This is a genomic window from Acinetobacter baylyi DSM 14961 = CIP 107474 (assembly GCF_000368685.1).
Classification (GTDB): Bacteria; Pseudomonadota; Gammaproteobacteria; order Pseudomonadales; family Moraxellaceae; genus Acinetobacter; species Acinetobacter baylyi.
Map to the genome: position 1 here is coordinate 255,648 of NZ_KB849627.1, position 57,671 is coordinate 313,318.

The 57,671-nt window shown below is 39.1% G+C and carries 57 protein-coding genes and 1 other RNA gene (2 of these 58 cut by a window edge); 22 read left to right on the top strand and 36 right to left on the bottom strand.

Going from position 1 to position 57,671, the window contains the following annotated elements; all coding sequences use genetic code 11:
* On the bottom strand, window positions 1-161 hold the 5' end (the start) of the coding sequence (locus F952_RS08235; RefSeq protein WP_004925568.1) for an alkane 1-monooxygenase. Its footprint begins 1,066 nt before the window's first position; only the first 161 of its 1,227 coding nucleotides appear in the window; its start codon is at window positions 159-161; its stop codon lies off the left edge, out of view.
* A gap of 195 nt (window positions 162-356) precedes the next feature.
* Between F952_RS08235 and F952_RS08240 the strand changes: the two genes are divergently transcribed.
* A complete protein-coding gene (locus F952_RS08240) occupies window positions 357-1,277 on the top strand; it encodes an AraC family transcriptional regulator (protein ID WP_004925571.1) in 921 nt (306 codons plus the stop codon).
* Window positions 1,278-1,323: 46 nt separating this feature from the next.
* On the opposite strand, the gene F952_RS08245 is transcribed toward F952_RS08240, so the two are convergent.
* The 3 genes from F952_RS08245 to F952_RS08255 form a co-directional block, all read right to left on the bottom strand.
* Complete coding sequence (locus F952_RS08245) at window positions 1,324-3,192, bottom strand: SurA N-terminal domain-containing protein (protein ID WP_004925574.1); 1,869 nt, start codon at window positions 3,190-3,192, stop codon at window positions 1,324-1,326.
* 132 nt (window positions 3,193-3,324) lie between these two features.
* Window positions 3,325-3,597, bottom strand: a complete 273-nt coding sequence (locus tag F952_RS08250) for an HU family DNA-binding protein (RefSeq protein ID WP_004925576.1) — start codon at window positions 3,595-3,597, stop codon at window positions 3,325-3,327.
* Between the two features lie 163 nt (window positions 3,598-3,760).
* A complete protein-coding gene (locus tag F952_RS08255; RefSeq protein ID WP_004925581.1) occupies window positions 3,761-4,222 on the bottom strand; it encodes a phasin family protein in 462 nt (153 codons plus the stop codon).
* Between the two features lie 191 nt (window positions 4,223-4,413).
* Here F952_RS08255 and F952_RS08260 point away from each other — a divergent pair, with 191 nt between their 5' ends.
* From F952_RS08260 to fdx, 8 genes are all read left to right on the top strand, one after another.
* Window positions 4,414-5,067 (top strand): hypothetical protein, encoded by a 654-nt coding sequence (locus F952_RS08260; protein ID WP_004925584.1) that lies wholly within the window; start codon window positions 4,414-4,416, stop codon window positions 5,065-5,067.
* A 109-nt stretch (window positions 5,068-5,176) separates the two neighbouring features.
* Window positions 5,177-5,650: an Rrf2 family transcriptional regulator gene (locus tag F952_RS08265; protein WP_004925587.1), complete on the top strand. Its 474-nt coding sequence runs from the start codon at window positions 5,177-5,179 to the stop codon at window positions 5,648-5,650.
* A gap of 1 nt (window position 5,651) precedes the next feature.
* The gene (locus tag F952_RS08270; RefSeq protein WP_004925590.1) at window positions 5,652-6,869 is read left to right on the top strand and encodes an IscS subfamily cysteine desulfurase; all 1,218 of its coding nucleotides are present in this window, start codon (window positions 5,652-5,654) and stop codon (window positions 6,867-6,869) included.
* Window positions 6,870-6,940: 71 nt separating this feature from the next.
* Window positions 6,941-7,327 carry a Fe-S cluster assembly scaffold IscU gene (iscU, locus tag F952_RS08275; protein WP_004925593.1) on the top strand — a complete coding sequence of 129 codons (387 nt, stop codon included), beginning with the start codon at window positions 6,941-6,943 and terminating at the stop codon, window positions 7,325-7,327.
* Window positions 7,328-7,352: 25 nt separating this feature from the next.
* On the top strand, window positions 7,353-7,673 hold the full coding sequence (iscA, locus tag F952_RS08280; protein WP_004925595.1) for an iron-sulfur cluster assembly protein IscA: 321 nt from the start codon (window positions 7,353-7,355) through the stop codon (window positions 7,671-7,673).
* An 84-nt stretch (window positions 7,674-7,757) separates the two neighbouring features.
* The gene (hscB, locus tag F952_RS08285) at window positions 7,758-8,273 is read left to right on the top strand and encodes a Fe-S protein assembly co-chaperone HscB (protein WP_004925597.1); all 516 of its coding nucleotides are present in this window, start codon (window positions 7,758-7,760) and stop codon (window positions 8,271-8,273) included.
* A 33-nt stretch (window positions 8,274-8,306) separates the two neighbouring features.
* Complete coding sequence (hscA, locus tag F952_RS08290; RefSeq protein WP_004925600.1) at window positions 8,307-10,169, top strand: Fe-S protein assembly chaperone HscA; 1,863 nt, start codon at window positions 8,307-8,309, stop codon at window positions 10,167-10,169.
* Window positions 10,170-10,183: 14 nt separating this feature from the next.
* A complete protein-coding gene (gene fdx, locus F952_RS08295; RefSeq protein ID WP_004925603.1) occupies window positions 10,184-10,522 on the top strand; it encodes an ISC system 2Fe-2S type ferredoxin in 339 nt (112 codons plus the stop codon).
* 48 nt (window positions 10,523-10,570) lie between these two features.
* Here the strand turns inward: fdx and F952_RS08300 are convergent, their stop codons facing one another.
* The 8 genes from F952_RS08300 to F952_RS08335 form a co-directional block, all read right to left on the bottom strand.
* Window positions 10,571-11,974 carry an adenylate/guanylate cyclase domain-containing protein gene (locus F952_RS08300; protein WP_197535390.1) on the bottom strand — a complete coding sequence of 468 codons (1,404 nt, stop codon included), beginning with the start codon at window positions 11,972-11,974 and terminating at the stop codon, window positions 10,571-10,573.
* 111 nt (window positions 11,975-12,085) lie between these two features.
* Complete coding sequence (locus F952_RS08305) at window positions 12,086-12,520, bottom strand: HIT domain-containing protein (RefSeq protein ID WP_004925607.1); 435 nt, start codon at window positions 12,518-12,520, stop codon at window positions 12,086-12,088.
* A 216-nt stretch (window positions 12,521-12,736) separates the two neighbouring features.
* Window positions 12,737-16,204 (bottom strand): transcription-repair coupling factor, encoded by a 3,468-nt coding sequence (gene mfd / locus F952_RS08310; RefSeq protein WP_026056963.1) that lies wholly within the window; start codon window positions 16,202-16,204, stop codon window positions 12,737-12,739.
* 63 nt (window positions 16,205-16,267) lie between these two features.
* A complete protein-coding gene (locus tag F952_RS08315; RefSeq protein ID WP_004925613.1) occupies window positions 16,268-16,624 on the bottom strand; it encodes a hypothetical protein in 357 nt (118 codons plus the stop codon).
* Between the two features lie 38 nt (window positions 16,625-16,662).
* Window positions 16,663-17,604: a Dyp-type peroxidase gene (locus tag F952_RS08320; protein WP_004925616.1), complete on the bottom strand. Its 942-nt coding sequence runs from the start codon at window positions 17,602-17,604 to the stop codon at window positions 16,663-16,665.
* 145 nt (window positions 17,605-17,749) lie between these two features.
* Complete coding sequence (locus F952_RS08325) at window positions 17,750-18,532, bottom strand: glutathione S-transferase N-terminal domain-containing protein (RefSeq protein WP_004925619.1); 783 nt, start codon at window positions 18,530-18,532, stop codon at window positions 17,750-17,752.
* A 28-nt stretch (window positions 18,533-18,560) separates the two neighbouring features.
* Window positions 18,561-19,073: a ribonuclease E activity regulator RraA gene (rraA, locus tag F952_RS08330; RefSeq protein WP_004925622.1), complete on the bottom strand. Its 513-nt coding sequence runs from the start codon at window positions 19,071-19,073 to the stop codon at window positions 18,561-18,563.
* A gap of 15 nt (window positions 19,074-19,088) precedes the next feature.
* Window positions 19,089-19,751: a Rossmann-fold NAD(P)-binding domain-containing protein gene (locus F952_RS08335; RefSeq protein ID WP_004925623.1), complete on the bottom strand. Its 663-nt coding sequence runs from the start codon at window positions 19,749-19,751 to the stop codon at window positions 19,089-19,091.
* 209 nt (window positions 19,752-19,960) lie between these two features.
* Between F952_RS08335 and rpsT the strand changes: the two genes are divergently transcribed.
* Window positions 19,961-20,230 carry a 30S ribosomal protein S20 gene (gene rpsT, locus F952_RS08340; RefSeq protein WP_004925626.1) on the top strand — a complete coding sequence of 90 codons (270 nt, stop codon included), beginning with the start codon at window positions 19,961-19,963 and terminating at the stop codon, window positions 20,228-20,230.
* Window positions 20,231-20,287: 57 nt separating this feature from the next.
* Here the strand turns inward: rpsT and F952_RS08345 are convergent, their stop codons facing one another.
* Both F952_RS08345 and F952_RS08350 read right to left on the bottom strand, forming a co-directional pair.
* A complete protein-coding gene (locus F952_RS08345; RefSeq protein WP_004925629.1) occupies window positions 20,288-21,022 on the bottom strand; it encodes a phosphoglycerate mutase family protein in 735 nt (244 codons plus the stop codon).
* A 56-nt stretch (window positions 21,023-21,078) separates the two neighbouring features.
* Window positions 21,079-21,939: a 3'(2'),5'-bisphosphate nucleotidase CysQ gene (locus F952_RS08350; RefSeq protein ID WP_004925631.1), complete on the bottom strand. Its 861-nt coding sequence runs from the start codon at window positions 21,937-21,939 to the stop codon at window positions 21,079-21,081.
* Window positions 21,940-22,551: 612 nt separating this feature from the next.
* Here F952_RS08350 and F952_RS08355 point away from each other — a divergent pair.
* From F952_RS08355 to F952_RS08365, 3 genes are all read left to right on the top strand, one after another.
* Complete coding sequence (locus F952_RS08355) at window positions 22,552-22,995, top strand: RNA-binding S4 domain-containing protein (protein WP_004925636.1); 444 nt, start codon at window positions 22,552-22,554, stop codon at window positions 22,993-22,995.
* Window positions 22,996-23,152: 157 nt separating this feature from the next.
* Entirely contained in the window at window positions 23,153-24,202 is a 1,050-nt protein-coding gene (gene recA, locus F952_RS08360; RefSeq protein ID WP_004925639.1) for a recombinase RecA, read from the top strand.
* A gap of 57 nt (window positions 24,203-24,259) precedes the next feature.
* Window positions 24,260-24,739: a regulatory protein RecX gene (locus tag F952_RS08365; RefSeq protein ID WP_004925642.1), complete on the top strand. Its 480-nt coding sequence runs from the start codon at window positions 24,260-24,262 to the stop codon at window positions 24,737-24,739.
* A gap of 10 nt (window positions 24,740-24,749) precedes the next feature.
* Here F952_RS08365 and ffs read toward each other — a convergent pair.
* Window positions 24,750-24,846, bottom strand: an RNA gene (gene ffs / locus F952_RS16715) — signal recognition particle sRNA small type.
* A gap of 304 nt (window positions 24,847-25,150) precedes the next feature.
* On the opposite strand from ffs, the gene F952_RS08370 reads away from it, so the two are divergent.
* Window positions 25,151-25,978, top strand: coding sequence for a YbgF trimerization domain-containing protein (locus F952_RS08370; RefSeq protein ID WP_004925645.1), 828 nt, complete (start codon window positions 25,151-25,153; stop codon window positions 25,976-25,978).
* 59 nt (window positions 25,979-26,037) lie between these two features.
* On the opposite strand, the gene lpxA is transcribed toward F952_RS08370, so the two are convergent.
* From lpxA to rimO, 12 genes are all read right to left on the bottom strand, one after another.
* Window positions 26,038-26,826: an acyl-ACP--UDP-N-acetylglucosamine O-acyltransferase gene (lpxA, locus tag F952_RS08375; RefSeq protein ID WP_004925646.1), complete on the bottom strand. Its 789-nt coding sequence runs from the start codon at window positions 26,824-26,826 to the stop codon at window positions 26,038-26,040.
* A complete protein-coding gene (gene fabZ, locus F952_RS08380; RefSeq protein WP_026056961.1) occupies window positions 26,823-27,308 on the bottom strand; it encodes a 3-hydroxyacyl-ACP dehydratase FabZ in 486 nt (161 codons plus the stop codon). Before fabZ ends, lpxA begins: the two co-directional genes overlap by 4 nt.
* Window positions 27,309-27,314: 6 nt before the next feature.
* Window positions 27,315-28,385, bottom strand: coding sequence for a UDP-3-O-(3-hydroxymyristoyl)glucosamine N-acyltransferase (gene lpxD, locus F952_RS08385; protein WP_004925651.1), 1,071 nt, complete (start codon window positions 28,383-28,385; stop codon window positions 27,315-27,317).
* Window positions 28,386-28,388: 3 nt separating this feature from the next.
* The gene (locus F952_RS08390) at window positions 28,389-28,889 is read right to left on the bottom strand and encodes an OmpH/Skp family outer membrane protein (protein WP_004925653.1); all 501 of its coding nucleotides are present in this window, start codon (window positions 28,887-28,889) and stop codon (window positions 28,389-28,391) included.
* 48 nt (window positions 28,890-28,937) lie between these two features.
* Entirely contained in the window at window positions 28,938-31,415 is a 2,478-nt protein-coding gene (gene bamA, locus F952_RS08395) for an outer membrane protein assembly factor BamA (RefSeq protein WP_004925656.1), read from the bottom strand.
* 40 nt (window positions 31,416-31,455) lie between these two features.
* Window positions 31,456-32,811 (bottom strand): RIP metalloprotease RseP, encoded by a 1,356-nt coding sequence (gene rseP, locus F952_RS08400; RefSeq protein ID WP_004925658.1) that lies wholly within the window; start codon window positions 32,809-32,811, stop codon window positions 31,456-31,458.
* Window positions 32,812-32,815: 4 nt separating this feature from the next.
* Entirely contained in the window at window positions 32,816-34,012 is a 1,197-nt protein-coding gene (gene ispC, locus F952_RS08405) for a 1-deoxy-D-xylulose-5-phosphate reductoisomerase (protein WP_004925661.1), read from the bottom strand.
* Entirely contained in the window at window positions 34,013-34,837 is an 825-nt protein-coding gene (locus F952_RS08410; RefSeq protein ID WP_004925663.1) for a phosphatidate cytidylyltransferase, read from the bottom strand.
* A gap of 2 nt (window positions 34,838-34,839) precedes the next feature.
* A complete protein-coding gene (gene uppS, locus F952_RS08415; protein WP_004925666.1) occupies window positions 34,840-35,589 on the bottom strand; it encodes a polyprenyl diphosphate synthase in 750 nt (249 codons plus the stop codon).
* Window positions 35,590-35,593: 4 nt separating this feature from the next.
* Entirely contained in the window at window positions 35,594-36,148 is a 555-nt protein-coding gene (gene frr, locus F952_RS08420; protein WP_004925669.1) for a ribosome recycling factor, read from the bottom strand.
* A gap of 79 nt (window positions 36,149-36,227) precedes the next feature.
* Window positions 36,228-36,956, bottom strand: a complete 729-nt coding sequence (gene pyrH, locus F952_RS08425) for a UMP kinase (protein WP_004925672.1) — start codon at window positions 36,954-36,956, stop codon at window positions 36,228-36,230.
* A 52-nt stretch (window positions 36,957-37,008) separates the two neighbouring features.
* Window positions 37,009-38,352: a 30S ribosomal protein S12 methylthiotransferase RimO gene (rimO, locus tag F952_RS08430; RefSeq protein WP_004925675.1), complete on the bottom strand. Its 1,344-nt coding sequence runs from the start codon at window positions 38,350-38,352 to the stop codon at window positions 37,009-37,011.
* Window positions 38,353-38,691: 339 nt separating this feature from the next.
* Between rimO and glnL the strand changes: the two genes are divergently transcribed.
* The 5 genes from glnL to F952_RS08455 all read left to right on the top strand — a co-directional run bounded on the left by glnL (window position 38,692) and on the right by F952_RS08455 (window position 44,150).
* A complete protein-coding gene (gene glnL, locus F952_RS08435) occupies window positions 38,692-39,801 on the top strand; it encodes a nitrogen regulation protein NR(II) (RefSeq protein WP_004925679.1) in 1,110 nt (369 codons plus the stop codon).
* Window positions 39,788-41,263, top strand: coding sequence for a nitrogen regulation protein NR(I) (glnG, locus tag F952_RS08440; RefSeq protein ID WP_004925683.1), 1,476 nt, complete (start codon window positions 39,788-39,790; stop codon window positions 41,261-41,263). Before glnL ends, glnG begins: the two co-directional genes overlap by 14 nt.
* A gap of 147 nt (window positions 41,264-41,410) precedes the next feature.
* Window positions 41,411-42,067, top strand: coding sequence for a TetR/AcrR family transcriptional regulator (locus F952_RS08445; protein ID WP_004925686.1), 657 nt, complete (start codon window positions 41,411-41,413; stop codon window positions 42,065-42,067).
* 100 nt (window positions 42,068-42,167) lie between these two features.
* Window positions 42,168-43,088 carry an ornithine carbamoyltransferase gene (argF, locus tag F952_RS08450; RefSeq protein ID WP_004925687.1) on the top strand — a complete coding sequence of 307 codons (921 nt, stop codon included), beginning with the start codon at window positions 42,168-42,170 and terminating at the stop codon, window positions 43,086-43,088.
* A 162-nt stretch (window positions 43,089-43,250) separates the two neighbouring features.
* On the top strand, window positions 43,251-44,150 hold the full coding sequence (locus F952_RS08455; RefSeq protein ID WP_011182271.1) for an alpha/beta hydrolase: 900 nt from the start codon (window positions 43,251-43,253) through the stop codon (window positions 44,148-44,150).
* A gap of 2 nt (window positions 44,151-44,152) precedes the next feature.
* On the opposite strand, the gene F952_RS08460 is transcribed toward F952_RS08455, so the two are convergent.
* The 7 genes from F952_RS08460 to rpiA form a co-directional block, all read right to left on the bottom strand.
* Window positions 44,153-44,512 carry a YnfA family protein gene (locus F952_RS08460; RefSeq protein WP_004925694.1) on the bottom strand — a complete coding sequence of 120 codons (360 nt, stop codon included), beginning with the start codon at window positions 44,510-44,512 and terminating at the stop codon, window positions 44,153-44,155.
* A gap of 3 nt (window positions 44,513-44,515) precedes the next feature.
* Window positions 44,516-46,792: an ATP-dependent Clp protease ATP-binding subunit ClpA gene (gene clpA, locus F952_RS08465; RefSeq protein ID WP_004925697.1), complete on the bottom strand. Its 2,277-nt coding sequence runs from the start codon at window positions 46,790-46,792 to the stop codon at window positions 44,516-44,518.
* A 9-nt stretch (window positions 46,793-46,801) separates the two neighbouring features.
* Window positions 46,802-47,215, bottom strand: coding sequence for an ATP-dependent Clp protease adapter ClpS (gene clpS, locus F952_RS08470; protein WP_004925700.1), 414 nt, complete (start codon window positions 47,213-47,215; stop codon window positions 46,802-46,804).
* Window positions 47,216-47,233: 18 nt separating this feature from the next.
* Entirely contained in the window at window positions 47,234-47,986 is a 753-nt protein-coding gene (locus F952_RS08475) for a DUF6776 family protein (RefSeq protein ID WP_004925702.1), read from the bottom strand.
* Window positions 47,987-48,063: 77 nt separating this feature from the next.
* Entirely contained in the window at window positions 48,064-49,113 is a 1,050-nt protein-coding gene (gene argC, locus F952_RS08480) for an N-acetyl-gamma-glutamyl-phosphate reductase (protein ID WP_004925705.1), read from the bottom strand.
* Window positions 49,114-49,274: 161 nt separating this feature from the next.
* Window positions 49,275-49,949, bottom strand: coding sequence for a YgjP family zinc-dependent metalloprotease (locus tag F952_RS08485; protein ID WP_004925708.1), 675 nt, complete (start codon window positions 49,947-49,949; stop codon window positions 49,275-49,277).
* Window positions 49,949-50,620 carry a ribose-5-phosphate isomerase RpiA gene (gene rpiA, locus F952_RS08490; protein WP_004925711.1) on the bottom strand — a complete coding sequence of 224 codons (672 nt, stop codon included), beginning with the start codon at window positions 50,618-50,620 and terminating at the stop codon, window positions 49,949-49,951. The genes F952_RS08485 and rpiA overlap by 1 nt, the downstream gene beginning before the upstream one ends.
* A 105-nt stretch (window positions 50,621-50,725) precedes the next feature.
* Here rpiA and ilvA point away from each other — a divergent pair, with 105 nt between their 5' ends.
* The 3 genes from ilvA to F952_RS08505 all read left to right on the top strand — a co-directional run bounded on the left by ilvA (window position 50,726) and on the right by F952_RS08505 (window position 54,405).
* Window positions 50,726-52,264: a threonine ammonia-lyase, biosynthetic gene (gene ilvA, locus F952_RS08495; RefSeq protein ID WP_004925715.1), complete on the top strand. Its 1,539-nt coding sequence runs from the start codon at window positions 50,726-50,728 to the stop codon at window positions 52,262-52,264.
* A gap of 151 nt (window positions 52,265-52,415) precedes the next feature.
* Window positions 52,416-53,087: a potassium channel family protein gene (locus F952_RS08500; protein ID WP_004925717.1), complete on the top strand. Its 672-nt coding sequence runs from the start codon at window positions 52,416-52,418 to the stop codon at window positions 53,085-53,087.
* Window positions 53,068-54,405 (top strand): TrkH family potassium uptake protein, encoded by a 1,338-nt coding sequence (locus tag F952_RS08505; protein WP_004925720.1) that lies wholly within the window; start codon window positions 53,068-53,070, stop codon window positions 54,403-54,405. Before F952_RS08500 ends, F952_RS08505 begins: the two co-directional genes overlap by 20 nt.
* 51 nt (window positions 54,406-54,456) lie before the next feature.
* Here F952_RS08505 and F952_RS08510 read toward each other — a convergent pair whose 3' ends face one another.
* Both F952_RS08510 and F952_RS08515 read right to left on the bottom strand, forming a co-directional pair.
* Entirely contained in the window at window positions 54,457-55,617 is a 1,161-nt protein-coding gene (locus F952_RS08510; protein WP_004925723.1) for a phospholipase A, read from the bottom strand.
* Between the two features lie 26 nt (window positions 55,618-55,643).
* On the bottom strand, window positions 55,644-57,671 hold the 3' portion of the coding sequence (locus F952_RS08515; RefSeq protein WP_004925725.1) for an insulinase family protein. It continues 912 nt past the right edge of the window; the window shows 2,028 of its 2,940 coding nt (coding positions 913-2,940); its start codon lies off the right edge, out of view — the gene reads right to left on this strand; the stop codon is at window positions 55,644-55,646.

Sequence of the window (57,671 nt, forward strand, 5' to 3'; positions counted from 1 at the left end):
GGACGGGGTGAAAACTGATAACCTGCCAAAATCCCGATCCCAATGACTGGTAATGCAGGACTAATCATCCATAAGTAACGTTTACGATCAATTTCACGCATTGATCTTGCAGCATTGATCACTTCTTCAAAGTTTTGATCGACATGTACAGGTGCATTCATAGTGAATCCTTTCTTGTTATCCTCTATTCATACTGCTCATAATCATCCATCTTATATATTAAAAACAGTTGTGATCGTCCAAAAAACCTATGTCAAAGTCTTTGGCATTTTCAACCATGTCAATGTCCTAAAATCACATGTATAAGCTACAATCTCATTCTATACTCTTGCTCAAATAAGAATTTTTAACGCGCTATGGATGCACTTAGTAAAATTTTTGATGATATTCATTTAAATAAATCTGAATATCTCTATGTAAAAACTCAAGGAGAATGGGCATTTCATATGCTTGCCCAAGATGCTTTGATTGCTCACATTATTTTAATGGGTTCTGCTCATTTCACATTACAGGATGGTACGACACAAACCGCTTATTCGGGAGATATTGTGCTTATTCCTTCTGGGCAAGCTCATTTTGTCTCAAATGATGCTCAGAACAAACTAATTGATTGTTCCAACATTCAGTCTTTTTTTGATGGACACCGCAATGATGCCATTGAGTTAGGCACAACATCTTCGGATCATGGTTTAATTTTTACTGTGCGGAGCCATATCGATATGCATATGGGTAGCCCTTTACTCAATGCTTTACCATCACTGATACATATTCATCACGCAATGAGCTCAACTGGCCCAGAGTGGTTACGCGTCGGTTTATATTTTGTGGCACTTGAAACCCAGCGTATTCAACCAGGACGAGATAAAATATTTGACCACTTGATGAGCATCCTATTTATAGAATGTGTCCGCGATCATATTGCCCAGCTTGATGACCCCAAAAGCTGGTTAACTGCACTCATGCATCCCGAATTATCTAATGCGCTCGCAGCTATTCATGCTTACCCCGAAAAACCTTGGACTGTAGAGAGTTTGGCAGATCAATGTTGCATGTCACGGTCTAAATTTGCCACACTTTTTCAAAGTATTGTTCATGAGACCCCTCTCGCTTATCTTCAACAACATCGCCTTCGTCTGGCCGTACAGTTATTAAAAACCAGTCAGTTAAATATTCAGCAAATTGCCAATAAAGTCGGATACTCCTCAGAAACAGCTTTTAGTCAGGCATTTAAACGTCAATTTGAACAATCTCCTAAACACTATCGCCAGCAATCATGATAAAAAAAGCGCCGAATATGGCGCTTTTTTATTTCAAAGTCAAAGATTATTTAATTTTGGCGTGTGATTTTAAATACTGAGTATAATCATCAAGTTCCTGCTGACCACGGAAACGCTGATATAAATTACCTAGTTCTTGCAATTGTTCAGGGTTAAGCGCATCTGCTGCCTTAGAATTGATATCAGATACACCTACAACCACAAGTTCATCAGGTAATTTTGCGGTGGCTACTGACCACATTCCTGCTTTTGGTGCAGTTAAACTGAACGCTGCACGTTCAATTTCACGCTTTAAACCTTGTGAACGAGTAAAGGTACCTGCACTTTCAAATTTAAGACCACTCTTGGCAACAACCTGATCTGCTGGCTGAGTTTTAAAGTCGTTTAATACAGCTTGAATTTTAGCTTGGGCTGCATTAAATGCTTTGTCTTCAATCAATTTGGCGCGTACCTGTGCAGTTGCAGTCGCTAAAGGCTTTACACCAGCAGCATGATAGTTACGTACTTTTACCCAAATTGTGTCACCATTAGCAAGCTGAATATTACTTGATGCGTTACGATCACCATTTTTAACATCATCATTAAACAATTTAGCTTTTACATTTGGATCACTGAGTAACGGATGCTGTGTTGACAGCGTCACGCCATTTAATGATTCAACACGTAAACCTTTGAGCTCCTGCGCCACTGAATCCAAAGCATCAGTACTCACGACCATTTCATTTAAACGGTTAATTGTATCAGTATAAGCATTTGCAGATTTAGACTTTTGAATCTCTGCTGTGAGTCGTGCTTTTTCTGCTTCCAGTGATGGTAGTTTTACCTGAGCAGTTTCAACTTCAATAATGTGATAACCATATTGTGTTTTGACTGGTTTGGAAACCTGACCATTCTTTAATGACTCAACAGCTTGATCGAAATCTTTAGAGAAGATCCCTGGTTGGTATGCATCTACCACACCACCATTGTTCTTTGAACTCGTGTCATCAGAGTATTGTTTTGCAGCCTCAGAAAAGTGAGTGCCTGCCTGAATTTTTGCATATACGTCATTCGCAATTTTTTGCGCTTCTGCATCTGAACGACCATCTGCAGTAATCAAGATATGCTTGACCAATCGTTTTGCATCTTTCTTCTGAGTCTCTACAAAAGCATTATATGCCTGTTGGAGTTCGGCTTCTGTCACAGCGGCTGGAGCACTAGACACTTGCGCAGGAGAAACTACAATATAATCTACATCTACACTTGCAACCTGTTTAAATTTATTTTTGTGCTTATTGTAATAGTCAGCAATTTCTTGATTTGTCACATTGATATTTTTTTTATAATCATCAAGCTTGATACTGGCAAGATGAATAGTGCGTTGCTCTGTCTGCAAGACCGCAATTTGATGAAGATCAAATTTACTGACCAAGGCCGTGTCAGTCACACTCGAAGTAAGCATTTTTAAAGCGTGATCTTGTCTCAAGCTTGCAATAAGTGCCTGACTTGTCATTCCAACTGAACGCAGATAGTTGCTATACAAAGTTTCAGAAAATTTTCCATTTTCTTGGAAACTTGGCTGCTGAGCCAGCATCTTTTCAATTTGCGCATCGCTTAAAGAAATACCTAATTTTTCAGCTTGCTGTAGCAATAAACTACGTGCAATTAATGTATTGAGCGCATTTTCTTCAATATAAGACTGGTTGAGTAAGGTTTCATCGCCTTTGGCTAACGAGAGATACTGGTCTTTATAAGTTTTAGTTAGATTCTCTAGATCCTTTTTGGAAATATCTTGACCATTTACTGTTTTTGCAACATCTGCTTTATTACCACCGCCAAAATATCCTTCAATACCTACTAGTGCCAAAGGGGTCAAAAACAAAATTAGCAGGACTTTTCCAAGCCAACCCTTAATGACTTTACGAAACGATTCCATAAGTATTCCAATATTTTATTTCGGAGGGATTTTAACTGAAAAACACTATCGAATGAATGTATGAAACACTCAGTAATCCATCTTTTTAATAAAAAACGCGCCGAAAATGGCGCGTCTACTTATTTTAAAAGATTAAGCAACTGAATCTTTCAAACCTTTACCAGCTTTAAAGCTTGGTACTTTAGTTGCTTTAATTTGAAGCTCTTCGCCAGTTTTAGGGTTACGGCCAGTACGTGCAGCACGATCTTTTACGCTGAAAGTACCAAAACCAACTAAAGTTACAGTATCACCTTTTTTTAGCGCTTCTGTAACTGAAGCAATAGTCGCATCCAATGCCTTACCAGCATCAGTTTTAGACAATCCCCCTTTCTCTGCAATCGCATCAATTAATTCTGATTTATTCATGAAGATAACGTCCTCTTAATTCGTTTATTTGAGATCCAAGGCTGAAGTTTAAAAAGGCCATGACGCCTTTATAGCAATGCTTTAGGGGGTAAAGCAATACTACCAAAGCTGTTTTAGCTAAAATAACGACGAATTTAAGCATAAAGTGACTAAATTTTCTGATTTATGACTTTTCATCTAATTTCTGCTGCAATTTTTCGTTTTCTTGTACCAATGAATCTACCTTGGCATTAAGCTGAATCAAGAGCTGCTCAATATTCTGTATATCTTTGATGGTCACTAAACCAATACGATTCAATGAATGATGAACACTATGGTCAATCATCTTCTCGACCTTATCCTTGGTATCTGTAACAGATTCTTTTGCTTTTTCAGTTACTTTTGTAACAGTTTGATCTGCCGCATCGATTGTCTTGGATTCAAGTTCTTCACCAACTTTGACTAATGAGTCAAATAACTTGTTACCTTCCTCTTCTGCACGCGAAAATGCGCCCAATCCTGCCAACCAGATTTGCTTGGTATACTTTCTAAAATCTAATCCAGATTTACGCGAACACTTGGATTTTTCATCATTTTTTTCTAAATCATGTTCTGTATTTTTTGAATTTGTTAATTTTTTTTCCATTTGCTTAAACTCCTGCTTACTTTCCAGCCACTTTATCGGATTTGTGTTCAAAATATTTTTATAATAACAAGTCAAGTCTTGATCGTTTTGTAAAAGTGTTCTACAAAGCAAATTAATTCTGTTTTTATTTTAGTTTTGAGTATGGAACTCAACTTTACATTAATTTGGGGTCACTTAAGGATTATTTTTCTATGAGCGATACGCAACAAAGAAAAGAACAAAGTTATTTGTTGCTCAATATTGTTTTGATTATTCTGGAAACTGTATTTTCCTTCATTTTAAAAAATGATGGTGTCATTGGTTTGCAGGCGAAGCAATTTGTTCAAAACAAAACCTCTATTCGCATCAATAGTTATCTTCCTTATTTTGACTTTTATATTCAGTTTTGTGAAAAAGGTATTCTTTTTGATTATAAGGCGCCAGAGCATGCTGTAGATCTAACCGTAAATACGACATTCTTAGATCTTTTTAAAATACTAAGTGTTGGAAATCGACGTAGCATTAAAAAAATGCGCATTGAAGGAGATCCAGATTTAAAAGAACAATTTAAAGATCTTATGCTACATTTTAGTGCACCGAAATTATTTGCCGACTGGAAGCAATGGTTAGCAAAACCAGAAACACCAGAAGAAGCCGTAGCTTCAAAAAGACGCATTGCTCCCCTACTTGAAAAAATTGATCAACAACGCTCACAGATCAATTATCTTACCGTGGAAGTGAAACAATACCAAAACAGAATACGTCGCATTGAACGCCGTCAACGCTTGATTAATATCGCCTTTAGTGTAACCAGCATCGTTTTGATTTTGTTATTGGTGTATACTATGTTTCGACTTTATGGATGATAAAAATCGACACTGGAAATGATACGATTTAATTATCATTAAAAAACTTGACTATTTTAGTCAGGATTCATAAAATTCTCATATCTAGTCTAAACATGTGTACCGAATCATGCGTCTAACAACTCGCGGTCGCTACGCAGTGACTGCTCTCCTTGATTTAGCTTTGCAGCCAACTGAACAAACGATCACGCTAGCAGAAATTGCAGCTCGCCAATCCATTTCAGTCGCTTATCTCGAACAACTTTTCGCAAAATTGAAGCGTCATGGTTTAGTTTCGAGTGTACGTGGTGCAAACGGTGGTTATCATTTAGCACGACATGCAACTGAAATCACGGTTCTGGAGATTATTGAAGCAGTCAACGAAACTGTTGATGCCACCCGTTGTGACCATAAAGGCAATTGCCAAAACGGTGCAATGTGTTTAACTCATGACTTATGGCAAGAACTTTCTCACCACATTGCCGATTACTTAGCAAAAATCACACTTGCTGACCTGATTGCTCGCGATAATGTGCAAACAGTGGCACTACGCCAAAATACAGTAAATTACGATTCAGCTCTTCTTTCGGTTACAGGTATTTGACATGAAACGTCCGATTTATCTTGATTATGCAGCAACTACTCCCGTTCTACCAGAAGTTGCAGAACGCATGATGGAATGTCTAACTTTTGAAGGGACATTTGGTAATCCTGCATCACGTTCACATGCATATGGCTGGCAAGCTGAAGAAAAAGTTGAATATGCACGCGAACAAGTTGCCAATCTTATTAAAGCAGACCCTCGTGAGATTGTGTGGACTTCAGGCGCAACTGAATCTGATAATTTAGCACTTAAAGGTATTGCACAGTTTTATGGTTCAAAAGGTAAACATATCATTACCAGTAAAATTGAACATAAAGCTGTTCTAGATCCATGCCGTGAACTTGAAGAAGCTGGCTTTGAAATTACTTATTTAGAACCAGAACCACGCACAGGCCTGATTACACCAGAGATGGTTGCTGCTGCATTACGTCCAGATACCATTTTGGTTTCTCTCATGATGGTTAATAATGAAATTGGGACGATCACTGATGTTGCTGCAATTGGTGAATTAACTCGTGCCAATAAAACCTTTTTCCATGTCGATGCCGCACAGGCAGCGGGTAAAGTTGAAATTGATCTTTCAACCATGAAAATTGACTTGATGAGTTTCTCAGCTCATAAAGCTTATGGTCCAAAAGGTATTGGTGCCTTGTATGTCCGTCGTACTCCCCGTGTTCGTTTGAAAGCTCAAATACATGGCGGTGGCCATGAACGTGGTATGCGCTCAGGTACATTAGCAACGCATCAAATCGTGGGTATGGGTGAAGCATTCGAGATTGCAGGTAAAACATTGCATTCTGAACAACAGCGTTTACGTAAATTGCGTGACAAGCTTTGGAACGGTCTGCAAGGCTTAGAGCAAGTATTTTTAAATGGTCATCCAACTCAGAACGTTGCCAATTATTTAAATGTTAGCTTCAACTTTGTTGAAGGTGAATCTTTGATGATGGCACTTAAAGATGCAGCAGTATCAAGTGGTTCTGCATGTACATCTGCGACCCTTGAACCCTCTTATGTGCTCCGCGCATTAGGATTATCTGATGAACTGGCACACAGTTCTATCCGCTTCAGTTTTGGTAAATACACCACTGAAGAAGATATTGATCATGTACTTGAAGTAACCAAAGCTGCTGTAGAGAAATTACGCGAACTTTCTCCGCTTTGGGATATGTATAAAGAAGGTATCGACCTTTCTACAGTTGAATGGGCTGAACACTAATTTTTATTTGAAATCGGTGTTTTTAACCTCATATTTAATATTAGGCTGACCCCGAGGTTTGGAGAAGCAACATGGCTTATAGCGAAAAGGTAATTGACCATTACGAAAATCCACGTAATGTCGGTATTTTAGATAAAAATGCTGAAAATGTTGGTACAGGTATGGTAGGCGCGCCAGCGTGTGGTGATGTCATGCGTTTACAAATCCAAGTAAATAATGATGGTGTGATCGAAGAAGCACGTTTCAAAACTTATGGTTGTGGCTCTGCGATTGCTTCAAGTTCATTAGTGACAGAATGGCTTAAAGGTAAAACACTTGATCAAGCGCAAGCGATCAAAAATATCGACATTGCAAATGAACTTGCTTTGCCACCTGTGAAAGTGCACTGTTCTGTACTTGCAGAAGATGCCATTAAAGCGGCGATTGAAGACTATCGTAACAAACGATCAAAAGCTTAACTAATACTGACCAGATGGAGTTTTCATGATTCACTTAACTGAAACTGCTGCAAATCATGTACGCAATTATCTACTTAACCGTGGTAAAGGCGAAGGCATTCGTGTAGGTGTGAAAACTTCAGGCTGTTCTGGTTTAGCTTATGTACTGGAATTTGTTGATGACATTAATGAGTACGATCAAGTTTTTGAACAGCATGGTGTAAAAGTATTTGTCGATCCTAAAAGTATAGTGTATCTCGATGGTTTAGAGATGGATTATGTCAAAAATGGATTAAATGAAGGCTTTGAGTTTAATAATCCAAATAAAAAAGGTGAATGTGGTTGCGGTGAATCATTTACCGTTTAATCAAATTATCCTCCCTTCTTCTGAATTAAAAACAGTGATCTTCACTGTTTTTAATTTATTAATTTACGATGGAATTCGTCTCCCATGAATCATTTTGAGTTGTTCGACTTACCCGTAGCACTCGACATTGATTTGGTCGCGTTAAAAGCAAATTTTCTTAAATTGCAACAGCTACACCACCCAGATAAAGCATTGGATAAAGATCAAGCGCTTATAATGTCAAGTGATATTAATCAAGCCTATAAAATCCTTTCGCAGGTGGACAGTCGCGCTGCCTATTTACTGTCTTTAAAAAAACAGGATCATCATTTAGACCAATCTATTCATGATTTTGAATTTTTACAATCAGCATTAGAAATAAGAGAACAACTGGACGAAGCCGACTCTCAAGAACAGTTGATTACTCTGAAAAATGAAGTCAAACAGTGGGTTGATGGTCTAATTCGTGAATTTAAAATAGATTATTCAGATGAAGATTGGTCAGAAGCACGTGATACCGTTCGAAAATTACGATTCTTTCAACGTGTGCTTAATGATATCGATAAAGCCGAAGATCAGTTACTTGATGAAGATAGTTTTGATCTAGATGACGACTTTTAATTTTGCTGTATAGATTTATTCAAGGGATTAAACATGGCACTCTTGCAAATTGCTGAACCTGGTCAATCAAGTGCCCCTCACGAACATCGCATTGCGATCGGTATTGATCTCGGGACAACACATTCTTTAGTTGCTACCGTACTTTCTGGGCAATCTAAAGTATTACAGGATGAGAAAGGTCGTGTGTTATTTCCTTCGATTGTTCATTATGCTGAACAGTCTATCGAATATGGAGATGATGCCAAACCATTTATTACGACAGATCCGAAAAATAGCATTATTTCTGTCAAACGTTTTATGGGACGCTCTAAAGCAGACATCAAATTCCAACATCCTTATGTTCTGGTTGGCAATGACAATGAAATGCCAGCTTTTGAAACTGCACAAGGTCGCAAGACCCCTGTTGAAATTTCGGCTGCTATCTTAAATCAGCTCAAAATTAGAGCCGAAGAAAGTTTAAAAAATCCGATTAATGGTGCAGTGATTACTGTACCTGCATATTTTGATGAAGCACAACGTCAGGCAACCCGTGATGCCGCACAGCTTGCTGGCTTGAATGTTCTACGCTTGCTCAATGAACCCACAGCTGCTGCAATTGCTTATGGTCTAGATCAAGAAAACCAACTCAGTTCAGATCGTAATTATGTCATCTATGACTTGGGCGGTGGAACATTTGACGTTTCAATCTTGAGATTTTCTCAAGGAGTTTTTGAAGTTCTAGCCACTGGTGGTCATACAGCACTCGGTGGTGATGATCTTGACCGTCTGATAGTGAAATGGGCTAAAAAGCAACTTCATATTGAGTCACTAGATGATCATGAATATGCTGCCTTTTTAGTTGCAGCGCGTACAGCCAAAGAACAACTCTCAGAACAGCAGTCTGTTTATTTCAAAGCACTTGATCACAAATTAGAATTGAATCGTGACACTTTTGAAAGCATTATCCAAATTGCTTTAGACAAAACTATTAGTGTATGCAAACGTGTACTTCGTGATGCAAAACTTAGCCTTGATGAAATTGAAAAAGTCGTTTTGGTAGGTGGTTCAACACGTTCTTATGCTGTTCAAAATGTTGTACGCCAAGTTTTTAATCAAGAGCCTCTTTGCACAATCAATCCAGATGAAGTAGTAGCCATTGGTGCATCTATTACGGCTAATCAATTAATTGGTAATTCACAAGACGGTTCTTTATTGTTGGATGTAACACCCCTTTCTCTCGGTCTAGAAACTATGGGCGGGCTGGTAGAGCGATTGATTTCACGTAATACAGCAATCCCTGTTGCTCGTCGTCAGGAATTTACGACCTATCAAGATGGTCAGTCGGCCATGCTGATTCATGTTGTCCAAGGCGAACGTGATCTGGTTGAACATTGTCGTTCATTAGGTCGTTTCGTTTTGCATGGCATTCCACCCATGACAGCAGGCCAAGCTCGAATAGAAGTCACATTTCAGGTCGATGCGGATGGTTTATTGACAGTATCTGCTCAGGAAACCACATCTGGTGTCAAAGCTCAAATTGATATCAAACCATCTTATGGTTTATCTGCTACTGACACAGAGCGTTTACTACTGGAAGGTTTTCAGCACGCCGAAGAAGATAAGAACTTACGTCATTTACAAGAAACCAAAGTTGAAGCTCAACGGGAACTCGAAGCCCTTGAACAAGCTTTGAAAAATGATGCAGGTTTGCTTGATATCCAGCAGTTACAAGCACTTCATACTGCCAAAGATCAATTACAACAGCAACTTCAATCAAATGATATCGATCAGATTGAACGCGCTGTAGCACAGTTAAAAATCCATAGCGATGAATTTGCCGCTTTGCGTATGAATCAACATATTGATCATGCTTTAAAAGGTACAAAACTCGAAGATTGGTCAGACTCACAGAAATAAACAGGTGAATTCCTATGCCACGTATTAAAGTTCTTCCGCATACACAAATTTGCCCAAATGGTGCTGAGTTTGAAGTAGAAGAAAATGCAAACTTATGCCAAAGCCTTCTCGCCAATGGTATTAAAATTGAACATGCTTGCGATATGTCGTGTGCATGTACCACATGCCATGTCATCGTTCGTAAAGGTTTTGACAGTCTTCAAGAAATGAATGATGTCGAAGCAGATTTACTTGATCGTGCTTGGGGACTTGAGCCTGATTCACGTTTATCTTGTCAGGTCAAAATTGTAGATGAAGATCTTGAAGTTGAGATTCCAAAGTATACGATTAATCATGCATCTGAAAATCATTAACTTTTAATTGTCTCATCTTATCAGGCCTTCTATTTATAGAAGGCTTTTTTATGATTTTAAATTACCCTGTGCAAGCTTGACTTCATCTTTCATAGATAATTTTACAATTCCTTTATCATTGGTCATTGCTTGTTGCGCCTGAATACGATGTATCATCTTTTCCATGACTTCAACCAATTCCGAGTATTCAAAACGCTGTACTTCTTCAAGATTAAGTAAAAGGTGGAAACCTTTATATTCGTAGTCAAACCACTGCTGTAAATCTTCCTGATTTCCTGTATATTTTTCCAAAACCTGCCATGTTTTTACAGCACCTTGAATCCCCTTAAGATAAATAGGTGCTTTGGGTGCACACAGAAATTGATCTTTAATCAATTGATACGTTTCATCAGAAATAAGAATCTCATCGACCTCTGCTGCATATTGTAATCTGGCAGCCAAATTTACATCACGCCCAACAATGGTATAAGCCATACGATAAGTCGCACCATAGTTTCCAACGTGACAATATCCTGTACTTACGCCCATACGAATATTTAATGCAGGATAACCCATTTTTTTCCATCGTTCGCGTAATAACTTCATTTGTTGGCGCATAGCTATTGCCATTTCTACACATGATGCAGCATCCTGCTGTACACCCTGAGAATTTGGATCACCAAAGAAAATTAGAATCGCATCGCCCATGAATTTATCAATGGTTGCTTCATATTGATTTGCAATTTCAGTCATATGACTTAAATAATCATTTAACAAGAACGCTAAATCATCGGGAATTAAAGACTCCGAAAGCTCTGTAAAGCCTTGTATATCAGAAAAAAATACCGTGAGTTTTTTACGTTTGTATTCAATTTTTGCTTCTGCTTCACCACGCATGATCGACTGCCATAACTGCAATGGTGCATAGCGGCTCAATTGATTAGCAAAAGTCATATAACGTGTCATCTGATTATAATAATCTTGACGCAACTGTTTTATTCTTTCTATATAAATATGTTGATAGTAATTACCCATACTAATAAAAATAATCAGACAAATTAAGCTAATTACGGTTAATTCTTGGCTGGTATTGGCTAAATAACCTTGAAAACCAAATACGAAAAAAGTATGAAAATAAAAGCATGCTATGCCTGATAATACAGCCAGTGACATAACAACAAATGGAATCCGACTATTAATTGCACTATAAATCCATGCAAAAAGAATAATAAATGTAAGTACCAGACTGAGGTGGACACCCGCAAGAACAATTGATACCACAAAGGTATCGATTAAGAAAAAAATACTACGTGTTATCTTTTTATCAAATTTTGCTTCGAATACACGATTTAATCTGGGTATTAAAAGAACAAGTATAACAATGAAAATTGGAACATAAATTTGATATTGACTATGTGCAGAAGTAAAGGAATAAATCACAATAAGCAAGGACAGAATAAAATATCCCATCATTCGATGGAAATAAATAAACTGCTGAGGCCCTCTTTCAATAAATCTCGTGAGCACCCTATCCTCCGCAACACAGTTTTAAGCTGCATAATTCCATATGCAGCACAGATGAACTTAGTCCATACGCCAATCGAATGGCATATCACCTTGTCCACGCAAAGCAAGCATTAAAGTCTGACGCATATGTGCCAATACATCATTGGAATATGGAATTGCAGGCGTCCCCCATACTGGCTTAGGCCAAGCAACATCATTTTGATAACGAACAACATGATGAAAGTGCAATTGAGGAACAATGTTACCTAAAGCTGCAACATTCATTTTATCTGCACGAAACACTCGCGCTAATTGGCTTGATAACCAGCTTGACTCTCTTAGAAACTGCTCTTGATCGGCTTGGCTTAATTCATATAACTCAGATACCCCAGGTACACGCGGAATCAAAATGAGCCAAGGAAATTGCATATCATTCATTAAACGACATGTTGAAAGCGGGAAATCGCCTACAAAAAAAGTATCTTGAGCAAGTTGTGGATGCAAACTAAACATATCTTTATAAATGACGCAATGATAGTGATGGCTAATACTACCACATCAGTCATGATGTGAATATTATTAGCCTTGTCTTTACTTACAAATAACAATGATTTTATTCAATTATTGTCTGTTTCGCTCAAGAATGAAAAGCTCTATATCAAGTCATGTCATTCTTTATAAGCCTAACCCAGATGTCATAAAAACAATCATTTACACTTTTAAACTTATTCAGGAATAAGAATGTAGCTCCTGAATTAGTTTTGATAATAACGCGTGCGCAAACTGAATTCGTTTATCGTATTCTTGCAACTGCACTGTAACCTTTAGACGCTGACCACCCTCCATACGATAGTATGTGGGTTGTTTTTGCATGAGCTGAATAATACTAATCGCCTGAACAGGAGTATCTTGAGAAAACTCGATATATCCCCCCTGACTGTTCAAATCAATTTTAGTGATTCCCAACTCTTCTGCTTGTAACCTTAACTGATGTACATGGAACAATTGTTTTACTGATACTGGAAGCGTTCCAAAACGGTCTATTAGCTCCATTCGAATGTTATCCAGTTTTTCCTGCGTATCTGTGTTACTAATTCGTTTATAAAACAGCAAACGCTGATGTACATCGCCTAAATATTCATCTGGAATTAAAGCAGGCATATGCAAATTGATTTCGGCGGTTAAAGACAATGGCGCATCAAAGTTTGGCGTTTTGCCCTTTTGAATAGCCTTAGTCGCTTTTTCAAGCATCTCCATATACAAACTATAACCAATTGCCTGCATCGAACCACTCTGCTGTTCACCCAGTAATTCACCTGCTCCACGAATTTCTAAATCTTCAGTCGCCAGCATAAAGCCAGCCCCCAGTGTTGATGCGCGCTGAATGGCATCCAGACGTTTTTCAGCATCGCCTTTAAGATGTTTGATTGAAGGCACCAACAAATATGCGTAAGCTTGATGATGCGAGCGCCCTACACGTCCGCGCAATTGATGTAATTGTGCCAGTCCTAACTTATCTGCACGTTCCATAATAATCGTATTGGCATTTGGAACGTCAATCCCAGTTTCGATAATGGTTGAACAGACCAGAACATTATATTCTTTATGATAAAACTGTTGCATCACTTGTTCTAATTCACGCTCACGCATCTGTCCATGCGCAACAGCGACACGCGCTTCTGGAACTAAATTACGAATATTTTCTGCTGTACGTTCTATGCTATCTACTTCATTATGCAGGAAATAAACTTGTCCACCACGTAACAGCTCGCGCAAAATCGCCTCTCTTACCGAATCATCTGTATGCTCTTGTACAAATGTTTTAACCGCCAGGCGACGTGCTGGCGGCGTTGCAATAATGGATAAATCCCGCATACCTGAGAATGCCATATTTAACGTTCTTGGGATTGGCGTTGCAGTTAAGGTTAGCATATCAACATCAGCACGCATGGCTTTGATTCGCTCTTTATCGCGTACACCAAAACGATGCTCTTCATCCACGATCATCAATCCCAAATCATGAAACTGTACTGTTTCCTGTAACAGTTTATGAGTTCCTACCACAATATCCACTTTCCCTGTCTGCAAATCTTCAATATTTTTTTGATGGGTTTTATTTGAACCAAATCGGGATAGTACTTCTATCCGAATAGGCCAGTCTGCAAAACGGTCTTTAAATGACTCGTAATGCTGCTGCGCCAGCAAGGTAGTTGGAACCAATACTGCAACTTGTTTGTTATTCTGTACTGCCAAAAATGCAGCACGCATCGCAACTTCTGTTTTACCAAAACCAACATCACCACATACCAGACGATCCATCGGTTTTGCAAGTTGCATATCGTGCAATGTCGCTTCAATTGCATTGGCTTGATCAAGTGTCTCTTCATAAGCAAAACCACTTGAAAATTGCATATATGGGCTTTGATCGAGCTCAAAAGCAAAACCTGGTTTCGACTGACGGCGTGCCTGAATATGCAATAATTCAGCTGCAACATCGTGAATTTGCTCCAGTGCTTTTCTTTTGGCTTTGCTCCACGCATCTGTTCCAAGCTTATGTAATGGTGCCAAATCTGGGTCGCCGCCACTATAACGACTAATTAGGTGTAAATTAGTGACTGGCACATAAACTTTAGCCGCATCAGCATAGTCTAATTGCAAAAATTCGTGATCCTGATCATCAATCTCAAGTGTAATGAGCCCTGCATAGCGACCAACACCATAATCGATATGTACAACAGGGGCACCAATACTAAGTTCCGTTAAACTACGAATCAGAAACTCTTCTGAGACTTCTTGCTGACGCTTACGACGGCGTTGTACAACTCGATGTTCATATAACTGGTTTTCTGAAATCACCGCAAGCTGGCTGCTCAACACCAGACCTCGGTCCAATGGCGCATTGGTAATGGCAATCGCATATTGTTGCTTTACAAAAGCATCAAAGCCTTCCACATTTGGGATGTCTCCCAAACTTGGCCTTAAAGCATCTTTTAAGCTTTCACGACGTCCTGCACTTTCTGCGACCAAAAGAACAGGATGATTGACCTCATTAATGTACTTTGTAACAACTTCAAAAGGGTGTTCTTTTTTAGGATCAACGGCCAACTTTACAGGTTGTGATACTGGTAAATTAATTCCACCTACACGTTCTGCAATAATTTCTGAAGATACATGTATACGTGGAAATTGTTTAAGCTGCTCCAACACCATATTCGGCATCAAAAATAGATGCTCAGGCGACAATATGGGCTGGTCAATATTATGTCTGCGACTTTCATAACGCTGAACAACATCCTTCCAACAAGAAGTTAGACTTTCATCTAGCGCATCATTTGTAATGACAATGCAATTTCTAGGTAAGTATGCTGTAAAATAACTTTGACTTTCCATCTGCCCTTTTTCAAAAAATAAAGGCAAATAAAACTCAACACCTGGTGAGGCAATTCCATCCAGTACATCTTGATAAATTGGATTTTTCTTCGGGTTTGCAGTAGGAAAGGCTTCTGCATATCGTTCTCGAAATATAGAGCGACCTTCTTTAAGCGGAAATTCTTTGGCAGGTAATATCCTAAACTGCTTTAAATTTTCAGTCGTTCGCTGCGTTTCAGGGTCGAAGAACTTGAGCGTATCGATCTCATCATCAAATAAATCTATACGGATAGGTTGTTCCTGTCCCGAAGCATATATATCCATAATACTGCCACGTACAGCAAATTCTCCATGGTCATAGACAGTATCAACCAAATGATAACCTGCCTGAATCAAACGTAATTTTTCTTTTTCTAGATCAAGCTTTTGTCCAACCTGAATATCAAAATGCTCACCCAACACCCAACCTATAGGAGCAACACGCTGTGCCAGTGTAGACGCCGAAATAAGCAACACGCCGGTTTGAGGCATATTTGAAAGAATCGCTAAACGTTCAGAAACAATATCCTGATGAGGCGACAATCGATCATAAGGGAGAATTTCCCAGTCTGGGAAGATCGTGGGCTTTACCCCATAAAATTCTAGTTCACTTTCGAGTTGAGCAAGATGTTGACTATTTTGTGTAACGATTACCAATAAAGTCGTATGCTGTTGAACGATTTCCTTAAATAGAAGCGCACCAGAAGATCCAAATAATGAACCTATCCAGCGTTTTTCACCTGCTTTTAACTGCTTTAATTTGAGTTCTGAGATTTGTTGTTGGAACATTGAGCTTGTATAGAAGATGAAAGACATGTCAATTATCTTAACATGCACATACCCCTCAATTCCTTACTTATCTCGTTTAAACATTCGATAATATTGGTTTAATTTTTCAATCAAATGTTTAAACTGCTTTAAATTTTCTTCATTATTATTTAAACGCTTCAGATAATTACCTGTTGCAATTTCAAGATCAATTTTTTCATTGATCAGTATCGATTTCAGATAAAGTTGCTCTAAATTATCAAAACGGTTTAATTTACGATTAGAAAAATAATCTAGTCGTTCAGAAAGCTCTTGGTTGAGCACAATTCCATCTACAACATAGCCTTTGTCCGCATCCAGATAAATATTCTGCTCCTGCATATATAATGATTCTGCATCGGGGTTTGAACGGTCAAACCAACCTTTCAACTTGTTAAACATACATCATTTTCTCTAAAACTATCATCATATTGAGATGATTAATCATCACCCAAATCATCTAGAAAATCGACTGTTGGTACAAAAAACAAGGTTCCTGTCAATGCAGTACTAAAATCTAATAAGCGGTCTAAATGACCATCTGCATTACCTAAAAACATATGTTCGAGCATTTGGCGCGTTGTACTAAACTTATTGGCATAACCAATAAAATATGTTCCAAACTCACCTTTGCTTGGATTAGAGAATGGCATATTGGCACGCATGATTTTAAGCTCATTCCCTTGGTCATCATAAGCTTTACTGACATTATTGTGTGCTGTACCTGGTTTAACATCATCAGCCAGCTCAACATCATCAAATTTTTTGCGCCCAATAATTTTTTCCTGTTCTTCATCACTCAAGCTGCGCCATTTATCCATATCATGCATATATTTTTGTACAAATGCATAGCTCCCCCCAGCAAAAAGAGGATCTTCAGAGCCGACTAAAGCATATTCTGCTGCAATTTCAGGCTCAGGATTTTCAGTACCATCTACAAATCCTAAAATGGCCCTTCCATCAAAATAACGAAAACCATGAACCTCATCGACAGGATGTGTCAAATCTTTTAATTGTTCATAAATAATACTGGCTAATTCGTAACACAATGCTTGCCGTTCTGCACGGATATGGAAAAATAAATCACCAGGTGTCGAGACAGCCGTATATTTGGGGCCTTTGATCTCTTTAAAAGTCACCAACTCATGTGGCTTAGGTTGCCCCTCAAATAACATATCCCATGCATTTGAACTGAACCCCATGACTGCATTGAAATTATCTTTAGGAAATCGATTACGTAAACTACGCGTCAATGCTGAAAAATTAGCTGAAAAATCAATTATTTTTTCTTTTACATTTTCAGTTAAAGACAATCCTAATACGATAAACAAGGCATTTTCACCAGGATGACTAGTGACTGGTTGAATACGAGTAATTGTCATGGAATTAACCTATGAAAAATATATTGCTATCTTAATTTAACATATTGCTTTTGAAAGATTAAATTTTTTAATATATAAAAAAAGCATTCACTTTGAATATGAATGCCTCCTGATGACAATATGCTTCCAAATATAGAGATGGCTGCTAAACCTCACCATATTGTTTTTTAAGATAAGCGACAATTTGGGCAGACTCAAATAAATGAATACCTGTGTTCGGGTCAACTAAATAAGGTACTTGCATTTTACCCTGCATCATAGGCAACATTTTGTCGCGCTTCCCACCAGCTAGAGGAATGTAAGGGCCAGGTTTCAAACGTAGGATTGCAGGCCCCATATCTTGCCAACGCTCTTTCGAGACATTATGCAAAACATAAGGAATTTCAAGCTCAGTTAGAATATCACGTACAACACGAGAATAAGGGCTTGCTTCAAAACTCCATAGCTCTAATAGCTGCTCTGGTGCGGCACGATGAATAATTTTTTTATTCACCCATACTCCACGGGCAGCGTTGAGTAAAGTTGCAATCAATCCAATGACTGGTATTTTAGGATAATGCTGATATTTTTCTGGTGTATGACCCGTCTTACCATAATGCTTAAATAAATGATGAATAATTTTCTGAGATTCATAGAGCTGATCTCCTGTGTTTTCGTCAATCAAGAAAGGAAATTGAAGTTTTCCACCTTTTTCTTTGACGATAGCACGGTATTTCTGCCCCCCTTTAGGACATGGATAAATTTCTACATCCAGATTGAGTAAAGTAAGTACCTCCCGAACACGACGAGAAAATGGTGACCCTTCAAATTCATATAATTTTAGTGGTTTGTCAGGCTGATTTGGAAAAGGTGTTCCAGTCACCCCGCGCCCACCTTCAACGATACTTGTGGCAACTGATTGTAATATCTTAATTTGATGAATCACCATATTTTATTTCCTGCATTTTAAAAGTTATTTAATCAATCAATTTTTGTTTTGATACGATTATCCCGTTGTTATCAGCGTAAATATAACAACCTGCCTGGAATGTAACACCACCAAAATACAGATTTACACCCACTTCTCCTATGCCCTGACGATTACTTTTTTGTGGAATGGCTGCCAATGCATGTATACCCAGATCTAGCTCAGCCAAAGCGTCCACATCTCGTATGCAGCCATAGATTACAACACCATCCCAATGATACTTAACAGCAGACTCGGCGATCATATCTCCCATGAGCGCACAGCGCATGGATGCACCACCATCCACTACCAAGACCTTACCTGTGCCATCTGTTGCCAATAGCTCTTTAACGCGTGAATTATCCTCAAAACACTTTACTGTTACGATTTGGCCTGAAAATATTTTTCGAGCGCCATAACTTTTAAAAAAACGTCCATCTAGTGATGGCGTAAGCACTTGAATATCTTTATCAGTATGATCATCAAGTAAATCACAAGTCACAAAAGGTACAGTCGTTGTCATGTTTTTCATTTCCAATTATGTTGTTTGTATCGCTAAATTATCATAAACCTTAAATGTTTCCATTTGCGTATTTGCAGCGACAACCATGGTATGAGCCAATTGTTGTGCCGTGACAGGTTTATAGCGAAATGGTTTCTTAATCACATCTTTGACGACTAAAAATATTTTTTGAGCTACATTTTCTAAGATACGCTGCTCACGACGCTCACCAATCAGCAAAGATGGATGAAATATCGAGAGTTTGCTTAATGCGAGTGTTTGCAAATAATCTTCAAGTTGTCCTTTCACCCTGTTGTAAAAGATGATAGAGGAAGAATTCGCGCCTAAAGCACTCACCAGTAACAAATGTGTTTGCTTATCCTGTATCAGATCAGCAAAATGCGCATTGATTTCATAGTCAATTGCATAAAATTTTTGCTTTGATCCCGCTTTTTTTATGGTAGAACCTAAACAACTAAATGCGTGGGTATAACCATTTACATCCTGATCATTGAGTAATAGAAAATCTTCCAGCACAAATTGCTGCACTTTTGAAAAAGACTTAAATTCATCAAGTTCCTGACGAACAATAACGGTGATAGCATCGAACTCTGAAGCTTCCTGCAATTGCTCCACTAAAGATTTTCCAACCAGTCCAGTTGCACCAATAACCAGTGCTTTATTTTTTGTAAATGTCATATTTTATGCATCCTAAGTATTTTGATGTTAATTTACCGCGTTCTTATCAATTTATCAGCATCAAAAACGTTGCAAAAACATCTCAAGACTTGACTTACCCGCCCCAATTCATCAAAATATGCCACTTGTTTACGGGCTGGTGATTGTTTTATTTATTTACAGTAAAACTTCAGCCCGCCCAGACCAACCAAATTTCAAGGAGTGCAAGAGTGGCAAACTCTGCTCAGGCAAAAAAACGTGCGCGTCAAAACGTTAAAGCGCGCAAACATAACGCAAGTTTGCGTTCTATGGTTCGTACTTACATCAAACGTACTGTAAATGCAATTGCTGCTGGTGATTATACTGTTGCTACAGAAGCTTATAAAAAAGCTGTTCCTGTAATTGACCGTATGGCTGATAAAGGCATCATCCACAAAAATAAAGCTGCTCGTCATAAGAGCCGCTTAAATGCTCAAGTTAAAGCATTAGCTTCTAACTAAGTTAGCAAAGTAAAAAAAGCCCTTCAGGGCTTTTTTTATTGCTAAGTATTTTTTATTTTAACTTTCATTAATAAAGTCACTGACATTTAGCTGATTCACTTCACCGCGCCATATCCATTTAAGCCGACTACCAATAAAATCATCCCCTTCAAACCATACGAATAACCCTTCCATCATGGCAGGCCAGTCATCCTGATCAATTTGGGTTCGCCCAGCAATTACAGCCAGAATTGCAGCAATAATCGTATCATGACTCACAGCCAGACTTAAGCCACCAGAAGATGTAGGATGTGTTTCATAAATTAGCTCCAATACGTCGAATACTCCAGTAATTGGATGCTTCATACCTGGCAATGCATTATTTACAAAGCTATTTATAAAACCCAAAGCACCTTGCTGACGAAAATAAGGTGCAGCCTGTTTAATATCCAAAACGAAACTTCCAGGCTCGACCAATAAACCCTGTTCAACAATTTCAATCGTATGTGTATTGGAATGAGTTTTGATCTGATCAGCGCCTTCTATCATCAAGGCAGCGGTATCGATACACCGCTGAATAGGGCTAGATATACAGTGTTGGATCATACGATCTGTATTGGCAATCAAGTAAGAGCCCCATTCCTGTGCCAGTTCACGGCCTGGAGCTGTAAGCTGTAAATCATATCCTGCCAATCCCTGACCATTCACCAACTCACGCAAAGAGTGGCGTGTAAACAAAGTAACAGGTATGTGCCTATCTGGTAGCAAATCAATTGCTTGCAACATACTTGGCGGGAGTAGTTTTAAACTCATGATATTTATAAATCATTTTTATTGGTTAGTTCACTATATCATACAGCGCACAACTCTCAATTTGAAAAATCTATTTGTTGTAATAGCTCCAATACCAAATGCCTATACTCAGATTTTGAATACGCAATGAAGCCTTGGTTTAAAACGGTGGTACGTACATTATATTTAAATGGAATACCGTTTAAAGAGACTAAGCCTCCCCCAATACTTTCCAGCAATGCCTGTCCAGCACTTGTATCCCATTCAGATGTTGGATGAAATCTCGGATAGAAATCAATTTTACCTTCTAGCATCATACAAAATTTATAAGCACTCCCAGCCTCACGACAAACAATCTTATAGTCACTCTCTAAGTACTCTATAAATTTTTGATATTTACTACTCTTACTTCGATGGCTTAGTCCAACTTGAATCGTATTATTCAGGCTCTCAATTGAATGATGATATCGCCACCATTGTTTAGAATTAAACTGATATTTATACGGCAATTCATGTGTATATCCTATATACATCTGTTGCTCACGCGGAACAACAATCACAGAAAATGAAGTATATGAATCTTCGATTAAACTCAGATTGATAGTGAACTCATCTCTTTGCTGAATAAACTCTTTTGTCCCATCTAAAGGATCCAACATCCAGCAAATATTCCATGAACATCGCTGAGTATTGTCACCTTCCTCAGATAATACAGGGTAATCAGGTGTTATTCTGGCCAACTCTGTTACTAGAAAATGATTTATTTTAAGATCAGCTTGCGTTACAGGAGATTCATCTGTTTTTTTTTGGATATCTAACTGATTTCCTGAAATATAATTTTCATACTCGTTATTTAACAAATTAGAAGCTTGCTCTAAAATCGGCAATAATTGATTAATTAAATTACCTGTTATTGATTGATCAGTCTGAATAAACATGGTTAATACAAGCCCTATTTCCAAGAGATCATTATATTCAAATTTTTAAACATTGTTGAATGAAGATTATCTTATCTATTTTTCGATTGGATCCAATAATATAAATCAAGAGTAGAAATCAAGCTTTTATACAAAAAATCTATTAAAAAAATACATATCCAAACAACAATTAAACAAAATCTTGTGACAAGAATCACATTTTTACATTAATATTCATACATATTAAATCATTAGCAATAAGAGGTTGGATCGCACTGGTATGGATTTGATCAAATTTTTAAAAAGTTTCAATACAGTCAATACATATTTACTTGTTACTTCACTATCATTAATGAGCTTGGTCATTTATTTCTATGTTATAAGCCCTAAGTAAAGCCACTCACGTGGCTTTTTAATTTTTTGAGTCAGATTAATTTAACTTTTTATACTTACATTTCTTAATTCACTCCTCTTTTTAAGCACCAAAAAATGAATGATATTGGCTAAAATCAGCATCATAATAAGAGTTGAAACCTAGCAAAGAGTCCCTATATTAATAGCTATATTGCATCTTCTATCTTGATACTATCAAAATAGATTCTGTTTGCACTTTTTCAATTTATAAGGATTTTGATGTCTAGACAGCAACATGAAGAACATAGTATTGATTCTATGCGAGTTGATAAATGGCTATGGGCTGCTCGTTTCTTTAAAACACGTTCTATAGCTAAAGCAGCCATCGAAGGCGGAAAAGTTCACCACAATAGTGAACGTGTTAAAGTTTCCAAAGAAATTCGGGTAGGAATGGAATTGACCATTCAGCAAGGCTTTGAAAGAAAAACTGTTGTTGTAAAAGCATTATCTAATATGCGGGGACCTGCACCTATAGCACAACAGCTCTATGATGAAACTGAAGTTAGTATTGCAAAAAGAGAGTTGATTGCTTCGCAAAGAAAATTGCATAATTTAGCCCGACCAGATCATCGTCCTTCTAAAAAAGATCGACGACAGATTCATCGGTTTAAACAAGAAAATGATCAGAATTTTGAGCAGTCGTGGTCATATAATGATGATTAAATTTTTTGAATTATGCGCGTCATGTTATGTCGTAGTGACATAATATTGACATAGAATAGTGAAAATAAATCTGTCACTATACTTCGGTGGAACAAGGTTGAAATTCAATACATCCACTTTGAATGAAAAAGTGATATTACAGTTTTGAGGTTGTAAGATGGATGATAATAAAAGCAAGGCATTACAAGCTGCTTTAAGTCAGATTGAAAAACAATTTGGCAAAAATACAGTAATGCGTTTAGGTGATAATACCGTTCAAGCTGTTGAAGCCGTTTCGACAGGCTCTCTTACTCTAGATATTGCATTAGGTATTGGTGGCTTACCTAAAGGGCGTATTGTAGAGATTTACGGTCCTGAATCTTCTGGTAAAACAACCATGACTTTGCAAGCAATTGCACAATGTCAGAAAGCAGGTGGTACCTGTGCTTTTATTGATGCAGAACATGCATTAGACCCTCAGTATGCCCGTAAGCTGGGTGTAGACATAGACAATCTTTTGGTATCGCAGCCTGATCATGGTGAACAAGCTCTGGAAATTGCAGATATGCTTGTACGCTCTGGTGCGATTGATCTGATTGTAGTCGACTCTGTAGCAGCATTAACCCCAAAAGCCGAAATTGAAGGTGAAATGGGCGACTCCCACATGGGTTTACAAGCCCGCTTAATGAGTCAAGCCTTACGTAAAATCACGGGTAATGCTAAACGTTCGAATTGCATGGTAATCTTCATTAACCAGATTCGTATGAAAATTGGCGTAATGTTTGGCAGCCCAGAAACCACAACTGGTGGTAATGCACTAAAATTCTATGCATCTGTACGTCTAGATATACGCCGTATTGGTCAAGTTAAAGAAGGTGATGAAATCATTGGTTCTGAAACCAAAGTCAAAGTCGTTAAAAATAAAATGGCCCCTCCTTTCCGTGAAGCAATCTTCCAAATTTTATATGGCAAGGGTGTCAATCAACTTGGCGAATTGGTTGATCTTGCAGTTCAACAAAATATTGTACAAAAAGCTGGTGCTTGGTATTCATACCAAGGCAATAAAATTGGTCAGGGTAAGAATAACGTGATTCGTTATCTTGAAGAGAACCCTCAGATTTCTACAGAAATTGAAGCGGTTATCCGTGAACAATTATTGACTAAGGCATCAGATCAGACCGCTGCTCACGATGAAACTGAAGAAGAACCAGATTTACTGGAAAGTTAATCTAAGCATCCAATTAAACGCCCAAATGGGCGTTTTTTCATTTGAAAGGCTATCTAGATGATATTTAAGCATACTCAGACATCGCGTGCGGAGCTATCTGGGACGAAATTACGCTCTTTAGCATTCGCATTACTAACACGCAAAGAATATAGTAAATCGGAACTGATCGAAAAACTTAAGCTTTATGCAGTTGATGAAAACGAAGTGATTCAATTGGTAGATGAACTCTCAGATCAACACTATCAAAGTGATCAACGTGTTGCTGAACTGGTTTTATCAAGCCAATTACGTAAAGGTAAAGGTCCAAATCGTATTAAACAGGCACTTAAAAACAAAGAATTAGATACGGCATTGATTAATGACGAAATACAAGATATTGATTGGCTAGAACAAGCTTATCAACTTAAAGTAAAAAAATTTGGAACTGATGTAGAAACTGATGCAAAGCTAAAAGCCAAACAGATACGCTTCTTACAATATCGTGGATTTGATATGGATATTATTATGAAAGCTATTCATCGAATAGAAGAGGAATAAATGGTGGTAACCCTACTAGCAAAACCTCGGCACATTATAGATCTGCTACCGTTGCTACCTTCCGGTCCTGGCGGGGTTCACAGAGTACAATTGCGAAGCCACCAGCAGGGCTACCATTGCAAGAACAGAGTATAGAGATTTTTGAATGTCTTGCAAGTAATATTCCCAATTTTCCTCTCCATTCCATGTTAAATGGCTAATTCATCAACAAATCATTGTGCATATCTACATTTCGCTCAAGACATATGATTGCTAAAATAATTTCGTTTTTAAAATGCTGCAAGATTGTAATCGGATATTGCAATTCTGTACTCTAATGCTTTAATGGCAACATTAGATGATTAAAACTCAGTGATACTTCAAACTGAGTTAATTAAAGCATCTTTCTCGATTTTTAAATGGAATTCTCTTATGCTAAAAAAGCATTTGCCCTTCGCAACAATTTTACTTTTGGTTAGTTTTCAAAGTTACGCAAATGTTCCAATTGAATCCCGTGGCCTCAGTCAAAATACAGGAACATCTTTACCTGGTACATCGCCTGCTGCCCCACTAAATATTAATTGGGAAATTATGCAAAAGAATCAGCAACTTGAAAATGAAATTCGTAATCTTCGTGGCAAGCTGGAAGAGCAAGACAATGAAATTGACAAATTAAAAAACGATTTACAAAATCGATATACAGATCTTGATCAACGTTTAGAGATTTTAAATCAAAAGCTAGATCCAGACACCAGCCAAACTCAGGATAGCACCCAACAAGATCAAGCAAATCCTACTTCGGCTCAAAATACCGTAACATCAACCACAAGCTCTACACCAGCTCAAGACAATTCACAGCCAGCTTCAACAGATAATGTGACACATCAGGATCCAGTCGAACTTGAAAAAGCAGCGTACACAGTTGCATTAGATGCTTATAAACAAGGTGGTGCGAAAAAAGCAATTGCACCGATGCAAAATTTTATTAAAAATCATCCCAACAGCATTTACACTGGAAATGCTTATTTCTGGTTAGCTGAATTTAACTTAGCCACCGATCCAGTGAATTACACAGAAGCAAAGAAGAACTATGATATCGTTGTTAAGCGCTACCCTACCTCAAGTAAAGCTCCCCGATCTTTATACCAGCTATATAGCATTGCCAAAGATGTAGAACACAATTCCGCAGTTGCCAATCAGTTAAAAGCGAAATTATTGAAAACCTATCCTCAATCTGAAGAAGTAAAATACTTTAAATAAATTTTAATCTACAAAAAAAGACACCTAAATGGTGTCTTTTTTTATTAATTATGAGGTATTTAACGCACAATTCCACGTTGTGACTGTTCAACAGAATCAATTAACAATTGAACTTCAGGTATATCCGGTAAAATCTCATTACGTATCTTTTGAATCGACTGTTCAGTCGTAAGTCCAGACTTATAAATTAACTTATATGCCTCACGTAATGCCTGAATCACATTTTTCGACCAGCCTTTACGACGCATACCCTCAACATTCATACCAAATGCGTGTGCAGGATTACCAGACACCATGACATAGGCTGGTACGTCTTTTAAAATTAAAGAAGCGCCACCAACCATACTATAGGAGTCTATTTTACAAAATTGATGAATTCCAGAGTTACCACCAACAACAACATGGCTACCAATGTGAACATGTCCTGCAATACCAACGTTATTTGCAAAAACATTATGATCACCAATTACACAATCATGTGCAATATGAGTATTGACCATCAGTAAGTTATGGCTACCGATTTTGGTTAAACTGTTATCTTGTATCGTCCCACGATGCAAACTGCAATGTTCACGAATAAGATTATAGTCTCCAATCTCTAACCAGGTCTCTTCACCTTTGTATTTGAGATCCTGACAAATCTCCCCAACACTAGCAAACTGAAAAATCTCGTTATGCTCACCAATTCGAGTATAACCACCAACAACAACATGTGAATGTAGTTTAGTGCCAGCCCCAATTGTCACGTTGGGACCAATTACACAATACGGCCCAATCTGAACATCTGCAGCAATCACTGCAGATGTATCAATAATAGCGGTAGAATGAATTAGGTCGTTATTGCTCATGCCTGCTCTGTTCTTAAATGCGAAACTATAATTTCAGCGGTTGTAGCGACTTTACCATCAACCGTAGCAGTACAATTGTATTTGTAGATACCACGTTTTTGCATGACAAGTTCAGCTTTTAAAACGAGCTGATCACCAGCAACCACTTGTTTTTTGAAACGAACTTTCTCAGCCCCTGCGAACAGAAACAAAGAACCTGGTTTAGGAGTTTCATTATTCATAATAAAACCCAAAATACCAGAAATTTGTGCCAAAGCCTCTACAATCAAGACACCTGGCATAATCGGATAATCAGGAAAATGGCCCTGAAAAAACTCTTCGTTAATCGAAACGTTTTTATAGCCAACAATATTATTTTCACCAACTTCAACTACACGATCAACCAATAGGAATGGATAGCGATGTGGCAAATATTCACGAATTTTTTGAATGTCCATTGGCAATTCAGGGATCGTAAACGCAGGAGTGTTTGACTCAGTCATCATATTCTATTTACGCAATTTAAAAGTTGATTCAAGAGACTCAATTTGAGTCTGTATATGATCGAGTCGTTTCATGATTTGGGTCAATGGCACATCTGCTAATTGTCTAAAGCGAACAATGGTTCGTTTCCATTGATTATTTTCCATAAGTGCTGTTCCTGAAGAATAGGTTCCTGCTTCAGAAATACTTTTTGTGACCATTGACATTCCTGTGAGTGTCACATTATCGGTGATAGTAATATGACCCACCACACCACAGGCCCCTGCAAGGATACAGTTTTTGCCAATTACCGTGCTTCCTGCAATTCCACATTTAGCCGCAATAGCCGTATTTGAACCAATTCGAACGTTATGCGCGATTTGCACAAGGTTATCAATAATTACATCATCTTCAATAATCGTGTCATCCAAAGCACCCCGGTCAATACTACAATTTGACCCAATTCGAACATCGTGACCAATTTGAACCGTACCCAGTTGCACAATCCTATGCCACTTACCTTGATAAGGTGCGAAACCAAACCCCTCACTGCCAATCACTGTATTGGCATGAATTCGAACTCGATCCTTTATTTTTGTGCCTTGCAATAAGCTAACATTTGACTCGACAAATCCATCTCGACCAATTTCTACGTTGTCGCCTAAAAAACTATGTGCAAGTATGACTGTATTTTCCCCTACAACACATTCCGCACCTATGATCACGTAATGACCAATATATGCATTGTCTGCTATCATGGCAGATGGATGGATTTTCGCCGTACTCTCAATCCCTCTCTGAGTCATTTTTTTTTCAAAAACATGGGTCAGCTGTGCGAAAGCAAGATAAGGGTTTTTTACAACAATGTAATTTTGACTCGCGGGCAATTGATCTTTAAATGCAGATGTAACAATCAAAGCTCCAGCTTTACTCTGTTTCGCAGCCTCAACATACTTCTCACCATTTACAAATGAAATATGATGAGATTGTGCCTGCTCAAGACTGGCCAATCCAGATAAATTAAAGTGCTCATCACCAAAAAGCTCACCTTGAACAAGATGAGCTAAAGTTTCCAATGAATAATGGGGTATGTTCATGAATTATTTAATTGCATTAACCTTTTGAATCATTTTATCAGTTAAATCATCTTTTATATCAGATGCAATCACTGCATTTTTATTCAAAACATAATCTAGATTACTTTCTTTGCGCAATTGTTCAGCAGCCTGCTTCACCCGAGCTTCGAAAGTATTATTCATGTTTTGCAAACCACCTTGTACTTTAGTTTGCAAGCCTTGCTGAGTCGAGTTGAACTCATTTAATTTAGACTGATACTGTTGATTTAATTTTTGGATATCAGCTTCTTTCATGTTACGACCATCGGTTTCCGCTTTTTGTCTGAGAGCATCAAGTTCTTTACCTAATTGCTCTAGGCGCGTAGTGGTCGGTTTAACCGATTGGTTTAAAGACGCATTTTGCTGTTTAAGATAAGTACTGTTATCTACTACACGCGCCAAATCCACTACGCCAATACCAGCAGCATGACTTAGGCCAGATGCAGTAATACCTAATACCATGATTAATTTAGTCATTTTTTTCATATTCATTCCTTAAATCAGGAAACTTTATACAATAAAAATAGACCGTACTTAGAAAGTACGGCCAATTTCAAATTGAATAGATTGAGTTTCATCGCCATCTTTCTTGTTAAGCGGATATGCATAACTTAAAGAAAGAGGTCCAATCATCGTAATCCAAGTAAAACCTACACCAACACTGTAACGTAGATTACCTAAATCAAAACCATAATTATCTTCACAATATTTTTTAGCATTTACACCATTAATATTGTAAGTCGTTGGAAGGTCACATTTTGTGTCAAAAACTTGACCACCTTCAGCAAATAATACAGGTCTAAATTGGCGTGCCCAATCACCTTTAAATGGCACTGGTAATGCCAACTCTGTACCAAATTGTACTAAAGCATTACCACCAACAGATTCCCATGAATAATCTGTCGTGCCAGATTCTTGGTAAGTTACACCAGGGTAACGTGGCCCCAATGTGCTACTTTCGTAACCACGGACCGAACCATAACCACCTGCGAAGAAGTTTTTATAGAAAGGTAAATCATTGCCATAACCTAACTTACCATATCCTCTCAATACAAAGTCTTTACCTAACGGGAAATAAGCCTGAGCATCATACGACAGTTTTTGATATTCAACATCACTGCCAGGTAATCCAACTTCGAGATTAACACGATGAGAAGTACCCGACGTCGGAAGTAAAGGTCTGTTTAGCGTATTATAAGACCATCCTAGGTTCAGGATATACGTTAAGTAGTCACCTTCGAATTGTGAATTATACGGTATTAGAGTACCCGTACAGTTCCCATCTGTATCTAAAGTATTTGTACTACAGTAGGTTGATGTACCTGTTGCTTTGCCGCCATTCGCTAATAAATAGTCACGAACATAGGTAGATACATATGGACCTGTTTTCACTTTTGTGGAATCAATACCAAGTGAAGCACTTAAACTTTGATTTTCATCAATTGGATAGCCAAATGATAAATTGCCACCAAAACTGTCAGTTACGTAGTTATTAACTGTATAGCTGCTACTCAGTTTAGTTTTACGATAATAGACATTATATCCACGACTTACGCCGTCAATAGTAAAGTAAGGGTCAGTTACACTCAGATTGTAATAATCTTGAGTTTCAGAACGAGTTAAATCAAGAGAGAAACGATTACCTGTTCCAAGCAAGTTGGTTTGACTCAAACCAGCCTGAAAAGTGATACCACCACTTTCAGAATAACCTACGGCTAAGGTCGTTGATCCAGAATGCTGTTCTTCAACATTTACGTTTAAGTCAACTTCATCAGTCGAGTTAGGTACACGAACTGGCTTAATATCAACTGTTTTAAAGAAACCTGTACGTTCAAGGCGAATTTTTGACAAGTCAATTTTTTCATTACTTGCCAATGCACCTTCCATCTGGCGCATTTCACGACGTAATACATCATCAGCAGTTTTTGTATTACCAACAATGTTAATACGACGCACTTTGACTTGCTGACCTGGATTAATGTAGTAGTTTAAGTCTACTAATCCAGTTTCATTATTGATTTGCGGAACAACATTAACTTCAGCAAAGTAATAACCAGCATTTCCATATTTACGAAGAAGCAATTGCTTGACTGCATTTACTTTTTCTTGTGAATAAGTATCACCGTCTTTATAAATTTTTAATGCTTCGAGCTCTTGAGGCTTATAAAGCGCGTCTCCCAAGAACTTGGTTTGACCAAATTTAAACTGACTACCTTCATCCACAGAAACTTCAACAAAAATATGTTTTTTGTCTTCGCTAATGTTCAACTGAGAGTTGTTAATATTAAAATTGATATAACCTTTGTTTAAATAAAGTGCACGTAATGACTCAAGACTTGCCGCCATCTTTTCACGAGCATAGCGATCGTTGCGTGTAACAATAGATGACCAACCACTTTCTTTAATTGCGAAAGCTTGCTTAATATCATCGTCACTAAATACTGTGTTGCCAATTAAATTAATCTCAACAACTTTTGCAGGTTTTCCTTCATAAAAGTTGAGCTTTAATTCAACGCGGTTATTTGGCTGAGCAACGGTTTCAACTTTAATGTCTGCATCGTAACGGCCTTGCTGTGCATACTGCTGCTCAAGCTCAGTTTCAATTGTTTGAAGTGCTGAGCTTTTTAGCACATCACCTTCAACCACACCCATTTTCTTTAAGCCTTCAGTCAAGGCTTCTTTGGGAATGAGTTTATTTCCTTTAAATTCAATTTTCGAAATAACAGGACGTTCGACAACTCTAAAAATTAGAACATCATTTTGCTTATACGTTTTGATGTCGTCGAAAAGACCCGTTGCATACAATGTACGAATGGCATCGGCAATCGTTGGATCATCAACACGATCCCCACTGTTAATCGGCAACATATTGTAAACATTTGAAGGAGTAAGTCGGACTAAGCCTTCTATTTTTACTTCGCGTGCAATGAAACCATTTGCTGCATATGCTTGTTGTACCGCTGCCATAGCACTAACAAGTGCCAAAGGCATTAATAAATGTGTGTGCCGCATGCCAGTTTTTTCCAGTAAGTTAATTTTTCCATATCAGCGTTTATAGACGCATAAAATCATTAAAAAGCGCTAAAAGCATCATGCTACCGAGCAGTACCATACCAATTTTTAAGCCGAACATCTGTATTTGTTCGGAAACAGGTTTACCGCGAATGGCCTCGATAAAGTAATAAACCAAATGCCCTCCATCCAGCATCGGGATCGGTAGCAAATTAAGAATCCCAAGGCTTACACTCATTAAAGCCATAAATGAAATAAATGTTTGCCACCCCATCTCTGCACTTTGACCTGCGACTTTCGCAATGGTAATAGGTCCAGATAAATTTTCCAAACCAATCAAACCACGAACCATTTTTACAATGGAATTCAATATCATACCAGAAATTTGAACTGTCTTGTCAGTGGCCATTCCTAAAGCTTGAATCGGATTATATTGGATTAGCTGCTTGTATTCAGCTGGAACAGTCATTTTACCTGGATTACTTTGTACTCCAAGCATTCCTGTCACATTCCCCATATTATCCCGTTTACCTTGAGGCATAACCTGTAAATGAACAAGTTGACCATTACGCAACACATCTATATTAAGCAATTTCTCAGGTGATTTTTGCACTATATCGACGACATCGAACCAATCGTTCATCTTTACGCCATCTACAGCCAAAATATGATCACCTACTTTCATACCCTGGCGAATTGCTGCACCATCTTCACTTAATTGATGAATGACGGCTGGCATAGCAGGACGATACGGTAGAAATCCCAATACATCAAGAGCCGATTGGCTCTGATTCTTTAAAAAATCATGAATTGGCAGTTGAACAGCTTTATCTTGCCCCTGATGATCGACAGTAACTTGAATACTCCCAGTCTCACCAGCTCGACCAACTAAAGCAAAATTTAAACGCTCCCATGTTGGCGTTTCTTTGCCATCAATCGAGGTAACTTTGTCTCCCACCTGCAAACCTGCTTGCGCAGCTACCGTATCAGGTAAAACTTTCCCTATACGCGTATTTAATTGCTCTTGTGTGGGCAAAAAAAGTATCCAAAATAAAAACACTGCAAAAAAAAGATTAATCAATGGGCCCGCAGCCACGATTGCAATACGTTTCCAGGGAGACTGTCGATTAAATGCATAAGGAAGATCAGCCTCGGCTACATTTCCCTCACGCTCATCCAGCATCTTGACATAACCACCCAAAGGTAGAGCAGATAATTGATATTGTATGCCTGATTTTTTCGATGTCCATTTCAGTAAAGTAGGACCGAAACCAATTGAATAAACCAAGACTTTTACGCCTAGTTTTCTGGCAACCCAATAATGACCGAATTCATGAATTGCAATCAGAGGTCCGAGCAGCAAAATTGCAGCGATGACGATATATAAAACATTCATCTCATTAGCCTCGTATCTGATTTACATATTGATGCGCAATCTGTCTTGCAATCATATCGGTTTCTAAAACTTGCTCTATATTTACTGCTGTATCATTTTGCACGTGATTCAACACATGCTCAATCACTTCTGGGATTACGGTAAATTTTATTTGTAGCTTCAAAAATGCATCCACCGCAATTTCATTGGCCGCATTAAGTATACACGGACTTAAGCCGCCTGCGCGCATTGCTTGTCTTGCAAGATTTAATGCTGGAAATTTATTTGTATCAGGTTCTCTAAAATCAAGATGTGTATGTGTAAATAAATCTAAAGCAGGAACATGTGTTTGTAAACGATCAGGCCATGCTAATGCATGTGCAATCGGTGTACACATGTCTGGATTTCCCATTTGTGCCAATGTAGAACCATCAATATATTGAACCATTGAATGAATGATACTTTGTGGATGCACCACAACTGTAACAAAATGTTCTGAAATTGAAAACAAATGACACGCTTCTATTAACTCCAGCCCCTTATTCATTAAAGTTGCAGAATCAACTGAGATTTTTTGCCCCATAGACCAATTTGGATGCTTACATGCTTGTTGGGGCGTCACTTCGCTTAGCTGTTCTAGAGGATAATCCAAAAATGGGCCCCCAGATGCGGTGAGTAAAATCCTTGATACACCTAGCTGTGGTTGACCAGTATTTTCGAGTGTCAAATAATTACTTGGCAATGATTGAAATATTGCATTGTGTTCCGAATCTACAGGCAATAATAATGCTTGATGATCACGTGCAGCCTGCATCATGATATTACCAGACATTACCAAAGCTTCTTTATTTGCCAATAATACTCGCTTACCCGCTTTTACAGCGGCCAATGTAGGCAATAACCCAGCTGCCCCCACAATAGCAGCCATAACCACATCAACAGCCTCATCCTGAGCAACAGAAACAAGACCTGTAGTACCAGATAAAATATCAATATCAGCTAGCCCAGCTTGTAAAAGCAACTGTCTCAATTGATCTATATGCTCATCAGGTACAACCACCCGCTTAGGCTTAAATTGTTTGCATATTTCAACGAGTTCTTGAATCCGACTATGCGCAGTAATGGCGTAAATCGAATACTTATCTGGATGCTGCGCTAAAACTTTTAAAGTGCTTTGTCCGATTGAACCCGTTACACCCAATATACAAACAGATTGTGTCATTTATAAATCTACACCAATGAGTTTCAATAAGTAGATTCCTGCCGCAAATACAGGAGCCGCAGCCAATAATGAGTCAATACGATCCAGCACACCACCATGACCTGGTAAAATGCGCCCAGAATCTTTAATGCCAGCGCGACGCTTGACCATTGACTCAAACAGATCACCTAATACAGAAGAAAATACAGTAAGCAGAGATAACAGGAGAAATAAAATATGCTGTGAGATTGTTAAATCAAGATAGATCGTTTCTACCACGATGATCAAGATTGTAGTAACGACCACTCCACCAATTAAACCCTCTACAGATTTGTTAGGGCTCACTGTAGGTGCGAGCTTGTTCTTGCCAAATTTACGCCCGACGAAATAAGCCCCGCTATCTGCTCCCCATACCAATAAGAACAGATACATTAGCCACCATGGAGATGTCTGCCAAACCTCAAATATCGCGGTAACCGCAGCACTAACTAAAATCAGTCCTACAATATATAACGTAGAATTATACCAATTATCATGTTCAGGATAAGACTTAACCCAGAAACCACTGACCAGCCAAGTGAGTATAGATGCAGACCATAGCAACAATGCAACATCACTATAGAATAATGCTAGCGCGGCAACAATCGCAACCAGAATGCCATAAGCCCACGCTTTAGGCTTAAAAATTGTTTTTGTTTCCCTTGGCATAAGCTTAAACCACTCATACCCAGCAACTCCCGCTGCTAAAATCATTAATCCAAACATTGGATAATGCGATTGGGTAGCAAACATACAAATTAAAACAACTGCTACTAACACCAACGCGGTTACAATCCGCTCTAACATTATTAATTCTCAATTTTATCTTGTTGGATTTGCTCTGAAGTTTTTCCAAAACGGCGTTCGCGTCCAGCAAACACTGCTAAAGCATGGTCAAACTCATCTATTGAAAACTCAGGCCACAAAGTTTCAGTAAAATACAGCTCAGCATAAGCTGCTTGCCAAAGCAAAAAGTTAGATAAGCGATAATCACCACCTGTACGAATTAACAGATCGACGGGAGGAAGTTGATTCAAACTTACATATCGGCCAAATAAATGTGTATCGATTTGCTCTATATCTACAATTCCATCACTGACATCTTTCGCGATTTGCTTCGCAGCATCAGTGATATCCCACATGCCACCATAACTGATTGCGATAGTTAAAGTCATACTTGTGAAATGAGCAGTTTCATTTTCGGCGTGAGTCATCAAATCTGTTAGATGTTCTGACAATTTTGAACGATCACCAATGAAACGCAGGGCAATATTGAACTTTCTCATTCGAGGTAATTGTTCATGAATTGCCTCTTCAAGCAATTTCATTAATAGATCAACCTCAAAAGCTGGACGATTCCAATTTTCACTGGAAAAAGCAAAAACTGTAAGCGCCTGAACACCTCGAGTACAACAATGTTCAACAATCGGATCTAAGCTGTTTTTCCCTTCACGGTGCCCATCTCCTTTTTGCATCTGATTTTTTTTAGCAAAACGATTGTTGCCATCCATAATGATGGCAACATGTTTTGGAAGATGACTTTCTTCAGACAGGGTCATCAAATTAGACCTTCATCAGTTCTGCTTCTTTTGCTGCTAAGCGCTTGTCTACTTCAGCAACATATTTATCGGTAATTTTTTGAATATCATCACCTGCACGACGCTCATCATCTTCAGAGATTTCTTTATCTTTCAACAAGCTTTTAAGATCACCTAAAACATCACGACGAATATTACGAATCGCAACTTTTGCATTTTCAGCTTCAGAACGTGCAACTTTTTGCATATCACGACGTGTTTCTTCAGTAAGTGCAGGTAATGGCACACGAATAGAATCAGCCGTAATAGGGTTTAATCCCAAGTCACTTTCACGAATCGCTTTATCAATTGCCGAAACCATTGTGCGCTCAAATGGCTGCACCACCAAGGTACGCGAATCTTCTATACCTACGTTTGCAACCTGATTCAACGGCACATCTGAACCATAGTAAGGAACCATAACACCATTTAATATAGATGGGTGTGCACGGCCTGTACGAACTTTCGCAAAACCCTGCTCTAGAGACTCTAGAGTCTTTTGCATACGCTGTTCGCTGTCTTTCTTGAGATCGTTAATCATATGATCTTCCTTACTTATTCATTCAAAGGTGTAAAACTAAATTAGTGGGGTAGTATAAAGAGCTTTGAGTTACACGTCATTATTTAGTGACGTGTGTACCCTCTTTTTCGCCCATAATGACAGATAACAATGCGCCAGGTTTATTCATATCAAACACTTGCAATGGCACATTATGGTCACGACACAAGCAAATTGCAGTCAAATCCATTACACCTAACTTTTCATCAAGTACCTGATCAAAGGTTAAGTTGTCATACTTAACAGCATCATCGTATTTGCTTGGATCCTTATTGTAAACACCATCTACTTTTGTTGCCTTAAGAATGAGGTTTGCTTCAATTTCAATTCCGCGCAAGCATGCTGCTGTATCTGTGGTAAAGAACGGATTACCTGTCCCAGCCACAAACACACATACTTCACCCTGGCTCAAATAACGAATCGCATCACGACTTGAGTAAGGCTCAACTACAGTTCCAATCGATAATGCAGACATGAGACGTGTTTTAATATTACGACGCACCAATGCATCACGCATCGCCAAACCATTCATGACTGTTGCAAGCATACCCATTTGGTCGCCTGTTACACGACCAACCAGACCATCTTTTTGCAATTGGCTACCACGGTACAAGTTACCGCCACCCACAACAATACCGACCTGCACACCCAAACCAACAAGATGAGCAATCGATAAAGACATCTGGTCCAGTACTTGAGCATCGATTCCCATGTCTTTGTTACCAGACAAAGCTTCACCAGACAGCTTTAACAAAATTCGTGAATAACGAGGACTGTTAGTTTCAGCCATAATTACGCTCCAAAATGCGATGTTTAAATTGAATTCTGTTTAAAACGACTGCCTAGGCGGTCTTGATCTGAATCAGTTTGGCAAACAAATCATATTCGTCAGCATCAGTAATTTCTACTTCGAGCAACTGACCTGGCTGTACAAGTGATTTATCTATATCCTCTACAAATACATTACCATCGATTTCTGGCGCATCTGCATAAGAACGTGCAACTGCAACAGGATACTCATCTTCGAGGCTATCCACCAGAACAGTCATGGTTTGACCAATACGTTTTTGTAACCTGGCTGCCGAAATTTCCTGCTGAACCTGCATAAAACGTTCATAACGTTCTTGCTTAACCTCTTCAGACACATGATCTGGCAAGTCATTTGCTGTTGCACCCTCTACAGGTGAATAAGTAAAGCAACCTACACGATCAAGCTGAGCTTCTTTGAGCCATTCAAGCAAAATCTGAAAATCTTCTTCTGTTTCACCAGGGAAGCCAACCACAAAAGTTGAGCGAATCACAAGATTTGGACATTTTTCACGCCAAACCTTAATGCGATCTAATGTATTTTCACTATGGGCTGGTCGCTTCATCAATTTTAAGATGCGCGGACTGGCATGCTGAAAAGGAATATCAAGGTATGGAAGAATTTTGCCTTGAGCCATTAAATCGATCACAGCATCTACATGCGGATAAGGATACACATAATGCAACCGCACCCAGATACCGAGCTGACCTAATGCCTCACACATATCATAGAATTTGGTTTTTACTGGCTGACCATTCCAGAAATCAAGCTTGTATTTGGTATCCACCCCATACGCAGAAGTATCCTGAGAAATCACCAATACTTCTTTAACGCCCGCTCGCTTCAGCGCTGCTGCTTCTTCGAGTACCGAGCCAACTGGACGTGATACTAAATCACCGCGCATGCTTGGAATAATACAAAATGTACAGCGATGGTTACACCCTTCCGAAATCTTCAAATAAGCATAATGCTTCGGTGTCAATCGAATACCCTGTTCAGGAACCAGATCAACAAAAGGATTATGTCTAGGCGGCGCTGGTACATATTCATGAACAGCTTCCATAACATCTTGGTACGCTGCGGCACCCGTCACTTTTAAAACATTCGGATGCATCTGACGAATTTTATCTTCATCTTTACCTAAACATCCTGTCACAATCACACGGCCATTTTCACTCATGGCTTCGCCGATTGCATCTAATGATTCTTGTACCGCAGATTCAATAAAACCACAGGTATTAACCACAACTAGATCAGCACCATCGTAATCTGATGCAACTTGATAACCTTCAGTACGCAACTGAGTTAAAATTCGTTCAGAATCGACCAATGCCTTAGGACAACCTAAAGATACAAAACCGACTTTGGGGGACTTCATGAATCTGCACTCCACTAGAATCCGCGTATTGTATGATGTTTCTGGAAAGAAAAACAGGTGGATTCCATAAGGATTGCATAATGCACCAAAATACAGCCAAATATTTTACATATTGGTTTCAATGCACCAAAATAATACTTAATATATTTATTTAAGCACTATTATGATTAAAAAAAATTCAAGCCCTCATTATTTAGCACATTTTTAATTCAAAAAAATACAGCACTGCGCTATTTCTCAAAGTTGGCGTGTATTTTGCTTCTCATATGTCCCATAACAGGGATAGATTTTGTTAAATCAGATGCCATTGCGCTATTTTAAAACAGGAACCTTCCGCTAATGGATCAACAACCGACTATCGACTATCGACTACTCGTAGATAACATGACTACTGCCATTTTACTGGTCGATAGTAACTTGAACATTTTTTATCTTAATTCATCCTGTGAAGCATTATTTGACATCAGTTTACTTCGTGCATCTGGACAGCCTGTAATCAATCTACTGCATGCTCCAAACGATACCTTTAACACCCACGAAGCCTTACTTAATACACTTAAGTCCAGTCAGCATTATACACGTCGTGAAGCCACTATTAATGTGAACTTCAAAGACATTCATGTAGATTATACCGTTTCTCAACTCAACACAGGCAAACCTTACCACCCGCTGTTATTGATCGAACTCAATCCAATTGATCGAATGCTTAAAATTTCTAAAGAAGAAAATTTTATTCAGCAGCACCAAGTCGCCAGACAGCTCATCCGTGGTGTAGCACACGAGATTAAAAATCCACTTGGTGGTATACGTGGTGCAACACAATTGCTTGCCCGTAGTCTAAATGATCCGAAATATGCAGAATTCACAGACATTATTATCAATGAGGTAGATCGTCTAAGGAATCTGGCAGACACGATGCTCGGTTCAAGACAGTTGCCAAGCTGCGAAGACGTGAATATTCATGAACCTCTGGAACGTGTTCGTTCACTGATTGTTAATCAGACCAAGAAGAAAATTAAGATTATTCGTGATTACGACTTATCTCTACCCGATGTAAAAGCTGATCGAGATCAGCTCATACAAGTCATGCTCAACATTAGTGTCAATGCAATCCAAGCCATTACCGAAAATAAAGAGTTTTTTGTTGAACATGAACCTCAACTTATGCTCCGTACCCGTATCCAGCGTCTAGTCACCATCAATGGTGTACTTAACCGCTCAGCTGTACGAATTGATATTGAAGATAACGGCCCAGGTATTCCAGAGGATATTTTAGAATCCGTCTTTTATCCATTGGTTACGGGCCGAGCAAAAGGCACAGGGCTGGGCTTAAGTATTGCACAAAACATTATGCATCAACACAACGGGATGATTGAGTGCCAATCTATTCCAGGAAAAACAGTTTTTAGCTTATATCTACCTTGGGAGTCCGACCATGTCGCGAAATAAAATATGGGTAATTGATGATGATCGCGCCATGCGCTGGGTCTTGGAAAAAACCTTTAAAGAAGAAGGCTTTGATGTTACAAGTTTCGAAGAGGCACAATCCGCGCTTGATCAGCTTTTGGACGATGCACCAGACGTAATCTTAACTGATATTCGTATGCCAGGTATCGATGGTTTAACTTTTCTAGGAAAAGTTAAAAATAACTATCCTGATTTGCCTGTCATCATCATGACTGCTCACTCAGATCTTGAATCCGCGGTCTCTAGCTATCAGACAGGTGCTTTTGAGTATTTACCTAAACCATTTGACATTGATGAAGCGCTGGCTTTAGTTAATCGTGCGATCCTGCATATTAATAAACTTCAACAGCAAGAAGCCACCAAAGCAGCTTCTGCGGCACAATCAACTGAAATTATTGGTGAATCTCCTGCCATGCAGGAAGTATTCAGAGCGATTGGGCGTTTATCACAATCTCATATCACCGTACTTATTAATGGTGAATCAGGTACAGGTAAAGAACTGGTTGCGCATGCCTTACATAAGCATTCTCCGCGCAGCAGTAAGCCGTTTATCGCGCTCAACATGGCAGCAATTCCAAAAGACCTGATTGAAACTGAACTGTTCGGTCACGAGAAAGGTGCTTTTACTGGTGCAAATACTCAACGTCAGGGTCGTTTTGAGCAAGCCAATGGCGGCACATTATTTTTAGATGAAATTGGCGATATGCCTTTTGAAACACAAACACGTTTATTACGTGTATTGGCAGATGGTGAGTTTTATCGTGTAGGTGGACATATTCCTGTTAAGGTTGATGTTCGAATTGTGGCTGCAACGCATCAAGATCTCGAAAAACTGGTGAATGAAGGCCGATTCCGTGAAGACTTGTACCATCGTCTAAACGTGATCCGAATCCATATTCCGAAGCTCGCTCACCGTAGCGAAGACATCCCAATGCTAGCACAACACTTTCTAGCACGCGCGGGCAAAGAACTGGGTGTAAGTCCTAAAATTTTGCGGACAGAAACCACTGATTATATGCAACAGCTCCCTTGGCCAGGGAATGTACGCCAACTAGAAAATACATGTCGATGGCTAACGGTAATGATTACGGGACGAGAAGTCTATCCTGAAGATCTCCCTTCAGAACTCAAACAGATTCCAATTCAGAAATCTGTGGATCAGACAGGTACACCGCCAAGCTTTGATCGTATTTCATTGCATCATTGGGATGAGCTACTTGGACAATGGGCTATTCAAAAACTTAAAAATGGTGAAATGAAAATTTTGGATATCGCCACTCCTATGTTTGAGCGTACTTTGATCAATGCTGCGCTTCAACAAACGCGTGGACGCAAACGTCATGCAGCCGAACTTCTCGGTTGGGGACGCAATACACTTACTCGGAAATTAAAAGAACTTGGTATCAGCGCAGAAGATGATACTGAAGAAGAAAGTGAAATTTAAGTAATCGTGATGAGTAGAGTATTCATCATCAGAATGCTCTACTTAACAACAATAAAAAAATATTAAACAGCTTAAATTTTCTGGCAAAGCATGAAACCTTATAATTTGTTATAATCCGAGACAGCGTTACAAGTTCTCGTTGATTCCATGTCTAAAACAGTTTTATCTTCACTTTGCCCAACCGGTTGCGAATTGCCTCTTACACGACGAGGGCATGAGAGATGGTTAGCACTTCTAAATAGTGCGACTGAACTGTTTCTAGAAAAAGGCTACGATGCCGTTTCACTAGATGATGTTGTCAACTATGCTGGTGGCTCTAAGGCATCAATTTACAAATATTTTGGTAGTAAAGAAGGTTTATTTACCTCAATCTGTGATTATAGACGCGAACTCTTTTTCAAAAATATTTGCGTCTCATTTGATAGCGAACGCGATGATCTTCGAAACTTCTTAATTCACACTTTAATTGGCTTTTACCAAAAAATTACTTGTGATGAAAATGCAGCTTTTATGCGCCTCATCATTGAACAATCCCAACGAAATCCTGATTTAGCCTTATATTTACACCAAAAAGGTCCAGAGCATGTACAAAAAACGATTGCTCATGCATTAGAACAGGCCACACTTTTAGGTAAAATCCAATGCCAGAAACCTTATAATTCAGCCATGATGTTTTTTGGCATCCTTAGAAATATTGAATGGAAAATTCTTATGGGGGTGCCAACTACTATAGATAATGATGAAGTGGTTGAACATATCGAATATTGTGTTGATCTTTTTTTAAACGCACACAAAGTAAGCTGATTTTTTTGCATTTTCTTTGACATATAGTATATTAATCGATTGTTTTTTTCGTTCATCAACCAACAACTAATTGTTGTAAAACAATTATTGTGGAGTAACCATGGCTCTACGGCATTTTCTCACTTTACGAGACCTCTCTTCTTTGGAACTCAATTCCATCCTTGATCGAGCAAGCGAACTTAAACGTCAGCAACATGCTAATCAAGTATACCAGCCATTTAAAGGCAAAGTATTAGGAATGATTTTTGAAAAATCGAGCACACGTACTCGTATTTCATTCGAAGCTGGAATATGCCAATTTGGAGGAAGTGCCATTTTTCTTTCTCCTCGTGATACTCAACTTGGCCGTGGCGAACCGATTGAAGATTCTGCTCGTGTAATCTCCAGTATGCTTGATATTGTCATGATCCGCACTTTTGGACATAATATTGTTGAACGTTTTGCTTCATTCTCTAAAGTTCCAGTGATTAATGGTTTAACCGATGATCATCACCCCTGTCAGCTTCTTGCCGACCTGCAAACCTATCAAGAGCATCGTGGTAGCATTAAAGGTAAAACTGTGGCATGGATTGGCGATGGGAATAATATGTGCAACTCCTATATGGAAGCTGCACACATGATGGGTTTCAAGCTTAAAGTTGGCTCTCCAAAAGGCTATGAACCAAAGCCTGAATTTCTTGCAGAGTTTGCGCATTGCGTGGAAGTCTTCAATAGCGCTGAAGATGCAGCTGTAAATGCTGACCTAATTGTCACTGACGTATGGGCAAGTATGGGACAGGAAGAAGAGCAAAAGTTACGTGAAAAAGCATTTTTAACCTTTCAAGTAAATGAAGCATTAATGGCGCTTGCACATCCTGAATGCTTATTCATGCATTGCCTTCCTGCACATCGCGGTGAAGAAATCTCTGAAAATATGCTAGATCACAAGAACTCCGTGGTTTGGGATGAAGCAGAAAATCGGCTCCATGCACAGAAAGCATTGATGGAATTTTTATTAAATGAAAATGCCAAAAGAGCCTAAAATCTTTTTAAACATTTTAAAAAGCCCCTAGCCAAGCACTATGGGCTTTTTTATTTCATAACGTCTTTATAATAATCCAAAATCAATATATTCATACGAAGTTTACTGATACATTAAGTCTAAATAGATCATTTTATAAAATGAGAAAATATGAAAATAAAAATGTTTATATCACTTTTCATATTGACCTGTTTACATCCTTGTTATGGCCACCCATCCGATATTATTTTATGGGATCACCACGTCGTTCCTAATTCTGCTGATATTATTCAAAACGAACAACTCTCAAAAACAGGATCAATTACGAGAGTTTCAACACCACGCCTGCATATATACCGCCCTACATATCAACAGAATCACGCTGCAATTTTAGTGATTAGTGGCGGCGGTTATGCACATGAAGAACTTGGACATGAAGGAACACCCACTTCAAAATATCTACAAAAACAAGGATTTACTGTGTTTGAGCTCGTTTATCGACTCCCCCAAGAAGGATGGACAAGTCCTTTAGTGCCATTTCAAGATGGTCAACGAGCGATGTGTATTATCCGCTCACAATCAAAATTTTACGGCTACGATTCAGATAAAATAGGCATCATTGGGTTTTCTGCTGGTGGACATTTGGCTGGAATACTTTCAACGACATGGAAAACTCCATATTATCCGCCTACTGATGCAATCGATACCATATCCTCACGTCCAAATTTTAGCATTTTAATTTACCCAGTGATTAGCATGATACCTCCACTTAACCATACACATGCCTATAAAAGCTTACTCGGTATACACTCTTCGCTGGCAGATCAACAAGCCCTTTCAGTTCAACTTCTTGTCACCCCCGAAACACCACCCACTTTTATTGCTCATGCCAAAGATGATCCAGTCTCATCAGTTAAAAATAGCATTCTGCTACATCAGGCTCTAGATAAGAATCATGTGATCAATCAAATGATTTTATTCCCTGATGGTGGGCACGGCTGGGGATTAGGTAAGAAAGGAACAACTACCACACAGTGGCCGGCTTTAATGATGCAATGGCTTAAAGAAACCAAGATTATTTGAGCTTATTTTAACAGCCCTTGAGGTTGCAAAATAATCAAGGCAGCTCCTAGCAATACAACAGTCCCACCCCAAATATCCCAACGTGTTAATGTCACTTGATCAATAAAACGCAGCCACATCAATGCAGTAAAGATATAAATACCACCGTAGGCAGCATAAATTCGTCCAGATGCAGCTGGATGCAAAGTCAATAACCACACAAAAACTGCCAAACTAATAATGGCTGGCAACCACAACCAATGGGTTTTGCCTTCTTTTAATATTAGATAAGGAAAATAACAGCCCAGAATTTCAGCAAGCGCAGTCAATATAAATAACCCGAATACACTCAGTATTCGGGTTATTGAAATGTCATCTAACATAAATTAAGCAGGCTCAGCTGTTTGATCCTCAAAGACGGAAAGCTGTAGCCCCACCTCTTTACCATCTTCTTTCTTCACAGAGACAGCCACATTGCCACCATGATCTGCAAGCTCACCGAATAAAATCATTTCGGCCAAAGGCTTTTTCAAATGCTCTTGAATCAGACGCTGCATTGGACGTGCCCCCATGAGGCGATCATAACCATTGGCAGACAACCAATCACGTGCAGATTGATCGACTTCAAGCACCACCTTTTTATCATCCAATTGTGCTTGTAACTCTGTCAGGAATTTATCAACCACTGACTCAATGACAGCATTTGGAAGCGATTTGAATTGAATCACGCCATCCAGACGGTTGCGAAACTCTGGCGAGAATGCGCGTTTCATTGCTTCCTGATTGTCGTTACTATTGTCTTGCTCGGTAAAACCAATGCTGGTTCTTGAAATGCTTTCAGCACCAATATTGGTTGTCAATACAATAATAACATTCCTAAAATCAGACTTACGACCGTTATTATCGGTCAAGGCACCATGATCCATCACCTGCAATAACAAGTTAAATACATCTGGATGCGCCTTTTCAATCTCATCAAGCAATAAGACACAATGTGGATTCTTATGAATCGCATCCGTCAATAAGCCACCTTGATCATATCCAACATAACCAGGAGGCGCACCAATCAAACGAGATACTGCATGGCGCTCCATGTATTCAGACATGTCAAAACGTACCAATTCTACGCCCAACAACTTGGCAAGCTGCTTGGTCACCTCTGTTTTACCTACGCCTGTTGGCCCAGCAAAAACAAAATTACCTACAGGCTTATCTGGAGCTTTCAAACCAGCCCGAGATAACTTGATCGCCGAAGCCAAGGCTGTAATCGCTTCATCCTGACCAAATACAACGCGCTTGAGATCACGTTCAAGATATTCAAGCACCGCCTTGTCATCTTTAGATACTGTTTTTGGTGGGATGCGCGCAATTTTAGACACGATATCTTCAATATTTTCAGTCGTAATCAAACTACCATCTTTTTCAGCTTTCAAACGACGCTGAGCACCTGCTTCATCAATCACATCAATCGCCTTATCGGGCAAGAAACGATCATTGATAAATTTGGAAGACAATTCCACTGCGGCAACTAGCGCTTTATCGTCATATTCCACATGGTGAAAATCTTCAAATTTGGTTTTGAGTCCACGTAAAATTTCGATTGTCTCGGTAATACTTGGCTCATTCACATCGATCTTTTGAAAACGGCGTGACAAAGCATGGTCTTTTTCAAATACCTGACGATATTCTTGAAATGTGGTAGAACCAATGCAACGCAACGTACCATTCGCTAGCGCAGGTTTAATCAAGTTCGAAGCATCCATGGTACTGCCCATACTTGAGCCTGCACCAATAATCATGTGAATCTCATCGATAAATAAGATCGCATTTGGATTTTTCTTCAATGCGTTAAGAAGCTGCTTTAAACGTTTTTCAAAATCACCACGATATTTTGTACCTGCAACCAGTGCACCAATATCAAGGCTATAGACTTCTGCATGGGCAAGAGGCTTAGGTGCCTTGCCATTTACAATTAGCCATGCCAAACCTTCTGCAATAGAAGTTTTACCAACGCCTGGATCTCCCACGAGCAATGGATTGTTTTTGCGACGACGGCATAGAATTTGCGCTGTGCGCTCAATTTCTTTTTCACGCCCGATCAAAGGATCAGTTTTACCTTTTAGCGCTTCATTATTCAGATTTAGGGTGAACTGCTCCAAAGGCCCAGCATTCGATGAGGATGAAGACTCACCTTCAATGTCTTCAACTTCTTCTTCTGACTGCACATCTTCTTTACGTGTGCCATGGGAAAGATACTGTGTCAGTGTAAGACGATTGATCTGATGGCGTTTAAGTAGATATACAGCAAACGAGTCACGCTCAGAGTACATTGCAACTAAAACATCTGCACCTTCTACGGTACGATCACCACCGCTTGATTGCACATGGAAAATGGCTCTTTGCAAGATACGGTCAAAACTTTCGGTAGGATGCGGCGCTTGTTCGCTATTCTCTCCAAGTTTTGGTGTATGTTGTTCGACGTATTCTTCTAATTCTTTACGTAATGAAACAATATCAGCACCACACGCTTTAAGCGCATTGACAGCCGAATCATTATCGAGCAAAGCCAGCAACAAATGTTCTACAGTAAGAAATTCGTGCCTTTTTTGACGAGCCATGCTTACAGCCAAACGTAAGGACACTTCTAATTGACGACTGAGCATACGACCCCCTTAATCTTTGGGCTCAATCTGACAAAGTAATGGATGACCTTGAGACCGAGCATAGTTGTTTACTTGGTTCGCTTTTGTTTCCGCAATGTCTCGTGGATAGACGCCAGCTACACCTTTTCCCTCATAATGTACTGTTAGCATTACTTGAGTAGCTTGGTCAAGATTTAATGCAAAGTATTGTTGTAAAATTTCAATTACAAAGTCCATTGGGGTGTAATCGTCATTCAGTAATACTACTGCATAAAGTGGAGGACGCTTTAATTCTGGAGGGGCTGTTTGAACCGCAATATCGCCCTCTGGCTCATCAGATTGCGAATCACCCAAGCGTGGATTGATATGCCAATCAACATACCCTGTCTGATAAAAGGATGCTTTGACTTCACTTAAACTAATTTGACGCTTGTATGTTCGCATAGACTCTTATGTTCACGATTAATTTGCATTTGATTCAGCTTGTGGAATTTCTCCTACAAACGCAGAAGATGTTTCCACAGGCTTACCCCTTTGCCAGCTAAAGCGCTTGACCACAGGTGTACCATTTTGAGTTAAACGCACCTCTATAAACTGTGGTGTAAATCCTTTTGGCATGGTCCAGCGTCCTGTTAAACGCTCATAATCATAGAAATTAAAGCTTTTATCTGTCATCGGGATGACGAGAACTTCAGTTCCTTGAATCAGACGCAATTCAACTGAGCCGATTGCACGTTGCTTGCCTGGACTGACCTGAACCAGATCAAGCTGATATTCATAGGCATTTTCAGGCAATGGTTTGACTGCAATATTCTGGATGGTAAGGGCCATACCACCTCTTAAGCGCAGTACTTCACGATAAAATGCACTCATATTCATCATCTGGGCATTGTCGTTTTTGGCTTGCGTCAGCGCCTGATACAAATTATTGGCATTATCAACAGCAACATCTCGCTCTTGAACCGCCGCATTTAGGCTTTTATTGACAGAATCTAATGATGTTTTTTGTTTCTGCACAACTTCAACCAACTGGGCAGCATCGGCATCATACCCCACCACAGTCAAACCTTGACGATTACCTACCGTATAACCGACGGTAAAACTTCCCGCAATTAATACAACCGAAGCAATCACCAAAGGCAAATTAGTCTTCAAAAAAGGCTTCTTCGGCGAAGATTGATCTGGCAATGTTGCCATGTGTTCATTGTCTTGCATCGTCGTCTCGATTTAAAGATAGAACTCAACACACATTTAAATCGAAATTGAAATGTGTGTGAAGTCTTAAAACGTCATTATGGTAATAAACCAATTCCCGTTAATCCTGTATCTTCATCAAGATTAAACATGAGATTCATATTTTGTACGGCCTGACCTGCTGCACCTTTCACCAGATTATCTTGCACAGACAAGATAACTAATTTATTTGGTTGTGGTTTATACAGCGCAATACGTAACTCGTTAGCGCCACGAACACTGCGTGTTTCTGGCGAGCTATTTGCAGGCATAACATCTACAAATTTTTCATTGGCGTAATATATCTCATATAAAGATTGAAGATCACTATTTGCACCTTCTTCAGTCAAATCGATATAAATTGTACTGAGCATGCCGCGAATCATAGGCACCAAATGAGGCACAAAAATAATTTGATCAAAGACACCTTTTTGTCCAGAAATATGTTCAAGCGCTTCTACAATTTCAGGGTGATGACGATGACCAGCCACACCATAAGCTTTAAAGTTATCGGCATTTTCTGAGTAAATCATACCCAGACTTGCTTTGCGCCCCGCACCAGAAACTCCAGACTTAGCATCAATAATAATATTTTCAGGTTTGATTAAAGCCACATCTGCTTGTAGTAAAGGTGCTAAACCTAATTGGACAGTTGTTGGGTAACAGCCTGGGTTGCCAACAACTTTGGCTGTCTTGATTTTTTCACGATTAAGTTCAGACAACCCATATACTGAATCTTTAAGTATCTCTGGACACTCATGCTCCAGTCCATACCATTTTTCAAACTGCTCTAAGTTTTGAAGACGAAAATCGGCCGCCAGATCAATCACTTTCACTCCGGCAGCGACTAATCCTTTTGCATATTTCATCGCAACACCATGCGGTGTCGCAAAAAATACAACATCACATTGCTTTAATACATCTTCATTAAGATCTGAAAACTCAAGGTCAGTATGCCCTCTTAAACTCGGGAACATATCTGCAACGCGCTTTCCTGCTTCAGTACGAGAAGTTAATACACGAACCGTAACTTGCGGATGTCGAAGCAATAAGCGCAATAACTCAACGCCTGTATAACCAGTTCCACCAACAATTCCGACAGAAATCACGTGTCTTACCTCAAAGTTCAACAGAATGGCGCCTAGTATGACAGGATGTACTAATTTTCAAAACTATTTCTCTCGGCTTAAAAGTATTTTTTTATATATTCTTGTATATAGGCTTACCAGAAAAACATGCTTTTTCATTACCCTACACCTGATTTTCACTCTTAGATATACCACCATCGCGGCAATTGAAAAGATTTCAGCGTCTTTCTATGCATCAGATAATCTGGATCATGTTTTTGTACTTCATTCCAGAACTCAGCACTGTGATTAAAGTGACGAGTATGCGCCAACTCATGAATGCATACGTACCTTACAATATTTAAAGGCATCAACACTAAACCCGCATGCAACATAATATCATGCTGACTGGTACAGCTTCCCCAACGGGTTTTAGGCCTTCGAATTGCGCATGCCCGATAAGGTAAAGCAATCTCTTGACTCACTTCATGCAAATAGTATGGTAAAAACTTTTTCGCATAGGAAAATACTGCTTCTTTTAACGCAGCACTTCCCAAATTTTCATTTAAAATTAATTGCTGCTGTAAATGATTAAATACATAATTTTTTTGTTGTTGACGTATGGACACCAAATATTTTTTCTGATTAAAAAAAATCAAATCATTAATCTGCTGTTCTTCATGACTCGACTGCATCGCAGATTGCTGTTGCCAAGTTTTTTCAAGCCAGTCTTGTGACTGAGCTAAAAATGTCTGAATTTGTTTTGATGTACAAAATGTAGGTACAGTTAATCTAATAGCATGAGGTTCAACACGTAAACGCAAGCATTTTGCATTTACGTGTCTAACAATTTTGATTTCAGGTAATTCTGAGATCATTAAACTGCTGTACGCTCTTCAATACCATTATTGGTCGCAACAATGGCAATGGATGCTGCGTTTAATGCAAAAATACCATTGGTCACTACACCAGGAATATCATTAATGGTTTTTTCAAGCTCAAGTGCGTTTAAAATATTCAGGTTATAAACGTCTAAAATTACGTTTCCGTTGTCTGTAACCACGCCTTCGCGATATACGGGATCTCCACCTAAACTCACAAGTTTGCGTGCAACAGCAGAACGCGCCATTGGAATCACTTCAACTGGCAATGGAAAATCGCGACCTAACTGCTCTACCCATTTTGAATCATCAACAATACACACAAATTTCTTTGCAATCGATGCCACAATTTTTTCACGTGTGAGTGCCGCCCCCCCCCCTTTAATCATATGCATATGACGGTCAATTTCATCTGCACCATCGACATAAGCATCCAATCCACCCACATGGTTCATATCAACCACTTCGATACCCAATTCTTTTAGGCGTTTAGCTGTTGCTTCCGAGCTAGCAACCGCCGCTTCAAGCTGTAATTCAGGTAAAAGTTCAATCAGAAAATTGACGGTACTTCCTGTTCCTACCCCCAAAATCCCCCCTTTTGGTAAGTGTTTTAAAGCAGCTTTTGCCGCTGCTTGTTTTTTCTCATCTTGGGTAGCATATAGACTCATGACATCACTCAACTTTTTTTCACATTTTGCGCAATTTTAAAACGCAAAGGTGCAGGGGTTTGTTACAATAAGTGGCTATTTTAAACTGTTACATGGAAAATTAACATGCTGTCTCGTTTGGTTCGACAAATTTTACAAGCAACGGTATATGACGTTGCAATCGAAACTCCACTCGAAGCAGCGCCACGAATTAGTGAAAAACTAAACAACAATATTCGCTTTAAACGCGAAGACCTTCAACCCGTTTTCTCTTTCAAACTACGCGGTGCTTATAACCGTATTAGTCAATTACCGAAATCTCAGTTGGAACGTGGCGTTATTACTGCTTCAGCAGGTAACCATGCTCAAGGTGTGGCTTTATCTGGTCAAAAGCTGGGGATTCGCGCCATTATCGTGATGCCAAAAACAACGCCAGATATTAAGGTACAAGCAGTTAAACGTTTGGGTGGCGAAGTGGTTTTGCATGGTGATTCTTTTGATGTTGCCAATAAATACGCGATTCAGCGTGCGCAAGATGAAGGTATGACTTTTATTCCGCCATATGATGATGAATTGGTGATGGCAGGTCAGGGCACGATTGCCAATGAAATTCTGCGTCAGTGGCGTGATGTTGAATATGTATTTGTTGCCGTAGGTGGTGGTGGACTCATTGCAGGCGTTGCAGCGTATTTGGGTGATGTTGCTCCTCACGTAAAAATCATTCCAGTCGAATATGATGAATCTGCTTGCCTGAAAGCCGCATTCGAACACAATGAACGTGTTATTTTGCCACAAGTCGGTTTATTTGCAGATGGTACTGCGGTTGCACAAATTGGTGAAAAACCCTTTGAAGTAATTCAGCTTCAAAAATCAGATAACTCTGGTCCAATTGTTGAACGCGATGTGATCTTGGTCAATACCGATGAAATTTGTGCTGCCATCAAAGACACTTTTGATGAATGCCGTAGCATTGTAGAACCATCTGGTGCAATGGCGCTGGCAGGTATCAAAAAATATATCGAACAACATCAAATTACAGATAAAAATATCGTTTCGATTGTTTGCGGTGCAAACATGAATTTTGACCGATTGCGTTATATTGCTGAACGTACAGAACTTGGCGAACGTAAAGAGGCCATTTTTGCTGTCACCATTCCTGAACAAAAAGGCGCCTTTTTAAATTTCTGCCGTGCATTACATGGACGCAATATTACAGAATTTAACTATCGTGCAAGCGATAGCGATGATGCTCAAGTTTTCGTCGGAATCAGTTTAAAATCTGGCGAAAAAGAACGTCATGACATTCACGAGTTACTTAAAAGCCAATATAATGTTGATGATTTATCCGATGACGAAGTTGCTAAGCTGCATATTCGCTATCTTATCGGTGGTCATGCCAATATCGAAAATGAACGCTTGTTTCGTGTTGAATTTCCAGAGCGACCCGGTGCACTTCTAACCTTCCTTGAACGCCTTGGACCTAGTCATAATATTAGCCTGTTCCATTATCGTAATCACGGTGCTGCCGAAGGACGTGTATTGGTAGGTTTACAGGCTACCGATACGCAAGAAAACCCAGATGTACTAATTGAAACATTGGAAAATATTACTTATCCATATGAAGAAATTACACACAATGTGGGTTATAAACGCTTTTTGCAGTAAAAATCGATTGTTCTCACCAACCGACATTCTTGCGAACTGTCGGTTTTTTTATATCTTTTTAACATTTCTTTGCGCTAGGCATAGACAGAAAATACTACACTCACTTTAATCAAAACATCTCTAAAACAATATCATTTACTTAGGCTAATTTATGGCGCAATTTGCAGTTATTGGATTAGGCAGCTTTGGAGCCACTGTTGCGACCGAACTGACTAAATTAAATCATGATGTGATTGGAATTGATTCTGTTAAACGCAATGTCGAAGACTTAAGTGACCAACTTACCCATGCTGTCATAGCTGATGCTAGTGATGAGCATGTACTCGAAGAATTGAATATCCAGAATTGTGAAACGGTAGTGGTCGCTATTGGTGAAGACATCGAGGCCAGCATCTTATGTGTACTTCATTTAAAAAATATGGGAGTTCCACAGATTTGGGTAAAAGCCAAAACAAAAGCACATCACATGATTCTTTCGCATTTACATGTTGATAAAATCATTCATCCTGAAGAAGATATGGGGGTTCGAATCGCTCAGGCTTTAAACTATCCGATGGTGAGTCGTTATATGGCCCTAGATAATGACCATTTCATTGTTAAAGTAGAAATTCCAAAGCATTTAAATGGTGTACATCTACTTGGTTTAATTAACGAAATGAGTGACGTAAAAACCATATTACTTAAACGTGGCAAAGACATCATTTATGAACCAGATCCTACTTGTCCTGTTCAGTCAAAAGATATTCTGATTCTTGAAGGCCACATTGATCAGTTAAAGAAACTATCTCGGCGTTTTTTACCTCATGAAAAAACAAAAAATTAATCAAAAAACATTTAATTTAAGCCCACCGTCAATGCTGGCGCTGGGTTTTTTAAGCTTCATTGTCGCAGGTACGTTACTGCTCAAACTTCCTATTTCGAATAATGGTCACTTAAGCTGGATGGATGCCTTTTTTACCGCGACATCCGCGGTGACCATTACAGGACTTTCTGTCATAAATATTGGACAATCCCTTACCCATGTCGGTCAAATCATTTTATTGTTTTTGATTCAATGTGGGGGGCTAGGTTTTATGACCTTTGCCATACTGGCTGCGCTTAGTTTAGCTCCCCAACTTGGCTTAAAACAGCAGCTCATGGCTCAAGATTCTATGGGTCAAACCAGTCTATCTAAAGTCACTTTTATTGCACAGGCCGTATTCATTTATACCCTAATCTTTGAATTAATGGGGACTTGTATCTTAACGTTTGCATGGATGAATCAATTCGGATTTTTTCATGCATTGTATTATGCTTTTTTTTATAGTATTTCAGCTTTCAATAATGCAGGATTTTCATTATTTCCAAATAATCTAATGAATTTTCAGACGCACTATATTGCCTGTTTAACCATCAGCTTTCTCTATATCTTAGGCGGTCTTGGCTTTCTGGTGATCATGGATATTAAAGAGCGTAAACGCTGGAAAAAACTCAGTCCTAATAGCAAAATTGTGATCATTAGTATCGCTATTTTGAACACCTCTGCTTTTCTTATTATCTGGTTATTAGAAGTCAATAATCCCCTCACCTTATACTCGATGAGCTTTAGCGAGCAAGCACTCAATGCATGGTTTCAAGCGACTGTTCCAAGGTCATCTGGATTCAATACCATTGATATTGCATCTATGAACAATAGTTCCACCCTTTTGACCATGTTTCTTATGTTTATTGGCGGAGGTTCACTCAGTACCGCTGGCGGGATAAAAGTAGGAACCTTTGTAATTCTAGTATTTAGTGTGATTGCTTTTTTAAAGCGTCATGATGAAGTTCGGATCTTCAATCACTCTATCTCCTATGAAAATACATTTAAAGCCTTAGCCGTTGTCGTGATTACCCTGATTTTGATCTTTATCGGCTTTTTTAGCATTCTGATTCTTGAGCCACACAAAAATTTTCTGGATCTGTTTTTTGAAATAGTATCGGCGGCATGTACTGTCGGATTATCAAGAGGTATTACCCCTCAGTTAAATAATAGTAGTCTTTTTGTGCTGTCATTATTGATGTATGCGGGACGACTTGGGCCTTTAACGCTGGCTTATCTGATTGCAACACCAAAGAAAAGCCGACTTAAACATCCGTCGGCTGATATTCAAATTGGTTAATGGTTGAGGAGTGTTCTACACTCCTCAAAGATATCCATCTGACCGTTCAGATCAATACCAGTTCATCAGTGAAACGCCCAAACCAACATAAGTTGCACGATGGTTATAATCAATCAGGCTTTCACCGTAACCATTAAATAACTGAAAATTTCCACGAAGCTTACCTGAAATTGGGAAAGCCCAATCAAACTGCACCGCACCATGCGATTTATCACCATCTTTTAATGAATGACGCAGCATTAAAGAAAAATCATTATCTTTCCAGCGATAAAAAGCAGTTAAATCACCACGTCCTACATAATCCTCGATATCGGGATTATTGTCGTTCTTGGCTTCTTCTTGAATACGAATCCATGGTCTGAGTACCAGCGCAAAATTATCTCGCTCTAATCCTATATTAAAGATGACACGATTCCAGCTTCTTGATAATGGATCAGAACGACCATTTGACTGGTGATTTAAAGTTACCCCCAAAAGTCGGCCGTTTAATCCCAAGAACTCATAATTGGTTCGGAAAATTAGGCTTGCCTCAGGTTCATAATTGGTTTCACGAAACGGACGTGACTCGTCTGCATTGTAAACCTGCCAACGAGAAGACTGGGTATACCCTAGCCATAAATCTCCGTTATTGCCAAAAATATTTTCCCAGGCTTTGGTTTTTAAAGATAATTGAAACTTGGATTCAGCCGAAGTTAAATTCTGATTTTCATGCACTGTATTTTCAGGATTTGGACTCGAAGGAAATTCATTCTTTTTAGATGTCCAAAAAATAGGTAATAAATAGACAGGTTTATAACCACGAATATTCCATGTACCTAATTTTGATTTTTCGGAGAGCTCCCAGCGCCTATCCAGTAAGGATGTATTCGGATCAATTCTTGGACCTTCAATCGCAAAAAGATTACCAATTTTTTCCTTAATAGATTGAGGATTGAGCTCAGACTGCTCTACCGACGGCGAAGGGTTCAAAGCAGCTTTTTGTTCAATAACTGGAGTTGTTTTTGCCGTATCTGCTACTTTAAACAGAGCATCATAACAAGCCAGACGATCTGAATTCGACTCCAAACCAATGCAAGCCGCAGGACTGGTGGGCGTAATTGTTGCAGAAGTCTGTACAGCTTCAATTGCATGTGCATGCGACATACACAATGAACCTACCACACCGAACACGCCCAAACTTGTGGGAATCCCCTCAATAAATCTAAACGCCATAAACAATCTCCAGTGGCATTATTTTTTTACTTCACTTGTTGAATACTAAAACCCAATTGTTCAAGTTCCTGACGCTTTGCGAATGGTGCAACGACCGCTCGGGTCACCTGTTGCTCTTGCAGGTAATGCTGTGCAACGCGTTTTAAATCATCAAGAGTTACATTAAGAAGACGTGTGCGTAATGTCTTTCTAAATGCAGGCGTGCGTGCATGCAATAATGCATAACATGCTGTAATCGCTTCCCCAGCAGGAGATCCTGGTTTATCCATACTTGAGACCAAACCTAAAATCGCTTCTTCAAGCTGATGTGGCTGCTGAGATGTATGTAACAACCAATCAATACTTGCTTCGAAATCCTGAAATGTTTCTGCCAAACGCGGATCACGGTAGCTATAAAAACGGAATGAACAAGCATTACCATCATAACTTGCACCTCCACCATAAGCACCGCCTTTCTCACGAATGGCACTGTGTAAATACCCATTACGCAAGTAGGCAGCCAGCACCATCAGTGGAGCAGCATCTGGATGAGTGACCTCAACCGCTGGATATGCGGATGCACAGAACTGGACATTGGTCTGAATCAACCACGCTTCATCCTGATTATGATTTTGCTGTGCCAGATGCTGAATCTCTATTACATCACTTTCAATTTCAAGATGATCCCAAACAGTTTGAATATCTTCGACCAATGCATCTGCAAACTGTTCTTCACAAACCAATAAGAACTGTTTTGGTGCCTGTAGTAATTTTAAATGAATGGCTTTTAATTCATGGATCAGCGCATCATACGCAGATTCGTCCTGCTCGATTTGATCTACTAGATTACTCAGCCAGTTTAATGCCCCAAGCCCAGTATTATGGTAGTCACGTTGTGCCAATGCACTCATATTACGAGAAGCAATCTGCATCGCATAGCTATGACCTGAACCCGATAAACGTGATATCCAGCGTGTTTTACGTTGTTGCAATAGCTCGATAATTCGGTCTTTTTCATCAAAGCGCAATTTTTCAAATGCGAGTTTAAGCAGCTGAATCGCATCGCGCTTTTCATTGAGCGATTTGGTGGTTAAAGTTAACCATGCGCTAATCTTATTTTTGTCATCAACCTTGCTGCGTAATGAAGCCCCCATTCCCAGACCACCACTTACCGCAGTTTGCAATTGCTGTAAAGTGAGATAATCATATTCGCCTGCACCCACTTCTCCCATTAAAATGGAGAGTAGATTAAAATAAGGTGAATGCACAACCTCATCTGGAATCTCAATCAATACTTGCTGATAGTAAATGCCGTTAGTACCAGCATGATATAGATTTAACGGATAATCGTGTCGATTTGAAATAATTTCTCGAAGCTGCCCTTGTACAATATGTAAGTCTGCAGGTACATCTTCCAAGCCAACTTTAGGTAATAAATCTAGATCATCAGGCGTATCCTGACGCTGATTTAAAGCTTCTGTATTGGCATTGATTTGAGCGCGATCTTCTTCTGTTAAATGTGCGCCGATTTCTGCCAAACGTGCTTTTTCCTCAGCCTGATCTTTCATTGATTTTTCAGCATCTGGTACTAATGTCATTTGAACACGATGCGGATTATCCAGCAAATGCGTCTGAATCAAATTTGACAACCACATTGGATCTTTCAGTTCTTCTTTCACTTGTTCAATGGCTGTATCCACATCCCAAACATGAACTGGATCATTATGGTGGATCGCACTGCTTAAACCATTTAGAATCAGACTTAAACCATAAGGCATACCATCGCCATTGATTTCACGCTGATGGAGTTCAATCTGGTGCAAAATGGCATCTACCAATGCCTGATCAACTGGTTGAGATGCAACTTGCTGAAGAATATTAAGCACACCTTCTCTAAATTCATCTGCATGGGCCGCATTTGAACCTTGAACACCACAGTAAAAAGTCATTTCAAAGTTTGAATCATCGACACCCATCAATGGGCCAGTCGATTGGGCATAACCACAGGTTTCCAAATAATGACGCAGTGGTGAGGCCGAATTTTCAAGTAAAATACCCTCAACCAGACGCAAGCC

What these genes read in the sequence shown, in the direction of transcription:
- F952_RS08365 (WP_004925642.1), top strand. Translation starts at nt 24,260, where the DNA reads ATGATATTTAAGCATACTCAGACATCGCGTGCGGAGCTATCTGGGACG.
- iscA (WP_004925595.1), top strand. Translation starts at nt 7,353, where the DNA reads ATGATTCACTTAACTGAAACTGCTGCAAATCATGTACGCAATTATCTA.
- F952_RS08355 (WP_004925636.1), top strand. Translation starts at nt 22,552, where the DNA reads ATGTCTAGACAGCAACATGAAGAACATAGTATTGATTCTATGCGAGTT.
- F952_RS08335 (WP_004925623.1), bottom strand. Translation starts at nt 19,751, where the DNA reads ATGACATTTACAAAAAATAAAGCACTGGTTATTGGTGCAACTGGACTG.
- F952_RS08445 (WP_004925686.1), top strand. Translation starts at nt 41,411, where the DNA reads ATGTCTAAAACAGTTTTATCTTCACTTTGCCCAACCGGTTGCGAATTG.
- rraA (WP_004925622.1), bottom strand. Translation starts at nt 19,073, where the DNA reads ATGACAACGACTGTACCTTTTGTGACTTGTGATTTACTTGATGATCAT.
- F952_RS08460 (WP_004925694.1), bottom strand. Translation starts at nt 44,512, where the DNA reads ATGTTAGATGACATTTCAATAACCCGAATACTGAGTGTATTCGGGTTA.
- pyrH (WP_004925672.1), bottom strand. Translation starts at nt 36,956, where the DNA reads ATGGCTGAAACTAACAGTCCTCGTTATTCACGAATTTTGTTAAAGCTG.
- iscU (WP_004925593.1), top strand. Translation starts at nt 6,941, where the DNA reads ATGGCTTATAGCGAAAAGGTAATTGACCATTACGAAAATCCACGTAAT.
- glnL (WP_004925679.1), top strand. Translation starts at nt 38,692, where the DNA reads ATGGATCAACAACCGACTATCGACTATCGACTACTCGTAGATAACATG.
- F952_RS08255 (WP_004925581.1), bottom strand. Translation starts at nt 4,222, where the DNA reads ATGGAAAAAAAATTAACAAATTCAAAAAATACAGAACATGATTTAGAA.
- rimO (WP_004925675.1), bottom strand. Translation starts at nt 38,352, where the DNA reads ATGAAGTCCCCCAAAGTCGGTTTTGTATCTTTAGGTTGTCCTAAGGCA.
- mfd (WP_026056963.1), bottom strand. Translation starts at nt 16,204, where the DNA reads ATGTTCCAACAACAAATCTCAGAACTCAAATTAAAGCAGTTAAAAGCA.
- lpxD (WP_004925651.1), bottom strand. Translation starts at nt 28,385, where the DNA reads ATGAACATACCCCATTATTCATTGGAAACTTTAGCTCATCTTGTTCAA.
- F952_RS08240 (WP_004925571.1), top strand. Translation starts at nt 357, where the DNA reads ATGGATGCACTTAGTAAAATTTTTGATGATATTCATTTAAATAAATCT.
- lpxA (WP_004925646.1), bottom strand. Translation starts at nt 26,826, where the DNA reads ATGAGCAATAACGACCTAATTCATTCTACCGCTATTATTGATACATCT.
- uppS (WP_004925666.1), bottom strand. Translation starts at nt 35,589, where the DNA reads ATGACCCTGTCTGAAGAAAGTCATCTTCCAAAACATGTTGCCATCATT.
- rpiA (WP_004925711.1), bottom strand. Translation starts at nt 50,620, where the DNA reads ATGAGTCTATATGCTACCCAAGATGAGAAAAAACAAGCAGCGGCAAAA.
- F952_RS08370 (WP_004925645.1), top strand. Translation starts at nt 25,151, where the DNA reads ATGCTAAAAAAGCATTTGCCCTTCGCAACAATTTTACTTTTGGTTAGT.
- hscB (WP_004925597.1), top strand. Translation starts at nt 7,758, where the DNA reads ATGAATCATTTTGAGTTGTTCGACTTACCCGTAGCACTCGACATTGAT.
- F952_RS08390 (WP_004925653.1), bottom strand. Translation starts at nt 28,889, where the DNA reads ATGAAAAAAATGACTAAATTAATCATGGTATTAGGTATTACTGCATCT.
- F952_RS08500 (WP_004925717.1), top strand. Translation starts at nt 52,416, where the DNA reads ATGGCGCAATTTGCAGTTATTGGATTAGGCAGCTTTGGAGCCACTGTT.
- F952_RS08455 (WP_011182271.1), top strand. Translation starts at nt 43,251, where the DNA reads ATGTTTATATCACTTTTCATATTGACCTGTTTACATCCTTGTTATGGC.
- F952_RS08260 (WP_004925584.1), top strand. Translation starts at nt 4,414, where the DNA reads ATGAGCGATACGCAACAAAGAAAAGAACAAAGTTATTTGTTGCTCAAT.
- ilvA (WP_004925715.1), top strand. Translation starts at nt 50,726, where the DNA reads ATGCTGTCTCGTTTGGTTCGACAAATTTTACAAGCAACGGTATATGAC.
- F952_RS08270 (WP_004925590.1), top strand. Translation starts at nt 5,652, where the DNA reads ATGAAACGTCCGATTTATCTTGATTATGCAGCAACTACTCCCGTTCTA.
- F952_RS08410 (WP_004925663.1), bottom strand. Translation starts at nt 34,837, where the DNA reads ATGTTAGAGCGGATTGTAACCGCGTTGGTGTTAGTAGCAGTTGTTTTA.
- F952_RS08315 (WP_004925613.1), bottom strand. Translation starts at nt 16,624, where the DNA reads ATGTTTAACAAGTTGAAAGGTTGGTTTGACCGTTCAAACCCCGATGCA.
- F952_RS08265 (WP_004925587.1), top strand. Translation starts at nt 5,177, where the DNA reads ATGCGTCTAACAACTCGCGGTCGCTACGCAGTGACTGCTCTCCTTGAT.
- F952_RS08505 (WP_004925720.1), top strand. Translation starts at nt 53,068, where the DNA reads ATGAAAAAACAAAAAATTAATCAAAAAACATTTAATTTAAGCCCACCG.
- F952_RS08510 (WP_004925723.1), bottom strand. Translation starts at nt 55,617, where the DNA reads ATGGCGTTTAGATTTATTGAGGGGATTCCCACAAGTTTGGGCGTGTTC.
- F952_RS08485 (WP_004925708.1), bottom strand. Translation starts at nt 49,949, where the DNA reads ATGATCTCAGAATTACCTGAAATCAAAATTGTTAGACACGTAAATGCA.
- hscA (WP_004925600.1), top strand. Translation starts at nt 8,307, where the DNA reads ATGGCACTCTTGCAAATTGCTGAACCTGGTCAATCAAGTGCCCCTCAC.
- F952_RS08305 (WP_004925607.1), bottom strand. Translation starts at nt 12,520, where the DNA reads ATGTTTAGTTTGCATCCACAACTTGCTCAAGATACTTTTTTTGTAGGC.
- F952_RS08325 (WP_004925619.1), bottom strand. Translation starts at nt 18,532, where the DNA reads ATGGTGATTCATCAAATTAAGATATTACAATCAGTTGCCACAAGTATC.
- glnG (WP_004925683.1), top strand. Translation starts at nt 39,788, where the DNA reads ATGTCGCGAAATAAAATATGGGTAATTGATGATGATCGCGCCATGCGC.
- fdx (WP_004925603.1), top strand. Translation starts at nt 10,184, where the DNA reads ATGCCACGTATTAAAGTTCTTCCGCATACACAAATTTGCCCAAATGGT.
- frr (WP_004925669.1), bottom strand. Translation starts at nt 36,148, where the DNA reads ATGATTAACGATCTCAAGAAAGACAGCGAACAGCGTATGCAAAAGACT.
- F952_RS08350 (WP_004925631.1), bottom strand. Translation starts at nt 21,939, where the DNA reads ATGTTTATTCAGACTGATCAATCAATAACAGGTAATTTAATTAATCAA.
- clpA (WP_004925697.1), bottom strand. Translation starts at nt 46,792, where the DNA reads ATGCTCAGTCGTCAATTAGAAGTGTCCTTACGTTTGGCTGTAAGCATG.
- F952_RS08250 (WP_004925576.1), bottom strand. Translation starts at nt 3,597, where the DNA reads ATGAATAAATCAGAATTAATTGATGCGATTGCAGAGAAAGGGGGATTG.
- clpS (WP_004925700.1), bottom strand. Translation starts at nt 47,215, where the DNA reads ATGCGAACATACAAGCGTCAAATTAGTTTAAGTGAAGTCAAAGCATCC.
- recA (WP_004925639.1), top strand. Translation starts at nt 23,153, where the DNA reads ATGGATGATAATAAAAGCAAGGCATTACAAGCTGCTTTAAGTCAGATT.
- argF (WP_004925687.1), top strand. Translation starts at nt 42,168, where the DNA reads ATGGCTCTACGGCATTTTCTCACTTTACGAGACCTCTCTTCTTTGGAA.
- rseP (WP_004925658.1), bottom strand. Translation starts at nt 32,811, where the DNA reads ATGAATGTTTTATATATCGTCATCGCTGCAATTTTGCTGCTCGGACCT.
- bamA (WP_004925656.1), bottom strand. Translation starts at nt 31,415, where the DNA reads ATGCGGCACACACATTTATTAATGCCTTTGGCACTTGTTAGTGCTATG.
- F952_RS08320 (WP_004925616.1), bottom strand. Translation starts at nt 17,604, where the DNA reads ATGACAATTACTCGTATTCAACCAGTCACTAGTCATCCTGGTGAAAAT.
- F952_RS08245 (WP_004925574.1), bottom strand. Translation starts at nt 3,192, where the DNA reads ATGGAATCGTTTCGTAAAGTCATTAAGGGTTGGCTTGGAAAAGTCCTG.
- F952_RS08300 (WP_197535390.1), bottom strand. Translation starts at nt 11,974, where the DNA reads ATGATGGGATATTTTATTCTGTCCTTGCTTATTGTGATTTATTCCTTT.
- F952_RS08345 (WP_004925629.1), bottom strand. Translation starts at nt 21,022, where the DNA reads ATGAGTTTAAAACTACTCCCGCCAAGTATGTTGCAAGCAATTGATTTG.
- ispC (WP_004925661.1), bottom strand. Translation starts at nt 34,012, where the DNA reads ATGACACAATCTGTTTGTATATTGGGTGTAACGGGTTCAATCGGACAA.
- fabZ (WP_026056961.1), bottom strand. Translation starts at nt 27,308, where the DNA reads ATGACTGAGTCAAACACTCCTGCGTTTACGATCCCTGAATTGCCAATG.
- F952_RS08475 (WP_004925702.1), bottom strand. Translation starts at nt 47,986, where the DNA reads ATGCAAGACAATGAACACATGGCAACATTGCCAGATCAATCTTCGCCG.